The organism is Nocardia sp. NPDC049707 (assembly GCF_040674855.1).
Lineage (GTDB): Bacteria > Actinomycetota > Actinomycetes > Mycobacteriales > Mycobacteriaceae > Nocardia.
This window is the reverse complement of sequence record NZ_JBFANN010000012.1, coordinates 1-57,018: the sequence shown is the minus strand read 5'-3', so window position 1 is coordinate 57,018 and position 57,018 is coordinate 1. Positions and strand designations below refer to the sequence as shown.

Annotated in this window: 55 protein-coding genes, 1 tRNA gene and 1 pseudogene (1 of these 57 only partly in view); 24 read left to right on the top strand and 33 right to left on the bottom strand. The window is 65.7% G+C overall.

The features are described 5' to 3' along the window. A protein-coding gene (locus AB0J29_RS13930; RefSeq protein WP_364784484.1) for a TetR/AcrR family transcriptional regulator crosses the window boundary here: on the bottom strand, positions 1 to 612 show its 5' portion. The gene continues 36 nt to the left of window position 1, outside the view; 612 of the gene's 648 nt are visible here — the first part of the coding sequence; the start codon lies at positions 610 to 612; the stop codon falls past the left edge of the window. Between the two features lie 181 nt (positions 613 to 793). Continuing rightward, a complete protein-coding gene (locus AB0J29_RS13925) occupies positions 794 to 1,408 on the bottom strand; it encodes a TetR/AcrR family transcriptional regulator (protein ID WP_364493991.1) in 615 nt (204 codons plus the stop codon). A 417-nt stretch (positions 1,409 to 1,825) separates the two neighbouring features. Between AB0J29_RS13925 and AB0J29_RS13920 the strand changes: the two genes are divergently transcribed. The 7 genes from AB0J29_RS13920 (at position 1,826) to AB0J29_RS13890 (ending at position 7,061) form a co-directional block, all read left to right on the top strand. Beyond that, positions 1,826 to 1,896, top strand: a tRNA-Gln gene (locus AB0J29_RS13920). Positions 1,897 to 1,988: 92 nt separating this feature from the next. Beyond that, on the top strand, positions 1,989 to 3,479 hold the full coding sequence (gene glmU, locus AB0J29_RS13915) for a bifunctional UDP-N-acetylglucosamine diphosphorylase/glucosamine-1-phosphate N-acetyltransferase GlmU (protein WP_364784481.1): 1,491 nt from the start codon (positions 1,989 to 1,991) through the stop codon (positions 3,477 to 3,479). Continuing rightward, positions 3,476 to 4,456, top strand: a complete 981-nt coding sequence (locus tag AB0J29_RS13910; protein WP_364493360.1) for a ribose-phosphate diphosphokinase — start codon at positions 3,476 to 3,478, stop codon at positions 4,454 to 4,456. Before glmU ends, AB0J29_RS13910 begins: the two co-directional genes overlap by 4 nt. Positions 4,457 to 4,682: 226 nt before the next feature. Beyond that, a complete protein-coding gene (locus tag AB0J29_RS13905) occupies positions 4,683 to 5,255 on the top strand; it encodes a hypothetical protein (protein WP_364784478.1) in 573 nt (190 codons plus the stop codon). 58 nt (positions 5,256 to 5,313) lie between these two features. After that, positions 5,314 to 5,574, top strand: a complete 261-nt coding sequence (locus AB0J29_RS13900; RefSeq protein ID WP_364784475.1) for a hypothetical protein — start codon at positions 5,314 to 5,316, stop codon at positions 5,572 to 5,574. A 38-nt stretch (positions 5,575 to 5,612) separates the two neighbouring features. After that, positions 5,613 to 6,299: a hypothetical protein gene (locus AB0J29_RS13895; protein ID WP_364784472.1), complete on the top strand. Its 687-nt coding sequence runs from the start codon at positions 5,613 to 5,615 to the stop codon at positions 6,297 to 6,299. Positions 6,300 to 6,410: 111 nt separating this feature from the next. Beyond that, positions 6,411 to 7,061, top strand: coding sequence for a DUF2461 domain-containing protein (locus AB0J29_RS13890; RefSeq protein WP_364784469.1), 651 nt, complete (start codon positions 6,411 to 6,413; stop codon positions 7,059 to 7,061). A 25-nt stretch (positions 7,062 to 7,086) separates the two neighbouring features. Here the strand turns inward: AB0J29_RS13890 and egtD are convergent, their stop codons facing one another. The 4 genes from egtD to egtA form a co-directional block, all read right to left on the bottom strand. Beyond that, positions 7,087 to 8,058, bottom strand: coding sequence for an L-histidine N(alpha)-methyltransferase (gene egtD, locus AB0J29_RS13885; RefSeq protein ID WP_364784466.1), 972 nt, complete (start codon positions 8,056 to 8,058; stop codon positions 7,087 to 7,089). Next, complete coding sequence (gene egtC / locus AB0J29_RS13880) at positions 8,055 to 8,888, bottom strand: ergothioneine biosynthesis protein EgtC (RefSeq protein ID WP_364784463.1); 834 nt, start codon at positions 8,886 to 8,888, stop codon at positions 8,055 to 8,057. Before egtC ends, egtD begins: the two co-directional genes overlap by 4 nt. Before the next feature lie 109 nt (positions 8,889 to 8,997). Beyond that, complete coding sequence (egtB, locus tag AB0J29_RS13875) at positions 8,998 to 10,338, bottom strand: ergothioneine biosynthesis protein EgtB (protein WP_364784460.1); 1,341 nt, start codon at positions 10,336 to 10,338, stop codon at positions 8,998 to 9,000. Positions 10,339 to 10,393: 55 nt separating this feature from the next. Then, positions 10,394 to 11,725, bottom strand: a complete 1,332-nt coding sequence (gene egtA, locus AB0J29_RS13870) for an ergothioneine biosynthesis glutamate--cysteine ligase EgtA (RefSeq protein WP_364784787.1) — start codon at positions 11,723 to 11,725, stop codon at positions 10,394 to 10,396. 268 nt (positions 11,726 to 11,993) lie between these two features. Between egtA and AB0J29_RS13865 the strand changes: the two genes are divergently transcribed. After that, entirely contained in the window at positions 11,994 to 13,172 is a 1,179-nt protein-coding gene (locus AB0J29_RS13865; RefSeq protein WP_364784457.1) for an aminotransferase class V-fold PLP-dependent enzyme, read from the top strand. Continuing rightward, a complete protein-coding gene (locus tag AB0J29_RS13860; protein WP_364784454.1) occupies positions 13,172 to 14,089 on the top strand; it encodes a ribonuclease Z in 918 nt (305 codons plus the stop codon). Before AB0J29_RS13865 ends, AB0J29_RS13860 begins: the two co-directional genes overlap by 1 nt. 111 nt (positions 14,090 to 14,200) lie before the next feature. On the opposite strand, the gene AB0J29_RS13855 is transcribed toward AB0J29_RS13860, so the two are convergent. Beyond that, a complete protein-coding gene (locus AB0J29_RS13855; RefSeq protein ID WP_364784451.1) occupies positions 14,201 to 14,401 on the bottom strand; it encodes a WHG domain-containing protein in 201 nt (66 codons plus the stop codon). A gap of 302 nt (positions 14,402 to 14,703) precedes the next feature. Here AB0J29_RS13855 and AB0J29_RS13850 point away from each other — a divergent pair, with 302 nt between their 5' ends. After that, entirely contained in the window at positions 14,704 to 16,341 is a 1,638-nt protein-coding gene (locus AB0J29_RS13850) for a fatty acyl-AMP ligase (protein ID WP_364784448.1), read from the top strand. Between the two features lie 13 nt (positions 16,342 to 16,354). On the opposite strand, the gene pth is transcribed toward AB0J29_RS13850, so the two are convergent. After that, positions 16,355 to 16,936 carry an aminoacyl-tRNA hydrolase gene (gene pth, locus AB0J29_RS13845; protein ID WP_062986458.1) on the bottom strand — a complete coding sequence of 194 codons (582 nt, stop codon included), beginning with the start codon at positions 16,934 to 16,936 and terminating at the stop codon, positions 16,355 to 16,357. Positions 16,937 to 16,960: 24 nt separating this feature from the next. Further along, positions 16,961 to 17,554 (bottom strand): 50S ribosomal protein L25/general stress protein Ctc, encoded by a 594-nt coding sequence (locus AB0J29_RS13840; RefSeq protein WP_364784444.1) that lies wholly within the window; start codon positions 17,552 to 17,554, stop codon positions 16,961 to 16,963. A 411-nt stretch (positions 17,555 to 17,965) separates the two neighbouring features. Between AB0J29_RS13840 and AB0J29_RS13835 the strand changes: the two genes are divergently transcribed. Further along, the gene (locus AB0J29_RS13835; RefSeq protein ID WP_364784784.1) at positions 17,966 to 19,564 is read left to right on the top strand and encodes a peptide chain release factor 3; all 1,599 of its coding nucleotides are present in this window, start codon (positions 17,966 to 17,968) and stop codon (positions 19,562 to 19,564) included. A 73-nt stretch (positions 19,565 to 19,637) separates the two neighbouring features. Here the strand turns inward: AB0J29_RS13835 and AB0J29_RS13830 are convergent, their stop codons facing one another. Then, on the bottom strand, positions 19,638 to 20,195 hold the full coding sequence (locus tag AB0J29_RS13830) for a nuclear transport factor 2 family protein (RefSeq protein ID WP_364493390.1): 558 nt from the start codon (positions 20,193 to 20,195) through the stop codon (positions 19,638 to 19,640). A gap of 99 nt (positions 20,196 to 20,294) precedes the next feature. After that, positions 20,295 to 21,122: an Abi-alpha family protein gene (locus AB0J29_RS13825; protein ID WP_364784781.1), complete on the bottom strand. Its 828-nt coding sequence runs from the start codon at positions 21,120 to 21,122 to the stop codon at positions 20,295 to 20,297. A gap of 431 nt (positions 21,123 to 21,553) precedes the next feature. On the opposite strand from AB0J29_RS13825, the gene AB0J29_RS13820 reads away from it, so the two are divergent. After that, positions 21,554 to 22,828, top strand: a complete 1,275-nt coding sequence (locus AB0J29_RS13820; RefSeq protein ID WP_364784441.1) for a hypothetical protein — start codon at positions 21,554 to 21,556, stop codon at positions 22,826 to 22,828. Next, complete coding sequence (locus tag AB0J29_RS13815) at positions 22,819 to 23,754, top strand: Abi-alpha family protein (RefSeq protein ID WP_364784438.1); 936 nt, start codon at positions 22,819 to 22,821, stop codon at positions 23,752 to 23,754. Before AB0J29_RS13820 ends, AB0J29_RS13815 begins: the two co-directional genes overlap by 10 nt. A 16-nt stretch (positions 23,755 to 23,770) precedes the next feature. Here the strand turns inward: AB0J29_RS13815 and AB0J29_RS13810 are convergent, their stop codons facing one another. Beyond that, complete coding sequence (locus AB0J29_RS13810; RefSeq protein ID WP_364784435.1) at positions 23,771 to 25,633, bottom strand: ABC-F family ATP-binding cassette domain-containing protein; 1,863 nt, start codon at positions 25,631 to 25,633, stop codon at positions 23,771 to 23,773. Between the two features lie 330 nt (positions 25,634 to 25,963). Here AB0J29_RS13810 and AB0J29_RS13805 point away from each other — a divergent pair, with 330 nt between their 5' ends. Further along, positions 25,964 to 26,842 carry an LLM class flavin-dependent oxidoreductase gene (locus AB0J29_RS13805; RefSeq protein WP_364784432.1) on the top strand — a complete coding sequence of 293 codons (879 nt, stop codon included), beginning with the start codon at positions 25,964 to 25,966 and terminating at the stop codon, positions 26,840 to 26,842. Between the two features lie 12 nt (positions 26,843 to 26,854). On the opposite strand, the gene AB0J29_RS13800 is transcribed toward AB0J29_RS13805, so the two are convergent. Beyond that, positions 26,855 to 27,790, bottom strand: a complete 936-nt coding sequence (locus AB0J29_RS13800) for a 4-(cytidine 5'-diphospho)-2-C-methyl-D-erythritol kinase (protein ID WP_364784429.1) — start codon at positions 27,788 to 27,790, stop codon at positions 26,855 to 26,857. Between the two features lie 76 nt (positions 27,791 to 27,866). Beyond that, positions 27,867 to 28,637 (bottom strand): SDR family oxidoreductase, encoded by a 771-nt coding sequence (locus AB0J29_RS13795; RefSeq protein WP_364784426.1) that lies wholly within the window; start codon positions 28,635 to 28,637, stop codon positions 27,867 to 27,869. A 76-nt stretch (positions 28,638 to 28,713) separates the two neighbouring features. Here AB0J29_RS13795 and AB0J29_RS13790 point away from each other — a divergent pair, with 76 nt between their 5' ends. Then, positions 28,714 to 29,319 (top strand): TetR/AcrR family transcriptional regulator, encoded by a 606-nt coding sequence (locus AB0J29_RS13790; protein ID WP_364784423.1) that lies wholly within the window; start codon positions 28,714 to 28,716, stop codon positions 29,317 to 29,319. Between the two features lie 179 nt (positions 29,320 to 29,498). Next, positions 29,499 to 29,705 carry a copper ion binding protein gene (locus AB0J29_RS13785; RefSeq protein WP_364784420.1) on the top strand — a complete coding sequence of 69 codons (207 nt, stop codon included), beginning with the start codon at positions 29,499 to 29,501 and terminating at the stop codon, positions 29,703 to 29,705. Between the two features lie 644 nt (positions 29,706 to 30,349). On the opposite strand, the gene rsmA is transcribed toward AB0J29_RS13785, so the two are convergent. From rsmA to AB0J29_RS13765, 4 genes are all read right to left on the bottom strand, one after another. Beyond that, positions 30,350 to 31,231, bottom strand: coding sequence for a 16S rRNA (adenine(1518)-N(6)/adenine(1519)-N(6))-dimethyltransferase RsmA (gene rsmA / locus AB0J29_RS13780; protein WP_364784417.1), 882 nt, complete (start codon positions 31,229 to 31,231; stop codon positions 30,350 to 30,352). Positions 31,232 to 31,289: 58 nt separating this feature from the next. Further along, positions 31,290 to 32,417, bottom strand: a complete 1,128-nt coding sequence (locus AB0J29_RS13775) for a transglycosylase family protein (RefSeq protein WP_364784414.1) — start codon at positions 32,415 to 32,417, stop codon at positions 31,290 to 31,292. A 262-nt stretch (positions 32,418 to 32,679) separates the two neighbouring features. Then, positions 32,680 to 33,507, bottom strand: a complete 828-nt coding sequence (locus tag AB0J29_RS13770) for a TatD family hydrolase (RefSeq protein WP_364784411.1) — start codon at positions 33,505 to 33,507, stop codon at positions 32,680 to 32,682. Further along, positions 33,504 to 33,737, bottom strand: a complete 234-nt coding sequence (locus AB0J29_RS13765) for a hypothetical protein (RefSeq protein WP_364784408.1) — start codon at positions 33,735 to 33,737, stop codon at positions 33,504 to 33,506. Before AB0J29_RS13765 ends, AB0J29_RS13770 begins: the two co-directional genes overlap by 4 nt. Positions 33,738 to 33,841: 104 nt before the next feature. On the opposite strand from AB0J29_RS13765, the gene metG reads away from it, so the two are divergent. Further along, the gene (metG, locus tag AB0J29_RS13760) at positions 33,842 to 35,401 is read left to right on the top strand and encodes a methionine--tRNA ligase (protein ID WP_364784405.1); all 1,560 of its coding nucleotides are present in this window, start codon (positions 33,842 to 33,844) and stop codon (positions 35,399 to 35,401) included. Between the two features lie 56 nt (positions 35,402 to 35,457). On the opposite strand, the gene AB0J29_RS13755 is transcribed toward metG, so the two are convergent. Further along, the gene (locus AB0J29_RS13755; protein ID WP_364784402.1) at positions 35,458 to 36,210 is read right to left on the bottom strand and encodes an isocitrate lyase/phosphoenolpyruvate mutase family protein; all 753 of its coding nucleotides are present in this window, start codon (positions 36,208 to 36,210) and stop codon (positions 35,458 to 35,460) included. An 87-nt stretch (positions 36,211 to 36,297) separates the two neighbouring features. Continuing rightward, complete coding sequence (gene rsmI, locus AB0J29_RS13750) at positions 36,298 to 37,155, bottom strand: 16S rRNA (cytidine(1402)-2'-O)-methyltransferase (RefSeq protein WP_364784400.1); 858 nt, start codon at positions 37,153 to 37,155, stop codon at positions 36,298 to 36,300. Between the two features lie 303 nt (positions 37,156 to 37,458). Between rsmI and AB0J29_RS13745 the strand changes: the two genes are divergently transcribed. After that, complete coding sequence (locus AB0J29_RS13745; protein ID WP_364784398.1) at positions 37,459 to 39,060, top strand: phospholipid carrier-dependent glycosyltransferase; 1,602 nt, start codon at positions 37,459 to 37,461, stop codon at positions 39,058 to 39,060. An 18-nt stretch (positions 39,061 to 39,078) separates the two neighbouring features. Here AB0J29_RS13745 and AB0J29_RS13740 read toward each other — a convergent pair whose 3' ends face one another. Both AB0J29_RS13740 and arcA read right to left on the bottom strand, forming a co-directional pair. Further along, positions 39,079 to 39,438, bottom strand: coding sequence for a GntR family transcriptional regulator (locus AB0J29_RS13740; protein WP_364784395.1), 360 nt, complete (start codon positions 39,436 to 39,438; stop codon positions 39,079 to 39,081). Positions 39,439 to 39,445: 7 nt separating this feature from the next. Next, complete coding sequence (arcA, locus tag AB0J29_RS13735; RefSeq protein ID WP_364784392.1) at positions 39,446 to 40,744, bottom strand: arginine deiminase; 1,299 nt, start codon at positions 40,742 to 40,744, stop codon at positions 39,446 to 39,448. Between the two features lie 110 nt (positions 40,745 to 40,854). Between arcA and soxR the strand changes: the two genes are divergently transcribed. Next, positions 40,855 to 41,340 (top strand): redox-sensitive transcriptional activator SoxR, encoded by a 486-nt coding sequence (gene soxR / locus AB0J29_RS13730; protein WP_364493424.1) that lies wholly within the window; start codon positions 40,855 to 40,857, stop codon positions 41,338 to 41,340. Here soxR and AB0J29_RS13725 read toward each other — a convergent pair. The 7 genes from AB0J29_RS13725 to AB0J29_RS13695 all read right to left on the bottom strand — a co-directional run bounded on the left by AB0J29_RS13725 (position 41,309) and on the right by AB0J29_RS13695 (position 49,583). Then, positions 41,309 to 42,187 (bottom strand): SDR family oxidoreductase, encoded by an 879-nt coding sequence (locus AB0J29_RS13725; protein WP_364784389.1) that lies wholly within the window; start codon positions 42,185 to 42,187, stop codon positions 41,309 to 41,311. The two genes, soxR and AB0J29_RS13725, sit on opposite strands and share 32 nt — an antisense overlap. A 102-nt stretch (positions 42,188 to 42,289) precedes the next feature. Further along, positions 42,290 to 43,417, bottom strand: a complete 1,128-nt coding sequence (locus AB0J29_RS13720; RefSeq protein ID WP_364784386.1) for a glycosyltransferase — start codon at positions 43,415 to 43,417, stop codon at positions 42,290 to 42,292. Positions 43,418 to 43,661: 244 nt separating this feature from the next. Then, a complete protein-coding gene (locus AB0J29_RS13715) occupies positions 43,662 to 45,503 on the bottom strand; it encodes a bifunctional diguanylate cyclase/phosphodiesterase (RefSeq protein ID WP_364784778.1) in 1,842 nt (613 codons plus the stop codon). Positions 45,504 to 45,546: 43 nt separating this feature from the next. Then, positions 45,547 to 47,694, bottom strand: coding sequence for an Rv1355c family protein (locus AB0J29_RS13710; protein ID WP_364784383.1), 2,148 nt, complete (start codon positions 47,692 to 47,694; stop codon positions 45,547 to 45,549). After that, on the bottom strand, positions 47,691 to 48,455 hold the full coding sequence (locus tag AB0J29_RS13705) for a hypothetical protein (protein WP_364784380.1): 765 nt from the start codon (positions 48,453 to 48,455) through the stop codon (positions 47,691 to 47,693). Before AB0J29_RS13705 ends, AB0J29_RS13710 begins: the two co-directional genes overlap by 4 nt. Positions 48,456 to 48,708: 253 nt before the next feature. Continuing rightward, a complete protein-coding gene (locus AB0J29_RS13700; RefSeq protein WP_364493434.1) occupies positions 48,709 to 49,143 on the bottom strand; it encodes an effector binding domain-containing protein in 435 nt (144 codons plus the stop codon). Then, a complete protein-coding gene (locus tag AB0J29_RS13695) occupies positions 49,140 to 49,583 on the bottom strand; it encodes a GyrI-like domain-containing protein (protein WP_364784377.1) in 444 nt (147 codons plus the stop codon). The genes AB0J29_RS13700 and AB0J29_RS13695 overlap by 4 nt, the downstream gene beginning before the upstream one ends. Before the next feature lie 234 nt (positions 49,584 to 49,817). Here AB0J29_RS13695 and AB0J29_RS13690 point away from each other — a divergent pair, with 234 nt between their 5' ends. Together AB0J29_RS13690 and AB0J29_RS13685 are read left to right on the top strand one after the other, a co-directional pair. Continuing rightward, complete coding sequence (locus AB0J29_RS13690) at positions 49,818 to 50,159, top strand: hypothetical protein (protein WP_364784374.1); 342 nt, start codon at positions 49,818 to 49,820, stop codon at positions 50,157 to 50,159. 2 nt (positions 50,160 to 50,161) lie between these two features. Beyond that, the gene (locus AB0J29_RS13685; RefSeq protein ID WP_364784371.1) at positions 50,162 to 50,884 is read left to right on the top strand and encodes a uracil-DNA glycosylase; all 723 of its coding nucleotides are present in this window, start codon (positions 50,162 to 50,164) and stop codon (positions 50,882 to 50,884) included. 18 nt (positions 50,885 to 50,902) lie between these two features. Here the strand turns inward: AB0J29_RS13685 and AB0J29_RS13680 are convergent, their stop codons facing one another. Continuing rightward, positions 50,903 to 51,610 carry a hypothetical protein gene (locus AB0J29_RS13680; protein ID WP_364784368.1) on the bottom strand — a complete coding sequence of 236 codons (708 nt, stop codon included), beginning with the start codon at positions 51,608 to 51,610 and terminating at the stop codon, positions 50,903 to 50,905. Between the two features lie 454 nt (positions 51,611 to 52,064). On the opposite strand from AB0J29_RS13680, the gene AB0J29_RS13675 reads away from it, so the two are divergent. Continuing rightward, positions 52,065 to 53,315, top strand: coding sequence for a KasA/KasB family beta-ketoacyl-ACP synthase (locus AB0J29_RS13675; RefSeq protein WP_364784775.1), 1,251 nt, complete (start codon positions 52,065 to 52,067; stop codon positions 53,313 to 53,315). On the opposite strand, the gene AB0J29_RS13670 is transcribed toward AB0J29_RS13675, so the two are convergent. After that, a complete protein-coding gene (locus AB0J29_RS13670; protein ID WP_364784365.1) occupies positions 53,312 to 54,163 on the bottom strand; it encodes a GNAT family N-acetyltransferase in 852 nt (283 codons plus the stop codon). The two genes, AB0J29_RS13675 and AB0J29_RS13670, sit on opposite strands and share 4 nt — an antisense overlap. Before the next feature lie 157 nt (positions 54,164 to 54,320). On the opposite strand from AB0J29_RS13670, the gene AB0J29_RS13665 reads away from it, so the two are divergent. Both AB0J29_RS13665 and AB0J29_RS13660 read left to right on the top strand, forming a co-directional pair. Beyond that, positions 54,321 to 55,217: an alpha/beta hydrolase gene (locus tag AB0J29_RS13665; RefSeq protein WP_364784362.1), complete on the top strand. Its 897-nt coding sequence runs from the start codon at positions 54,321 to 54,323 to the stop codon at positions 55,215 to 55,217. 333 nt (positions 55,218 to 55,550) lie between these two features. Next, on the top strand, positions 55,551 to 56,174 hold the full coding sequence (locus AB0J29_RS13660) for an antibiotic biosynthesis monooxygenase (protein ID WP_364784359.1): 624 nt from the start codon (positions 55,551 to 55,553) through the stop codon (positions 56,172 to 56,174). Positions 56,175 to 56,224: 50 nt separating this feature from the next. On the opposite strand, the gene AB0J29_RS13655 is transcribed toward AB0J29_RS13660, so the two are convergent. Both AB0J29_RS13655 and AB0J29_RS13650 read right to left on the bottom strand, forming a co-directional pair. Beyond that, positions 56,225 to 56,758, bottom strand: coding sequence for a hypothetical protein (locus tag AB0J29_RS13655; RefSeq protein WP_364784356.1), 534 nt, complete (start codon positions 56,756 to 56,758; stop codon positions 56,225 to 56,227). Positions 56,759 to 56,778: 20 nt separating this feature from the next. Further along, a pseudogene (locus AB0J29_RS13650) lies at positions 56,779 to 57,018 on the bottom strand (hypothetical protein); the annotation flags it as partial.

The window sequence follows — 57,018 nt, the reverse complement described above, 5'->3', positions numbered from 1 at the left end:
TTCGCGGAAGTAGGAGAGCTTCTCCGGGGGAACGATGGACGGCAAGAGGAAGTACCAGGCGCGTTCCATCCGGGCTGCCATCTGATCGATCGAGTCGGTGCCGACGGCCGTGATGTGCACCCCCGCGGTCATTTCCTGCAACAGCAGGCCGATCACCTCCGCGTCCAGATCGGCCTCCAGGTCGCCCTGGGCAATGGCCCGCTCGGACAGTAGGCGATAGGTATCGCCCCAGGTCTTGGCGATATTGTCGCCCTGGGCGCCGCGGTAGTCGCCGATCTGATGGGTCAGCTTGAGCATCGCGCCGACCATCGGATCGTTCATGGATAGGTCCGCGACGACATAGGTGATCCCGATACATGCCTCGAGCGCGGGCACTCTCGGGTCGAAGAAACCCTGGCACGAACTGACCAGGCGCTCATTGCCCTGGTCGACCACGGCGCGCGCCAGCTCTTCCTTCGAACCGAAGTGAAAGTACAAGGCGCCCTTGGTCACGTTCGACTGCGCGATGATCTCGCTCAGGCTCGCATTCGCATATCCCAAGCGCAGAAAGACATCGGCAGCGCCCGCCAGGACGGAATCGCGGGTGATCTCCGCGCGCGCTTGCCTAGCCATCAGATCCGCCTGTCATCCTTAAAACCAGCCATCCTGAAGTAGACCGACATCCCGAAGTAGACCGACTTCCCGCCCGAACAGCACCCTGAGGATGGGTGAACCGTACCACCAGGCGAGCGCCCGCCAGCGAATTCGAGCATTCGGACGTGCATATCGCGCAATTTACTGGCTACCAATGCGCTCAGTCCTCCGTGCCAGCGCGCCATTCCGAGCTCAGCTGCGGGTCGGCTTCCAAATGGCTGAGTCCGTTCCAGCACAGGTTCACCAGATGCGCCGCCACAACCTCTTTCGACGGTTCGCGCTCGTCCAGCCACCAGGTCGCGGCCGTCGAGACCATGCCGACCAATGCCTGCGCGTACAAACCGGTCAGACTGGTATCGAAACCGCGCCGCTCGAAATCCCCGCCGAGAATATGCGCGACCTGATTGGTGGCCTCGTTGAGCAGGCTGGAATAACGGCCCTCGGCAGTAGCTGCGGGCTGGTCACGCACCAGGATTCGGAATCCGTCGGTGCGTTCCTCGATATAGGTCAGCAGTGCGAGCGCGACCTGTTCGAGCCGGATCCTGGACCGGTTCCGGGTGAGCGAGGAGGTGATCATGTCCAGCAGCATCGACATTTCGCGGTCCACGACCACGGCGTAGAGTCCCTCCTTGCCACCGAAGTGTTCGTACACCACGGGTTTGGAGACCTGGGCACGCTGTGCGATCTCCTCGATCGAGGTCGCGTCGTAACCCCGCTCGGCGAACAATGCGCGACCGATCTCGATCAACTGCTGCCGCCGCTGAGTTCCCGTCATCCGCGGCCGGGACACCTTGGGCGGCTCACCCGAAGACACCGTCCCGCCTCCTCGCGCATGCCAATAGTCGTCAGCTCAACTGTTCCAGACAGCTCGAGCTCCCCTACTGGCACCCCCGTCTCGCCAGCGCGACAACCGATCTCGTACGAATATAGGTAACTCGTCGCGTGCGCCTGGATACCAGCCCCTACCTGGCCGCCGGCCCGCGACGGAAACGGTCGCAATACCCGACGACCGGCAGAAGTTCCGGGGATGTGGGGGAGCATTCGCCCAGATAAGGCGGCCGATGCGGACAGATTGCGGCGACGGGCGCGCGCCAATTCTGCGAAGCAGTTCGACGAACGGGAGGTCTTCATGCGAGGATTCATGCCGTGCCACTGGCGCAGTGGCGGGTTTCCAGATCCGCCGGTGTGACAATCCGCCGTAGTGTAATGGCAGCACCTCTGATTTTGGTTCAGATAGTTCAGGTTCGAGTCCTGGCGGCGGAGCACATCGGCACGATGGCTTATTGTTGGCCGCGCACATCGCTGAACAAGCACGACGACAGCCAAGCACGATGACAGGCAGCCGAGGGAGATCCATGCCACAGCAGACCGCCGTCGTCGTTCTCGCAGCCGGTGCCGGAACGCGAATGCGGTCGAAGACTCCTAAAGTGCTGCATTCGCTGGCCGGTCGAAGCATGCTCGCGCACGCGCTGCATGCGGCCAACGAGATCGACCCCGCGTTCCTCATCACCGTGGTAGGACACGATCGGGAACAAGTCGGCGCCGCGGTCGCCGCGGTCGCCGCCGACCTCGGCCGCGACATCACCACCGCCATCCAGGAACAACAGCTCGGAACCGGCCACGCGGTGCAGTGCGCGCTTGCGGCGGTTCCCGAAGATTTCACCGGTGACCTACTGGTCACCTCCGCGGATGTGCCGCTACTCGACGGGCACACGCTGTCCGCGCTGCTCGACGAGCACCGCAGCTATGCCGAACGCTCCGCCGTCACGGTGCTGACCTTCGAACCGGACGACCCGAACGGCTACGGCCGCATCGTCCGCAATGCCGACGGCCAGGTCACCGAAATCGTCGAACATGCCGACACGTCCCCGGTGCAGTCGGCGATCACCGAGGTCAACTCGGGTGTCTACGCCTTCGACGCGACCGTGCTGCGCACCATGATCGGACGACTGTCCACCGCCAATGCCCAGCACGAGCTGTACCTGACCGATGTGCTGCGGCTGGCGCGCGAGGCCGGACATCCCGTGCACGGCGCACGCCTGCTCGACTCGGCCAAGGTCACCGGCGTGAACGACCGGGTGCAGATGTCGGCGGCCGCGCGCACCCTCAACCGCTACATCCTCGAACGGCATATGCGTGCCGGGGTCACGATCATCGATCCCGCGACCACCTGGGTGGACGCGAGTGTGAAGATCGCCAGAGACGCCGAAATCCGGCCGGGTGTGCAGTTGCTCGGCGGCACCGTCATCGGTGAGGACGCGGTGATCGGACCGGATTCCACGCTCACCGACGTCATCGTCGGCGAGGGCGCGCACGTAGTTCGCGCCCACGGTGATCAGGCCGTGATCGGTCCCGGTGCGAATATCGGGCCGTTCAGCTATCTGCGCCCCGGCACTGTTGTCGGTGATTCCGGGAAGCTCGGCGCATTCGTCGAAACCAAGAACGCATCGATCGGCGCGCACTCCAAAGTGCCGCACCTCACCTATGTCGGCGATGCCACCATCGGTGAGCACAGCAACATCGGCGCCTCCAGCGTTTTCGTCAATTACGACGGGGTGAAAAAGCATCACACCGTCGTGGGCTCACATGTGCGGACCGGCAGCGACACCATGTTCGTCGCACCGGTGACAGTGGGTGACGGCGCTTATACGGCGGCGGGTACTGTGCTGCGTAGAAACGTTCCGCCGGGGGCACTCGCGGTTTCAGGTGGGCCACAGAAAAACATTGAGGGCTGGGTGCAGCGCAACCGTCCGGGGACGGACGCGGCACGGGCGGCGGCGGAAGCCATCGCGGCCAAAGAGATGTCGGGTCAGGCAATCGAGCAAAAGGATGGCAAACAGCAGTGACCGCGTCATGGATCGACAACCAGAAGAACCTCATGCTCTTCTCGGGACGCGCTCATCCTGAGCTGGCCGAGCAGGTGGCCAAGGAACTCGACGTCCACGTCACCCCGCAGACCGCGCGCGACTTCGCCAACGGCGAGATCTTCGTCCGGTTCGAGGAATCCGTGCGCGGCTCGGATGCCTTTGTGCTGCAGAGCTTTCCGGCTCCGCTGAACGAGTGGCTGATGGAACAGCTCATCATGATCGACGCGCTCAAGCGCGGGTCGGCCAAGCGGATCACCGCGGTGCTGCCGTTCTACCCGTATGCCCGGCAGGACAAGAAGCACCGCGGCCGTGAGCCCATTTCCGCCCGCCTGGTCGCCGACCTGCTCAAGACCGCGGGTGCGGACCGCATCATCACCGTCGACCTGCACACCGATCAGATCCAGGGCTTCTTCGACGGCCCGGTCGATCACATGCACGCGCAGCTGCAGCTGGCCGAGTACGTGCGCAACAACTACAGCCTCGAGCACATCACGGTGGTCTCCCCCGATTCCGGCCGGGTGCGCGTCGCGGAGAAGTGGGCCGATTCGCTCGGCGGCTCACCGCTGGCCTTCATCCACAAGACTCGCGACCCGCTGGTGCCGAATCAGATCAAGGCCAACCGCGTGGTCGGTGAGGTCGAGGGCCGCACCTGCATCCTGATCGACGACATGATCGACACCGGTGGCACCATCGCGGGCGCGGTCAAGGTCCTCAAGGCGGCCGGTGCCGGTGATGTGGTCATCGCGGCGACGCACGGCGTGCTCAGCGATCCGGCGGCCGAGCGCCTTGCTACCTGTGGTGCCAAGGAGGTCGTGGTCACCAATACGCTGCCGATCAGCGAGGAGAAGAAGTTCCCGCAGCTGACCGTGCTGTCGATCGCGCCGCTGCTGGCCCGCACGATCCGCGAGGTCTTCGAGAACGGTTCGGTCACCGGACTTTTCAACGGCAACGCGTGACCGCCTCCCCGGATATTCCGGCCATACGAGTTGAGAGCCGCGCGGCCTGCGTTCAGGTCCTGCGTCGGGTGGGTAGCTGAGTTCTTGGTGTGCCCGGTGAGTTACCCATGTGCTCACGAAATCAGGCATTGCGTGGGAAGTTTGTAAAATGGCGGCTCGGACACTGTTCGGGCCGCCATTGCCTTGTCCGGGCGTATTCCCAGTGGCCATGAGAAGGGGGACGGCCATGACTGCACCGCAAGATTCAGAACCGAACGTCGACCTGGGGAAGTCGCAGGCCCCACCGCCGCAGGGCAACGTGGACGCGACGAAGGTCTGGCCGGCGGAGCCGAGTGTCGATCCGACGCTGATTCAGCAACCGGGACAACCGTTTTCGCCGGAAAGCCCGCCACCGCACACCCCGCCCGCCGGCTTTCAGCAGCCCACTGCCTACCCGCCGCCCCCGTATCCGCCGAGCTACCCGCAAGCCGGTCCGTACCCCGGACAACCCGGCTATCCGCAACCGCCCGGTGGGTACCCGGGCTATCCGTACCCGCCCTACACGCCGCCTCGGCAATCCGATGTCCCTATCTTCTCGATCATCAGCTTCTCGTGCCTGGCGGCGACCGTGCTGTCGGTCGTGATCTTCTGCGGATTGCCCATCGTGATCACCGGACCAGCGGGCATCGTCCTCGGCATCATCGGCCACAACAAGGGTGAATCGCTCGGCAAATGGGCGGCCATCGCCAATGGCGCGGTACTGGCGATCGCGGTCATCCTGGTCATCGCCTTCATCGGCTTCGTCGGGGCCTTCAGCTGACCCGGTTCGCACGCCTCGGATCCCGTGTGCCTGCGATATCGAGGGGGATACTGGGGGTATGGACCGTGACCCGCTTGACCTGGACTTGGGGGACGACAGGCAGGAAGACGAGATCCGCGCATACCGGCGCAATGTCGAGGATCCGCCCGATGACCTGTGCATAGGCTATCGGGAAAATGAGGACGACGGCCGACTCGGCATCGGCGAAGAACTCGAACAGGAGTGGACCCCGCGTCGTCAGGCCGCCGCACTCGCCGATGAGGACGAGCGGCCCGCTGAGGTCGCCGCGATGGAGATCGTCGCCGATACGGACCTATAGCCCGCCTCCCCGCCGACCGGAGACACGAGGAGAGTTCGATGACCACTCCGCAGCAGCCCGAGCACGGCGATGCGTCGCCCGACAAACCGGTCGGCGAAACCGAGCCGATCGAACCCTCGGGTACGGCTTGGGCCGCACCGGCTTCCAGCGGACCGTGGGAATCACACCCCGTCGAACCCGACGCCCCGGATTCTTCGGCGCAGCCGCGGAGGGCGGGGCCACGCGCGCAGACACCGGCCCAGGCAGACGCCGCCGGGAACACACCCGATCTCGGCGTGCAACCGCCGCCATCGAGCGCGGCTCCGGGTGACCCCGGGCCGGCTTTCGGCGCCCCACCGGAGTCGGCCCGGCCGGAACTGTGGGATGACACGTCGGCACGGTACGACCAGGACCAGCCGGGCACCGTCTATCCGCCGATCGACGACACCGCACCGGAACCCACGTACGGCGGCTACCCCACCTACACCCCGCGGCCGTACACCCCACCGGGACCGCGATCGGGCGCCCAAACACTGTCGATCATCGGCTTCGTCTGCGCGGGCATCTCTTTACTCTTCTGCCCCTACCTATTCGGCCCGGTCGGCATCATTCTGGGCATCATCGGCCACCGAAAAGGCGAATCCCTGGGCAAATGGGCCGCCATCGTCTCGGCGATCTCCCTGATCGTCGGACTCATCCTCGTCTACGCCGTCTTCAGCGGCAGCCTGGTCCCGGACTCCGACTGACCCACCCGGCGGCGATCAGGGCCGGTTCACCGGCCGATCGCCCAGCCGTCGCCGTGTTGGGGTCACGCGCCGTAGGGTTATGCCCATGAGTGATCGGAGCGAGGCGCGGCCATGAGTCGATTCGGTGGGTTCCCACTCGCGGGGTTGGACTTCTACGAGGATCTGGAAGCCGATAACTCGAAGGCCTTCTGGATGGCGCACAAGAATGTCTACGAGGAGTCGGTCAAGGCGCCGATGGTCGCGCTGGCCACGGAGTTGGAAGCGGATTTCGGGACCGCCAAGATTTTCCGCCCGTACCGGGACGTGCGCTTCTCCAAGGACAAGGTGCCGTACAAGACCGCGCAGGGCGCGGTGGTCAGCGTGGCCCCGGGTACGGGCTGGTATGTGCAGATCAGCGCGGCCGGACTCTTCGTCGGCGGCGGGTTCTACGGGGGCTCCCCCGCCCAGATCGCCCAGTTGCGCGCCACCGTCGATGACGCGGTCCGCGGCGCAGAGCTGGAGGCGATTCTGGCCGAGCTCACCGCGGACGGATTCACCATCGGCGGCGAGCAGTTGAAGACCAAGCCGAAGGGATACGACGCCGACCATCCGCGCATCGATCTGCTCCGGCACAAATCGCTGACGTGCAGTAAGGAATACGGGGCGCCGGCCTGGTTGGACAAGCCCCGCGCCGCAAAGGAGGTCCGCACCGCCTGGGAGGCGATGCGGCCCTTCATCGAATGGCTGGGCGCGGTGGTCAGTGGTGCACCCGCTCGAACCTAGGGGTGGCCAGCTGGGGTGGGTAGGTTCAGCCGCGGGCGGCGAGCACGAGGGCGAAGCGGTCGTCCGGATCGGTCCAGATCTGTTCGGTCGTGAATCCGGCGGCGGCCAATTCGGCATCCAGGCCGTCGATGCGGAATTTGGCGGAGATTTCGGTGCGCATCTGCTCGCCGCGGGCGAACTGGACGGTGAGGTCCAGTTCGCGGACCGTCACGGTCATATCCTCGGTGGCCGCCAGGCGCATTTCGATCCACTCGTGTTCGGTATCCCAGATGGCGACGTGGTCGAACTTGTCGGGTTCGAAATCGGCGTCGAGGCGACTGTTCAACACATGCAATACATTTCGGTTGAATTCGGCGGTGACACCGGCCGCGTCGTCGTAGGCGGGTACCAGTACGGCGGGATCGATGACCAGGCCCGCACCGAGCAGTAGCCGCTCGCCCGGCTCGAGCACCTCGTAGATGCTGGATAGGAATTCGGCCCGTTCGGCAGGGACGAGGTTGCCGATGGTGCCGCCGAGGAAGGCGATCATGCGTCGGCCGCCGCCCGGCAGATTGTGCAGGGTGTCGGTGAAATCGCTGACCACACCGTGCACCGCGAGGCCGGGAAATTCGGCCGCGATCTCGGCGGCGGCGGCCCGCAGCGCCGAGGACGAGACATCCTGCGGTACATAGGTTTTCAGCGGTCCCTCGGTGCTCAGTGCCGATAGCAGCAGCCGCGTCTTGGCGGCCGAGCCCGAGCCGAGTTCGACCAGGACCTCGGCCTGTGCGGTGCGGGCCATCCCGCCGACGACCCGCTCCAGCAGCGCGCGTTCGGTACGGGTCGGGTAGTACTCGGGGAGTTCGGTGATCTGCTCGAACAGTTCACTGCCGCGAGCGTCGTAGAACCACTTGGGTGGCAACCACTTCTGGTCCGCGGTGAGGCCGAGCCTGGCATCCGCGCGCAACGCCGAGGTGAGGTCGTCATCGGATAAGTGGATCTCCAGCGTCGGTGCAGTCATAGGAGCGAGCCTTTCGTGCTTGGAACGTCGAGTAGCGGTGTGACGGACAGCGCGCCGGGGCGGGCGCTGACCAGCTGTCGATCCGGAATCGGCCGCCAGCGCGGATCGTCGTCGAAGGGTTCCGAGGACAGGATGGCGAAATCATCGGTGACCAGGGCGGACAGCGAGTGGTAGACGGTGGTTGCCCACAACTGCTGGCCATCACCGAGCAGGAAATTCAGTCGGGCGCCCGGGGATTGAGCCAGTACGGCCGCGACCAGCAGACTCAAAGCCGCCGGTGCCGCCGCCCAGGAACCATCGGGCGTATCGGTCGAGAGCAGACTGCGCAGGATCACCCACAGCGTCGCCGCATCAGTCGCGGATTCGGCCTCCAGCAACCGCATCGGATCGAACAACTGACCCGCGCCGAGTTCGGTTGCGGTGCAGCCGAATTCTTCGGCGACCGCGCTGAGCGCGCGCCGCCAATCGGGCACCACACCGTTATGGCTGAATGCCCACCGACCATGCGTGAACGGCGCACAAGCAGTCCGCTCGACCGGCATGCCCACGGTGGCCGAGCGAACCGCCGCCAATACCGCCCACGACTCCAGTTGCGGCAGAACCTCTTCCACGGCGGGATCGGTCCAGATCGGTGCCGGATTGCGATACCGGCTGACGGTCACGCCATCGTCGTCACGCCACCAGGCCACCCCGAAACCGTCCGCATTGATCGTCCCGCCCCCGCGCATATCCTTGGGTGCCCACGCCTGGGTCCGCAGGGAATGCGAACCGAGCGTCAGCATGTCGCCGACCCGCACCGGCGGACCGACGTAACCGAGTTGACGACACATCAGCGCTCGCCTCCCGCCAGCACACGCCGGACTGGAGCGCCGGTCGGCCGTTGTGACGACGCGGCCGACTGCCCGCCGATCGGAATCGGCGCGGCCATCATCGAGCCCCTCACTCGCCCTCCCCTTTTCGCAGTTCGCGGGCCAGGCGGAAGCCGGAGAAGATCTGACGGCGGATGGGGTGGTCCCAGTTGCGGAAGGTGCCGCGGCAGGCGACCGGATCGGTGCCGAAGGAACCGCCGCGCAGGACACGGTAGTCGCCGCCGAAGAAGACATCGGAGTATTCGGCGTACGGGAAAGCACGGAAGCCCGGATACGCCTCGAAACCCGATGCGGTCCATTCCCATACGTCGCCGATGAGCTGGTACACACCGGCCGGGGAGGCACCGGCCGGGTACGCACCGACCTCGGCGGGTTCGAGATGCCGCTGGCCGAGATTCGCGGTGGCGGAATCGGGTTCGGCATCGCCCCATGGGTAGCGGCGGGAAGTGCCGGTCTGCGGATCGAAGCGCGCCGCCTTCTCCCATTCGGCCTCAGTGGGCAGGCGCTTACCAGCCCAGTTGGCGTAGGCCTCCGCCTCGAACCAGCAGACGTGCACCACCGGCTGCTGCGAGCGCACCGGCGTCATCACGCCGAATACCCGACGCCACCAGCGCCCGGCCGGATCGCACTCCCAGAACTGCGGCGCCACCAGGCCCGCCTCCTGCCGGTGCGCCCAACCGCGTTCGGACCACAGCTCGGGCCGCTCGTAGCCGCCGTCGGCGATGAAGGCCAGGTATTGCGCATTGGTGATCGGTGCGACGTCGATGGCGAAGGCGGATACGTGCACCGGATGCGCCGGGCGTTCGTTGTCCAGTGCCCATGGGTCGGTCGAGGTGCCCATGGTGAATTCGCCTGCGGGAATGACGACTTCGCCACCGACCCGAGTCGCCGCCGAGGGCGCGGCGGGCGCGGACAGCACAGCGGGACCGGTGCGCAATTGATGGGTGGCGAGCATGGTTTCGTCGTGCTGCTGCTCGTGCTGGGCGATCATGCCGAACGCGAAGCCGCCGTCGACCAGCGGATTACCGTGTAAGGCACTGGTTTCCAACACATCCCACACCTGATCGCGCACGGCGCCGACATAGCCACGAGCCTGGGTGGGGTTGAGCAACGGCAGTTCCGGGCGATTGGCGCGAGCGTGTTTGAAAGCGTCGTACAGCTCATCGATATCGGCACGCACCGCTTCGCGTCGGCCGACATCGCGCACCAGCCAGAGCTCTTCCTGATTGCCGATATGGGCGAGATCCCAGACGAGCGGGCTCATCAGTCGCGAATGCTGGGCGACCAGCTCTGCTTCATCGAGGGTGGTGAGGCCGGTGGTGCGATCCCTTGCGCGGGTGAGCACTTCGGCGATCCGGTCACGCAATTGTTCGGTGCCGGAATTATCCGTTGCGGGGTACTGAATGGTCACGATGGGTATCTCCCGAACTCGGTCTGGTCGGCGACGCGCGGCTGCGGGGCCACGGTCACGGTTGATCCTCGGGCTGATCCGCACGGGGCGAAGCGAGTACATCGGTCGGGGTGCGACCACAGCGACAGCGCTCGGCGGCGGATTCGATCTCCCGGGCCGCCGCTGGACTCGCCGCATGGGCCGCGGCCAGGGTCAGTAACTCGACCGCGACGTCACGGATCTCCGGATCGGCCAACCCGCGCCGCGCCGCGTCGAGCCAGCGGCCCGCGAGTGGGGTGGCGAGCGCCGTCGCCTCGGCGACGACCACCGGAGACGAGAGCAGGGCGTCGAAGACGTGGATCGGGACGGTCCAGTCGTTATCGGGCTGAGCGTCCAGATAGCGGACCTCGAGATGTCCGGACGCCCGTACCGGTGGGAACAACGTGGTCAGGTGATAGTCGAGATCGCCGATAACGGGACGCCGGCCGATCTCGTCGTCCAGCGCACCGGACAACCAGTCCGCGAAGGTCGCCTCCGGCGGCGCAGACCAGCCGATATCGCTGCCATTGCCGGATATGCCATGGGGGCGACGAATGCACAGCAGCGGGACATCCAGAGCCCAACGCGCATACCCGGCGAAGGGGTCCGGCCAGGACTCCACCGCGGGACGGGTGCGCGCGTGGTCCAGACGCAACCAGGTGCGCATGCGCTGCGATGCCCACGCACCCACCGGGGCGCCGTGTAATTCGGGTGAGCAGGCGAAGGCCGCCAGTAGCGCGGGGCCGATCGCGTAGAGCGCATCCCACCGGGCGGTGACCTCGGCACGGTCCGCACCGGCATCGACGCTGACCTGCGTCGCGGCGGTATTGCACATCATCAATTTGCCGAAGGGGCCGATACCGCCGAAGGACTGTTCCATGGCGCGATAGCGCGGTAATCGCAGGACCCGCTTGGCGCGGCGGTCCGCATCGGCGGCGGCGGAGATGGTGCGGATGGATCGGGATTCGAGCAGATCCCGCAGCATCCGAGCATCGGTGCGCAAACCCTCGCACAACTGCGCGGCAGCGGCGAACGGGGCGCTGGAGAGTTCGATCTGACCACCGGGTTCGATGGTGACCCGGCTGCCCCCTGGCAGCGGAAGTGCCGGTGAATCGGGGGCGATGGACCGCGGTGCATAGGGTCCGAGCGCATCTGCGAATGCAGCCAGTTGCGGGCGGGGGGCGGCCGATGGGCCGGACGACGAACACTCACCCTGCACGGTGAGCCATTCCAGTTCGGCGCCGATGAGCGTCGGTGGTCCCAGCTTGAAGCAGATTTTTTCGAGATAGGCCTCGGCCGCGGCGCGTGAGGACAGTTCGCCGCCTGCGGGCGCGATAGCCCGCTCGGGGTGTTCGAGCGTGACCGCCATACCAACCTCCACCATGTGAACCGGGTAACCGTAGTTGTGCTGCGTATGCACCGCCGGTTGTTGTTCAGGTAGTTCTGTATCGCCGTGGATGCCGGTCGTATTCCAGTGTGCCGACCCAAACCAGCGTAGCGAGGAGCACCGACGAGAAAGGTGACAAGAATCTGAATTCGCGGGTCCTACCCAGCGGGGGACTCGCGCACCATGGCCCGGACCTGCGCCGACCCTTGCGACGGCCCAACACGCCGATTTCGGCGATACTGTCGAGGCCATGCTCGACGAGAATCGCGTACGTGCCGACACACCGGTCTACGGTTCCGGATCCGACCTGGTCTTCCTCGACAGTGCGGGCTCCTCGTTACCGCCCCGAGTCGTTGTCGATACCGTTGTGGCGCATCTGCGACGCGAGGCCGAAATCGGCGGCTACCGCGCGGCTAACGAGCGACTCGACGACCTCGCCGCGGTGAAAACCGATATCGGCCGGCTCATCAACGCCGATCCGACCAGCATCGCGCTCAGCGACAGCGCGACCCGCGCATGGGCCGACTTCTTCTATTCGGTCCCGCTCGTGCCCGGCGACCGCATCCTCATCTCCGGCACCGACTATGCGAGCAATGCCATCGCCGCGCTGCAGCGGGCCAAGGCGACCGGTGCCGTGGTCGAACAGATTCCCAGCGACAGCAGCGGCCAACTCGACCTCGACGCACTCGCCGATATGGTCGATGAACGAGTCAAGTTGGTATCGGTGCTGCATGCCCCTACAAATGGCGGTCTGGTCAACCCCGCCGCCGAAGCCACGACAATCGCGCATTCGGTCGGCGCACTGGTGTTGCTCGATGCCTGCCAGTCGGCCGGCCAGCTGCCGATCGATGTGGCCGAACTCGATGTCGACGCGCTCTCGGTCACCGGCCGCAAATGGCTGCGCGGGCCGCGCGGTACCGGATTCCTTTATGTGCGACCGGAATTGGCCGCATCGATGGAGCCGCAGCGGCTGGACCTGCACAGCGCACAGTGGACCGCCCCGCGGGAGTATTCCCTCGTCCCCGACGCGAGTCGATTCGAATTCTGGGAATGCGATGTCGCGGCCCGACTCGGTCTCGGTGCGGCCGTGCGATATCTGCTCGAACTCGGACCCGAGGACGTCTACGACGCGATCGCGGCTCACGCGGAACACCTGCGCAAGTCACTACCGGAAATCGACGGAGTCATGGTGCGCGACATCGGGATTCGGCACAGCGGCATCGTTTCGTTCACCGTCGAAGGGAAATCCGCCGTCGAGGTACGCGATCGCCTCGCGGCACAGAATATTACGGTGACGGCGAGCCATGCCAGCTCTACGCTGCTCGATATGACCGCCCGTGGCTTGGATTCGGTGGTGCGCGCCTCGCCGCACTGCTTCGTTCGTTTCGAGGAGCTGGACCGGTTCGTCGACGCGGTCGCGGCGCTCTGATGTCACCTCGCGAACTGGTCGTCCTCGGTACCGCCAGTCAGGTTCCGACCAAGCAGCGCAACCACAATGGGTATCTGCTGCGCTGGGGCGAGGAGGGCATCCTCTTCGACCCGGGCGAGGGCACCCAGCGGCAGATGACCTACGCGGGTGTATCGGTCACCGATATCACCCGGATCGCGGTGACGCATTTCCACGGTGATCACTGTCTCGGACTACCCGGCATCATCCAGCGGATCAATCTGGACAAGGTCGCCCATCCGGTCGACGTGTACTACCCCGCGTCGGGTGAGGTGTTCTTCGATCGGCTGAGCAATGCCACCTCCTTCTATCGCACCGTCGAACTCCGGCCGCATCCGATCGCCGATCCGGGTCCACTGGATGCGCCCGATGCACCGTTCGTCCTCGAAGCGGTCGCGCTATCGCATCCGGTCGATACCTTCGGCTACCGGCTCACCGAACCGAGCGGTGTACGCATCCTGCCGGAGCGGCTCGCCGCATTCGGCCTGCACGGCCCGGCGGTCGGACAACTGCAGCGCACGGGCAGTATCGAATTCGACGGGCGCACAATCACACTGGCCGAGGTCAGCGAGCCGCGGCCGGGCCAGAGCGTCGCATTCGTCATGGACACTCGCCTCTGCCCCGGCGTATCGACCCTCGCCTCGGGAGTGGACATGCTGGTGATCGAGGCGACCTTCCTGGATGCCGACGCCCGCCTCGCCGAGGAATACGGCCATCTCACGGCCGGGCAAGCGGCCCGGGTCGCCGCCGAGGCGGGCGTACACACGCTGGTACTGACCCACTTCTCCCAGCGCTACCGCGATCTCGACGGCCACCGCGCCGAGGCGTCCGCGTACTTCACCGGCGAGATCGCGGTCGCCACCGATCTCGCGAGAATCCCACTCCCGCAACGCCGTTAGCGCGAAGGGGCGCTGGCGAGCAGATCGCACGCGAGCCGGATCCACACCCTTGCCAGGATCACACCCGCTACGGGATTCACGACCGATACGGCGGCGACAACGGTCCGGCTGTCAGACCAGGTGCAGTGCGAGGACTCGGGCGACGAGAGCGCGCTTGTCGGTTTCCGGGCTGACAAGGCGCAGACTGCGGTTGGCCTGGAGAGCGGCGATGCCGTGCAGGTTGGTCCACAGCGCGATAGCGGCGGCCGTCGGGTCGGTGGCGGTCGGTGCCGTCGCGGCGACCAGCGCGGCGAAGCGCTCGAATAGCGGCAAGGTGATCGCAGATTCTCGCCGGAACCCTCGAGCAGATCGTGGCGGAACATCAGGGTGAACATTTCAGGGCGCTCACTCGCAAACTCGACGTATTCGGCCGCCATGACCAGCAGCTGCTCACGCGACGTGGTCGCCTGTGATTCGAACCGTTCGTAGGTCCGTGCCCCCGATCAGCCGACCAGATCCGACAAGTCCAGCGCCTACTACCTGGAACCGTTAACGCGAAGCACAATTGGCGGGATAGTTGGAACAGGCCGGTGCATAACGTCCGGCCATCGCACCATGCTGATCAGGAGTTGGACTTGAGCAGGTTCACCGATGAGATGTACGCGACGGCGCAAATCTCGGTTCGCGGGCTGGTGACCGGGGAACCGAATGCGCCGCTGCGGCAGACCTGGCGCGAGATCCACGGGATCGCGCGCCGGATGGCGGGCGGACTGGCGGCGGCCGGTATCGGACACGGCGACGCGGTCGGCGTGCTGGCCGGGATGCCGGTCGATATCGCACCGGCGTGTCAGGGCATCTGGATGCGCGGCGCATCGATCACCATGTTGCATCAGCCGACCCCGCGCACGGATCTGCTGGTCTGGGCGCGCGATACCGAGACCGTGCTGTCGATGATCGATGCGCACGCGGTGGTACTCGGCGCGCCCTTCGAGGCCGCCGAACCGCTGCTGCGCGAGCGCGGCATCACCGTGGTGTGCATCGATCAACTGCGCGACGGCCCGGATACCGATCCGGTGCCGACCGTCGAGACCGATATCGCGTTGCAGCAGTTGACATCCGGTTCGACCGGATCGCCGAAGGCAGTGCGGATCACGCACGGGAACTTCTACGTCAACGCCTACGCCATGTTCGACCGGGTGAAGTTCCAGCTCGACGACGATGTGATGATCAGCTGGCTGCCGCTTTTCCACGATATGGGGATGGTCGGATTCCTCAGCGTCCCTATGCAATTCGGCGCCGAAGTGGTCTGCGTGACACCGATCGACTTCCTGACGCGGCCACTGCTGTGGGCCGAGCTGATCGACAAGTACCGAGGCACCGTCACGGCGGCACCGAATTTCGCGTACTCGCTGCTGGCCCGCCGGCTCGAGCAGGCCGAGGACGGCGCCTACGATCTCAGCAGCGTGCGGTACATGTGGAATGGCGCCGAACCCGTCGATCCGGACACTATGGAAGCGCTGGCCGCGGCCGGCAAACGCTTCCGGCTCAATCCGATGGCGCTCACCCCGGTCTACGGCATGGCCGAAACCACACTGGCCGTATCGATTCCGGATCCCGGACACGGCCAGATCCTCGATGTCATCGATGCCGATCTGCTGGAGGCGCTGGGCAAGGCCGTGCCGGCGCACGACCACCACGGCAATGTCCGCCGCCTGCCGACGCTCGGCTATCTGGTCGACAATCTGGAGGGCCGGGTCGTCGACACGGAGCGCCAGCCGCTGCCGTCCCGTTCCGTCGGCGTGATCGAACTGCGCGGTCCCGCGGTCACGTCCGGCTATGTCACGGTCAACGGGTTCCGCCCGGCACAGGATCCGGACGGCTGGCTCGACACCGGCGATATCGGCTACTTCACCGATGAGGGCCTGATCGTGGTGTGCGGCCGGATCAAGGACGTCATCATCATGGGCGGCCGCAACATCTACCCGACCGATATCGAGCGTGCCGCCCTGCGCGTGGCGGGTGTGCGCCCCGGCAATGCCGTCGCGGTCCGCCTGGATGCGGGTGAGAAGCGGGAAAGCTTCGCGGTCGTCGTGGAAAGCAATGACCACCAGAATGCCGACGAGGTCAAGCGCATCGAACACGACATCGTGCACGCGGTGTTCTCCGAGGTCGGCGCCCGCCCCCGCACCGTCGCCGTCCTCGGCCCCGGCGCCCTCCCCAAAACCTCCTCGGGCAAGCTGCGCCGCTCCGCCACCGCGATTCACCTGCGGTGAATCGAACGGCGTCCTAGTGCAACTGGTTCTGAGCTGGTTCGAGCCCGACGCGCAGTAGCAGTTCGACCGCGTCCGCGGCCTGTTCGACGATCACCGGCACTTCCTTGCGCTCCACCGACGAAAACGGCTTGAGCACATAGTCCGCCGGGTCCTGGCGACCCGGCGGGCGGCCGATGCCGATGCGAGTGCGCAGATAGTCCTTGGTGGTCAGGGCGCTGGAGACCGAACGCAATCCGTTGTGCCCGCCCTCGCCGCCGCCGCGCTTGAGCCGGACCTGACCGAACGGCAGATCCAGTTCGTCGTGCACGACGATCACCTCGGTCGGCGGCACCGAGAAGAATTTCGCCAGCGCCGCGACCGGTCGCCCGGACAGATTCATGAACGAGCGCGGCTTGGCGATCAAGACCTGGCGCCCGTCCAGCCGGGCCTGCAACAGATCCGCGCCGGACTTCTTGTGCACAGCAAAACGGCCGCCGACACGCTGCGCGAGCACGTCGGCGACCAGAAAGCCGATATTGTGCCGGGTGCGCTCGTACTCGGGACCTGGGTTGCCAAGTCCGACCACGAGCGCGGGCCCGGTCGAGGATTCGGTCATTCGGATAACCGATCCGGGGAGTTCTTACTCGGCGCTCGCGGCTTCGCCGGCCTCTTCGGCGGGAGCCTCGGCGGCCGGGGCGGCGATGATGTTGACGATCAGGGCTTCCGGGTCACCGGCCAGGGTGACACCCTTCGGCAGCTCGATCGCGCCTGCGGCGATCTGGGTGCCGGCCTCGACGCCCTCGATCGAGACCTCGATGGCCTCCGGAATGTTGAGCGCGTCGGCCTCGATGGACAGCGTGGTGGATTCCTGGGTGACCAGAGTGCCCGGACCGGCCTCACCGGTCAGCGTGACGTTCACGTCGGCGGTGACCTTCTCGCCGCGCTTGACGATCAGCAGGTCGGCGTGCTCGATGTAGCGGCGAATCGGGTGCACCACAACGGATTTGGTCAGCGCGAGCTGGTTTTTGCCGTCGATGACGAGGTCCAGCACGGCGTTGGTGCCGTGCTCGCGCAGGATGGCGGCGAAGGCCTGGGCGTTGAGCGAGAGGTGCTGCGGGTCGGCGGCGTGGCCGTACAGCACGGCGGGAACGTTGCCCGCGCGACGGGTGCGGCGGGCGGCGCCCTTGCCGAACTCCGTGCGTACGGCGGCTTCGAGGACGTTGGCGTCGGACATGACTAGATCTACTCCCTACGGCTCTTACGGGCTGTCAACAGTGCGCCAGGGATCGTTATCCGCCCTGGCAAAGGTTGGTCTATTCGTCGGGCGAAGACCGAACGAGGACGGCCGAGAGCCGAGCCGCGTCGATCACGGTGAACGCATTACGTCTGCGGTCACCCTCGCCGAGACAACCCGAACACCATAGCGCAAGTGTTTATGTCAAGCTGAATTGGGTGGCGGGGTCGCCTTATCACCGAGGTCGCTGCACTCCGCCTTTCTGTGTGCGCCGTCCGCATGGGCGCCGGTCTGCCGTCGGCATGGCACAGACAGGTCGCGTACGCTGGAGCGGTTGCCGATCGGCTGTCTGAAAGGTTGTTGAAGTTGACCGCCTCCACTGAGGGTGTCGTCACGCCCGCCCCGCGTGGTTTGCCCGCCGAGGTCGCCCGGCGGCGCACATTCGCGGTGATCTCCCATCCAGACGCAGGCAAGTCGACGCTCACCGAGGCACTGGCATTGCACGCCAGAATGATCTCCGAGGCGGGCGCGATCCATGGCAAGGCCGGACGCAAATCCACCGTGTCGGACTGGATGGAGATGGAGAAGGCGCGCGGTATCTCGGTGAGCTCGACCGCGTTGCAGTTCAACTACCGCGCCGCGGGCTCGGAGATCGATAACGTCATCAATCTGGTCGACACCCCTGGCCACTCGGATTTCTCCGAGGACACCTACCGCGTGCTCACCGCCGTGGACGCCGCGGTCATGCTCATCGACGCCGCCAAGGGTCTGGAGCCGCAGACACTGAAGCTGTTCCAGGTGTGTCGCCATCGCGGCATCCCGGTCATCACCGTGATCAATAAATGGGACCGGCCGGGCCGCGCGCCGTTGGAACTGCTCGACGAGATCAGCGAACGGATCGGCCTCATCCCGACCCCGCTGTTCCTGCCGGTCGGCATCGCCGGTGACTTCCGCGGGCTGCTACGTCGGGGTCCGGAGGGTGCGGCCGACGAGTACATCCACTTCACCCGGACCGCGGGTGGTGCGACCATCGCGCCGGAGGAATCGATCGATCCGGAATCGGCCGAGGCCCGCGAGGGACAGGCGTGGACAACAGCCGCCGAGGAGAGCGAACTGCTCTCGGCCACTGGACAGGACCACGATCAGGAGATGTTCCTGGCCGGGCAGACCTCCCCGGTCATCTACGCCTCCGCGATGCTGAATTTCGGTGTGCGCCAACTGCTGGAGACCTTGGTCGCACTGGCGCCCGCACCCGGCTCGCGCGCCGATATCGCCGGCACGTCGCGCAGTACCACCGATCCGTTCAGCGCGGTCGTCTTCAAGGTGCAGGCCGGAATGGATGCTGCACACCGGGATCGGCTCGCGTTCATGCGGATCGTCTCCGGTGAATTCGAGCGCGGCATGGTTGTCACGCACGCGCAGACCGGGCGGCCGTTCGCGACCAAATACGCGCTCACGGTTTTCGGACGCGAACGCTCGACCGTCGACACCGCATACCCCGGTGATGTGGTCGGCCTCGTGAATGCCACCGCACTGGCGCCCGGACACACGCTGTTCGTGGACAAGAAGGTGGAGTTCCCACCGATCCCGTCCTTCGCACCGGAACACTTCGCGGTGCTGCGGGCGCAGAGTGCGGGTAAGTACAAGCAATTCCGCAAGGCCATCGACCAGCTCGATTCCGAAGGCGTGGTCCAGGTGCTGCGCAATGACGCGCGCGGTGACGCGGCACCCGTGCTCGCGGCGGTCGGTCCGATGCAGTTCGAGGTCGTCACCGCGCGGATGCTCGCGGAGTTCAGCGTCGAGACGCATCTGGAGCACCTGCCCTACACGCTGGCCCGGCGCACCGATGCGGAGTCGATGGCCGAACTCGATCGGCAGCGCGGGGTCGAGGTGTTCACCCGCTCCGATGGAGCGCTGTTGGCGTTGTTCAGCGATAAGTGGCGGTTGCAGTACATCGAGAAGGAGCATCCGAAGCTCACGCTCGAGCCACTGGTCGCCACGGCGGACTAGGGATATCAGCCGCGGCGACCGTTCGCGACCCGATTCCGAGGGACGCGGAGTCGGGGTGCTCGGGCCGCCGTGCTCACCCGGCCTCGGGTTCCGCCGCCTCCGGCGCGGGCTCACGCCGCAGCGGGGTGGTGGGGCCGGGTTCGCGTTCGACCGCCGCCATGCCGTCCTCCCGTGTGATCAGCCCCCAGCGACTCGACGTCAGCCGCAGGCTCGGCAGATCGCTGAGCGATAGCACGACCTCATAGGTTCGTTCATATCCGGTATGCGCGATGCGCCACTGACCATCCGTGCAGCGGACGTAGCGATCGGTGTAGAACGCCGCGCCGCGCAACAGCATGTTGTGCGCCGGTATCAGCACGGTATCGGCGAGATACCAAGTGCCGGTGGCGGTGTCGCCTTCGACATCTATCTCCGGATGATCGCATCGGTGCTCGGTGATGACGTGCGGACCGAGGGTGTTGCGCATGAACGCCAGGAACGCGTCCCGCGACTCGAACTGCAGGTATTCGCTGTAGGTGGCGGTCGCCTCCGGGATCATGGTGTCCGCAAATTCATCCCACGACTTGGTGTCGAGGGTGCGCAGATACCTGAACTTCAGGCGACTGATCGCTGACACAGCATCCTGGTCCATATCTCAACAATCCCATTCGAAGTCGCGGTGCTACAGAGATTGGGAGATTTGTATCAGATTGCTATCACTTCGCGCCGAAATCACGGTCAACCGTACGAGTCAGTTCCCGATGGTGAAGCAGGTGTTGCAGAAATCGCTGCCGAATTCGGTCAGCCGCAAACTCTTGCGCACGATCTTGGGCGCACGTCCGGCCTTCTTCAGCGCGGCCTCGACCACCGGCTGCACCTCGAGCACCATATAGCGGCTCAGCACCACCGGATCATCGGAAACCTGGGTCAGGCCGAGGCGGTTGAGGTTGATCAGATAGGTGCGCGCGCGGTCCGGATAACGGACACCGGCCTGTTCCGGAACCGAAGTCAGATCACCGGTCACCAGTTCCGATCCGATGCCGAGCGGACGGTTGGTACGCACATCCACCGTCGGCTGCGGACCGTTCAACGCCATGAACCGCAGAATGCGCGCCTCATCCGGAGCCAACTCGTCGAGGATCCGGTCATAGGCGGGGTGCACGTCCTCGGTGAAGTAGACATCGGCGGAGCGCGCGAGCAGCGCATCGCCGCGGCGACGCAATTCCGCACTGCTGGCCGAGCGCATCGGCGCGCCGATCCCGATCGGCGCCTGCTGCGACGCACCGTTGGAACTCGGTACGTAGCTGACGATTTCGCGCACCGACCCCTCGGTGACACCGAGCGCGCTACGTGCGATGGAGCGCAACGCATTACCGGTGCGCTCGGCGATATCCGCCGACGACTCACCATCGAGCGCGGCCTGGGTGATCTCCTTGGTCACCTCATAGGTCGTCTCGACGGCCCACTGACTACCGCGCACCACGGTGCCCGCCGCGAGCCCCGCCGCTCGGAACACACCGCGAATCAGCCGCGCCTCATTGCTGATCTGCCGCTGTTCGACATCCGAGCTGCGCTCCACCGTGCGGGAACCGGCCCGGGCTATGTCCTGTCCGGCCCTGTCGTCTGTCACTTCTACTCCGATGTATTGCCAAGTGAACGAATACGCCCACAGATTATTGCCAGCCAGCCTTCCAGGTATGCCTTACCGCGAGCCGAGTCGGCCAGCAAAACCCGCCGACCCCTACTGTCGGACGCGTGATGGCCGCCATTGTCTCCGGCGTTGGTTGACACTACGACATTGTGGACACACAGTGTGACTGATGTCTCAGACAATCGGCTGTGGGCCGAGACACTCGCAGTGGACCGGCTGCTCCACTTCACAGTAGGGTCCGTCTGCCGACTGGGTGCTAGTTTGGGTTGCCGGTGAGGCGGCGGTCACCGGTGTATCGGCAGGAGGGTGTCGTGTTGGAGAGTGTTTTCGGGGTGCACCCGACAGTCCTCCTGGAGTTAGTGACTATCCCCCTCTTCACCGGCATCATCGGTTACATCACCAACTGGACCGGCATCCTGATGTTGTTCAAGCCGGTCGCCTTCTACGGAATTCATCTACCCGGATTGCGCGCACTGTTTCCCTTCCTGCCCAAGCGAATTCAGGTACTGCCGCTGCTGAGCTACGACGGCCGAATCGGCTGGCAGGGCATCGTGCCGTCCCGCGCGGACAAAATGGCGAGCATCGCGGTCGACAAGGGCCTCGCGAAACTCGGCAGCGTCGCCGACTTCTATCGGGAACTGGAACCGGACAAGCTCGCCGAACACCTCGCCAGTATTGCCGACGCACAGATCAGGGACATCGTCGAAGAAATCCTGCGCCGCGAACATCCGCAACTCTGGTACAACCTGCCGACCGGTGTGCGCGAGATGATTCATGCGCGAGTCCGCCAGCAGCTGCCCGATATTCTGCGCGAGCTGACCAACGAATTGGGCGCCAATATCGATCAACTGCTGGACGTCAAGCAGATGGTGATCCGCTATTTCCAGGCGCGTCCGCATCTGCTCAACACCCTTTTCCAGGTGCTGGGCGCCAAAGAACTGCGCTTCATGCAGAACTTCGGTTTCTACTTCGGCGCGCCGATGGGTGTGGTGCTGGTCGCGGTGCTGCATCTGACCGGGTGGTCGACACTGGTTGTGCTGCCGATCGGCGGCGTCATCATCGGCTGGGTGGTCAACTGGATCGGCCTGAACATGATCTTCGCGCCCGCGTACCCGAAGTGGTGGTGCCCATGGCGGCAGGGTCTGCTCATCAAGCGCCAGCTCGAAATCACCGACGGCTACGCGGAATTGGTCTCCAGTCAGGTGATCACCGTCGCCAATATCGGTGACGAGCTGCTGAACGGCCCGCGCTCGGACCGGACCATGCAGATGCTCGAGGACACGCTGCGCCCGGCCGCGGACCGGGCGCTCGGACCGGCGCGGCCGGCGGTGAAGTTCGTGCTCGGCAGCCGGGAGTACGATTCGCTGCAGTCGACGCTGACCACCGAGGCCATATCCATCGCTCCGATCGCCTTCGCCGATCCGGATTTCAACGTCCAGCAGGGTAGGCAGATCAACGACTACATCGCCAAACAGATGTCGGCGCTATCGCCCCCCGACTTCGTGGATATGCTGCGATCGGCCATCAAACAGGACGAATGGCTCCTTTTTCTGCATGGCGGCGTGTTGGGGCTCTTCGCCGGATACGCTCACATCCTGATCTTCGGAACGGGAGTGGCGACAACATGGCTGTGACTGAAGCTGGCGGCGACGATCCGCGAGCCGCCGGGCGGGGCTCCGAGCGAGCGGCCCAGTCCGAAGTGGCCGAAACCGCAACAACTCCCGAGTCGGTATCGGACCAATCGACGCAGATCGCACGGCTGCCGGTCGGCGCGGTCGAATCGGCCGCGCCGAAGCGGGAGCCCAACTCGGTGCGCAAGACCGTGCGGGCGACCACCGGGGTCGCCCGGGTCGCGGTGAGCGCGGCGGCCGGGGTGACCGCGTGGGGCATCGACACCGTCCTCGGCGTCGGGGCCACGGTGGTGCGCGGCAGTATCGCCGGAAATCCACCGCGCGCGGTGCTGGCCGAGGCCGAGGCAGAGGTACGCGACGCGGTGCGGCGCGCGTTGGGTCTGCCCGCCACGCCCGAACAGCCCACGCCCGATGCCGTTCCCACGCTGCGCGAGCAGGGCGCCGCGCTGCTGCGGCTGTCGGCGAGTACCCAGGGCGAGCCCCAGGAAACCCACCCGGCCTTCGCGCGCATGCTCGAGGAGTTGACCCCCGATGAGGCGCGCATCCTGCGCTTCCTGCACCTCGACGGCCCGCAGCCCTCGATCGATATCCGCGCCGGACGGCCACGCGGCATCGGTGTCGAGCGAATCATCTCCGGGCTCAACCTGATCGGCGAACATGCGGGCCTGCGGTTCCCCAACCGCATCCAGCAATATCTGCCCAATCTGCGCCGCCTCGGCCTGATCGAATTCGTCAAGGAACCGGTGGGCAACCCGAACCGCTACCAACTCCTCGAAGCCCAATCCCCGGTCCGAGAAGTGTTGAAGCGCTCCGGTTTCGGCACCAAGGTCTACTACCGCAGCATCGCGCTCACCGGCTTCGGCGCGGACTTCGTCCAAACCTGCCTGCCGGTTGTGGTCCAGGATGGGCGCGTCTCCGGCACCAGCTAGACCAGCGCCGCTCGGATCAGGCGCCGTCGGCCAGTTCCAGCCAGCGCTCCTCCACGGATTCCTTCTCGGCCAGGACCTGTTTCAGCTCGGCGCCCAGGGTGATGAGTTTGTCCGGATCGGTGGCGGCGTCGGCCAGGGCGGTGTGCAGGCGCTGCTCGCGCTCGGTGAGTTTGTCGATGGTGCGCTCCAGTTTGGCCAGCTCCTTGCGGGCTGCGCGGTAGGCGGCGGAGTCGGTGGCTGGGGTTTCGGCGGGCTTGGGCTCGGCGGATCGGGTTGTGCCGGAGCTCGATGCGGCGCGCTTCTGCAGATATTCATCTATGCCGCCGGGCAGGTTGGTGAGCTTTCCGTCGCCGAACAGGGCCCAGGTGGAGTCGCAGATGCGCTCGATCAGATAACGGTCGTGACTGATCACAACCATGGTGCCCGCCCAGTTGTCGAGCAGGTCTTCCAGTTGTTGCAGGGTGTCGATGTCAAGGTCGTTGGTCGGCTCGTCGAGGAGCAGAACATTCGGTTCGGACATCAGGATGCGGGTCAGTTGCAGTCTGCGACGCTCGCCACCGGACAGGTCGCCGACCGGGGTGCGCTGGCGGGCCGGGGTGAAGCCGAGACGCTCGGCCAGCTGACCGGCAGAGATTTCCTTGTCCCCCAGCATGATTCGCTGCGCGATCTGCTGTACCGCTTCCAGGACGCGCAGCTCGGTGGGCAGGTCGTCGAGTTCCTGACGCAGCCAACCGATCTGGACCGTCTGCCCCTGAACGCGTTTGCCCGCAGCGGGTTCGATGGCGCCGGCCAGCGTGCGTAGTAGCGTCGTCTTGCCGGAGCCGTTCACGCCGACCAGGCCGACTCGCTCCCCCGGTGCCAGGCGCCAGGTCAAGTCGCGCACCAGCTCTCGGCCGTCCGGAGTGGTGAGGGTGGCATCCTCTAGTTCGATGACGACGCGGCCCAGGCGCTTTCGCGCGAATGCGGCCAGCGAGACGCTGTCGCGCGGTGGCGGCACATCGGCGATCAGCGCCTCGGCCGCCTCCACCCGATAGCGCGGCTTGGAGGTGCGGGCCTTCGCACCGCGCCGCAACCAGGCCAACTCCTTGCGCGCCAGATTCGCGCGTCTGGCCTCGGCGGCATCGGCCTGCCGCGCCCGCTCGGCGCGTGCGAAAATCCAGTCGCCGTAACCACCTTCATAGCTCTCGACCTTGCCGCCGACGACCTCCCAGGTGTCGGTGGCCACGGTGTCGAGGAACCATCGATCGTGGGTCACCACCACCAGGGCGCTGCGGCGTTCGACCAGATGCCGGGCCAGCCACTGCACGCCCTCGACATCGAGATGGTTGGTCGGCTCGTCGAGCACGAGTAGATCCAGATCGCGGACCAGCGCGGCGGCCAGTGCGACGCGGCGGCGCTCGCCACCGGAGAGATTGTCGACCGAGGCGTCCAGACCGAGGCCCTCGATGCCGATGCCCGCCATTACCGAACGGATGCGCGGATTCGAGGCCCATTCGTGTTCGGCGACGCCGTAGCCATCTCGGCGCTCCCGGGGCTCTCCGTGGTCACGCAAACTCTCGCCGCCGTGCCCGTCGCTCGCGCCAGCGGGCCGCGCATCATCGGCCAATCCGGCCAGCACGACGGATCCGACGGTCGCACCAGCGGGCAGCACGCCACGCTGGGTCACCACCGCCATCCGCAGCCCGCCGACTCGGCTCACCCGGCCACTGTCGGGCGGTTCGAGACCGGTCAGCACCTCCAACAGGGTGGTCTTGCCGCCACCGTTCAGGCCGACGACACCGATCCGCTCGCCAGCGTGAATGCCGAGCGAAACGGTGTCCAGGAGCGGTTTGATACCGAAACTCTTGGAGACCTGTTCGAGGTTGATCAGGTTGGACATGGATCCTTCCGAGGATGACAGCCGGCGGGATGGGTGGGCTCGGCCCGCCTCTGGCGCGTATTTTGCCGGCCGTGCGAGCCTACTCACCTTCCCTTGTGGGCCGACGGTCGCGGTCCGGGACCTTGGGACGTACCCGACGAGTTACCCATGTCCTTACGAAATCAGTGATCACTTGCCGGAGTCCTCGGCCGTTTGCACAACGAACGTCGTTCGCTTACAGTGACATTCACGAACGACGTTCGTTACGAACAACGTTAGCGATGGCGCTCCCGAGGTACAGCCGCAGAATGGGAGCCCCACCTCGGGATCGAGGTGATCAGGGGCGGCACGGTGTCAATTTCCGCTGATCTGGAGGTTCTCATGCACGTCGGACTTGGTCTGCCCATTTCCGATCCCGCCGCCCTGCTCGACTGGGCCCGCCGCGCCGACGCGGGTCCGTTCTCCACCCTCGGTCTGCTCGACCGACTCGTCTACGACAATCCAGAACCACTGGTCGCGCTCGGCATGATCGCCGGTGCCACCAGCCGGATCAAGGTACAGACCGAGGTGCTCATCGCGCCGCTGCGCGAGCCGACGCTGCTCGCCAAACAGGCCGCCACCCTCGATCGCATGTCCGGTGGCCGGCTGGTGCTCGGCCTCGGCGTCGGCGGTCGCGCGGATGATCACATCGCCTCCGGCACCGAGCTGCGCTCCCGCGGCCGCCGCCTGGACGAACAGCTAGAGATCATGCGCCGCCTGTGGTCCGGCCGGCCGTACAACACCGACTGCGGACCGATCGGTCCGGCACCGCTGCGTCCCGAGGGACCCGAGCTGCTCTTCGGCGGCTTCCAGCCCGCCGCCATCGATCGCGTCGGCCGTTGGGGCGGTGGCTTTCTCGCCGCCGCAGCACCGTCGTGGGCTGGTGGCCTGTTCGACACCGCCCGCCGCTCATGGAGCGAGCACGGCCGCGCCGGCGTGCCCCGCATTGTCGCTCAAGTCAATGTTGCGCTCGGCGCACCCGGCGTCGTCGAAGACGCCCGCGCGTCGATGGGGGCCTATTACGAATTCAGCGGTCGTGCCGATTTCATGCTGGCCGGAATGCTCACCACGCCCGCCGAGATCCGCACAGCCATCGGCCAATTCGAGGATCTCGGCGCCGATGAGGTCATGCTCTATTGCTACGGCCGCGACGCCGACCAAGTGGACCGGCTCGCCGACGTCATCGCATAACCCGGCGAAACGTCAGCGCTTGCCGGGTACCTCACTGCTGATGACTCGCGCACCGGGTACCGGCCCGCTCGCGGTGCGTACGCTGCGGCACACACCCGCACCCGCGAGCTCGGCCGCGACCGCCACCGCGGCCTCCTCGCTGTCACAGAGAAATGCGCAGGTCGGGCCGGAGCCGGAGACCAGCCCGGCCAGCGCACCCGCACCGACGCCCGCGCGCAATGTCCGGCGCAACTCCGGCTTCAACGACAGGGCCGCCGCCTGCAGATCGTTACCCAGCAGAGGCGCAAGCTGTTTCGGATCACCGGAGGCCAGCGCCTGCATCAATTCCTGCGGCCCGCCCAGCCGGGGCGGGTTGCCGATTTCGCGTAGTCGGTCCAGTTCGGCGAAGACCGCGGGGGTGGACAATCCACCCTTGGCGAGCGCGAGCACCCAGTGAAAGGTATTGCGGGACAACACCGGAAGCAGCCGCTCACCCCGACCGGTGCCGAGCGCCGTTCCGCCATGCAGCGCGAACGGCACATCGCTGCCGAGCTCGGTTGCGACCGCGAATAATTCGTCACGGGTCAGCCCGACATCCCAGAGTTCGTTCAGCCCGACCAGCGTCGCGGCGGCATCCGCACTGCCGCCCGCCATCCCACCCGCCACCGGAATGCCCTTGTTGATGGCGATTTCCACCAGCGGGGCGCGGCCGGCCAGATGTGCGATGCGTACGGCGGCCTTCCACACCAGATTGGTTCGATCGGTCGGCACATCGTCGGCGCCCTCGCCGCTGACCCGCACGGTCAACGAGGCGGCGGGCGCCAGCTCCAGATCATCGCTGAGCGAGAGGGCCTGGAACACCGTGGTCAGCTCGTGATAGCCGTCCGCGCGCACATCACCGACGCCTAGGTGGAGGTTCACCTTGGACGGCGCGCGCACGACGACGGGACTTGGCACAACTGACAACACGGTGCTCAAGCCTATCCCGTGGGTACGACAGGTGCTCAGCTCGAGATGAGACGTTCACCGCCCATGTGCCGGACGGTTACAGCAGCGCCCCGCCGGTGGCATCGATCCACTGCCCAGTGACCCACCGCGCATCGTCGGAGGCGAGGAATGCGGTGATATCCGCGATATCACCGGGCTGTCCGACACGATTCAACGGCGACCAACCGGCCACCAATGCCTCGGTCTCGGTATTGCGCAACCAGTTGGCGTTCATATCGGTATCGATCACGCCCGGTGCGACAGCATTCACGGTGATGCCGCGTGCGCCGAGTTCCTTTGCCAGCGTTTGGGTGAACGTATCGATCGCGCCCTTGGTCATCGTGTAGGCGATCAGCTCCGGCATTTTCGCCCCGTGCGTGAGGCCGGTGGAGACATTGACGATGCGCCCGCCGTCGCGCAAGCGATCCAGCCCCAGCTTGGTGACGAAGAACGGCGCCTTCGCGTTGACGGCGAAGAGGCGGTCGAAGGCGGCCTCATCGGTACCGCCGATCGGTTCGCGGATGCCATCGATGCCCGCGTTATTGACGATGACGTCCACGCCGTCGGCCTGCGCGTCGAATGCGGACCACAGCGCCGCGGCATCGCCGGGTACGCCGAGTTCGGCCTGGATCGCGAAGGCCGAACCGCCCGCCGCCTCGATGGCCGCGACGGTTTCCTTCGCCGCCTGCTCATTGCCGTTGTAATGCACGGCGACCCGCGCCCCCTCCCTGCCGAGCCGCTCCGCGATGGCCCGGCCGATGCCACGACTGGCACCGGTCACCAGCGCCGTCTTGCCGTCGAGCCGGCCGGTTTGCAGCAGTGCACCCATGACAGATTCCTTTCTCTAGCGGTCGCTACAGAAAGGACGTTAGCACATTCTCTAGCGACCGCTATAAAATGTGGTCATGAGTGCACCGCCCAGGGGACGCCCCCGCTCGTTCGATCGGGATGCCGCGCTGGAAAAGGCGCTGCGGCTGTTCTGGGCACGGGGCTACGAAGCGACTTCGATCGGCGATCTGACCGCAGCGATGGGAATCGGCGCACCGAGCCTGTATGCCGCATTCGGCGATAAGGCGACGTTGTTCAATGAGGTGGTGCAGGCCTTCGGCGCACGCTACGGCAGCTTCATCCCGCGCGCGCTCGCAGAGGAACCGACCGCCGAGGCGACGGTGCGCCGGATTCTGCGCGAGGCAGCGACGGAGTACACCCGGCCCGATTGCCCGCACGGTTGCCTGGTGATCAGCGCCGGACTCAACACCACCAGCACAGAGATCGCCGACATGCTGCGCGCACTTCGGAATCGGAATGTGGAGAGCTTCGCCACGCGCATCCAAGCGGATATCGATGCGGACTTGTTGCCGCCGGAAACCGATGCGGCCACGCTCGCGAGGTATGTCGGCACCGTTATGCAGGGCATGTCGCAGGCGGCCCGGGATGGCGCGAGTCCCGCTCAACTGGAGCGGGTGGCCGAGATGGCCATGCACGGCTGGCCTTCCGCCACTCGAGGCTGAATCAGCAGGCAATTCGACCGGGCGTTCGGGAACTATCCGAACCTGCGTCGCGACTAGTCGATGAACCCCTGAAACGACAGAGCGACTCCCACTTGCGCTCAATACCCACCGGGGGTATGTTCGTTGACGTTGGGGATACCCCCACACCGTATGATCGAATGTGAGCGAAGGAGTCGGAGATGGCCACGAGCACCTACACCGTCACGGGGATGACCTGCGGACATTGCGTCAACTCGGTCAAGACGGAGATCGGCAAGATCGATGGCGTGACCAGCGTGGACGTCGACCTCGCCAGCGGTTCGGTCCGGGTGGACAGCACCGCACCGCTCACCGACGCCGATGTCGCCGCCGCCGTGGACGAGGCGGGATACGAGGTCGCCGTCTGATACAGGTCCGGCCGAGATCCGTCGCGGCCGACGGCGGTCTCGTCGCACTGTTCGGTGTCGCGCCCGGTATCGGCGCTCTGATGGGCGATCCGACCGGCACGGCACCGAACCACGGCGGGTAGGCGCATCCGGTTGTCTTGCGCGCCAACAACCTTGCCTACCTGCACATCCATCCGCAGGACGAAATCGGCAGCATGCCAGCAGGTCCGGAGGTCGGCTTCCATGCCCGACCTCGAGCGCGGGCGCATTTCGATGGTATCTAGACTTCTGCACGGCGATGTCGTGCATGCCGCCGAGTTCACCGCACGCGTCGAATTATTCACAGCGCCATTCACATCCGATGCTGGACACCATTCGGGTGGCGCGGTCACCCATGATCGCATGCGCCGACCAGCGCGTGTCCGAGTTGATATCCGGTGCTATGACCTGCGCTTTCTATGCGACACGCAGCGTGCGTCGGCACGCCTGAGTCGATTGCCGCAGTGCGGGATACCGGCATCGCGACCAACAAGGCAAAAGTTGGCTATCCACAATCGCTTTCACCGGGGCGACGCCTCAGCAAGCCAACCGTGTGGATAACGCGGTGTGCGATCCCATCTCGATCACAACAGAAACCGACCGGTCCGACGTACGCACCTTGCCACTCACACCTGGGCGGCGAGGCGGACGAAGGCTGCGGTGTCGAGGGTTTCGCCGCGGGCGGTCGGGTCGATACCGGCCCCGACCAAGCGGCGTTCGGCTTCGGCCGGTGTACCGGCCCAGCTGCCGAGGGCGGCGCGGAGGGTTTTGCGGCGCTGAGCGAAGGCGGCGTCGACGACCTCGAAGACGCGCCGGCGGTGCGCCTCGTCCATCGACCACGGCGGTTCGGCATAGCGTTCGATGCGAACCAGGCCGGAATCTACGCGTGGCACCGGCCAGAACACCTGGGTGCCCACCGCGCCCGCGCGGCGCACGGTGCCGAAGAAGCCCGCCTTGACGCTCGGCACACCGTAGATGCGACTGCCGGGTTCGGCGGCGAGACGGTCCGCCACCTCGGCCTGCACCATCACCAATGAGGTTGTGATGCTGGGCAATTCGGCGAGCAGGTGCAGCAGTACCGGCACGGCGACGTTATAGGGCAGATTCGCCACCAGCGCCGACGGTACCGCGGGCAGGCTGTCCGCGCGGACGCGCAGCGCATCGGCTGCCACGACGGTCAAATTCCCGGCCAGTTCCGGCGCGCGATCGGCGACGGTCACCGGAAGGTGCTTCGCCAGTACGGGATCGATCTCGATGGCGATGACCGAATCCACCACATCGAGCAGCGCCAATGTCAACGAACCGAGCCCAGGCCCCACCTCGAGCACCGTATCCCCGCGCCCCACCCCGGCCGCCGCGACAATCCGACGCACCGTATTGGCATCATGCACGAAATTCTGTCCGAGCTGCTTGGTCGGCCGCACGCCGAGTCGCTCGGCCAGCGCCCGCACCTCGGCGGGTCCGAGCAGCGCAGCACTCCCACGCGCGGAAATATCGGGTTCGGACACGTCCGACAAGGTATCAACCCAACCTGTCCGTGCCCGAGTGGCACAGTTGAATCGGCGATCAGCCGATGCCCAAGCGGCCGATACAGCCGGGCCAGGCGCCCCAACCCTGGAGGGTGCGAGTGACTTCGGCGATCGCGATCTGCTCTTCGCGGGTGGCCAGGTCGGGGCGCTGTGCGTATTTGAGACCGCCCTGGCTTTCCCAGGTGCCCTGGTCGAATTGGATGCCGCCGTAGTAGCCGTTGCCGGTGTTGATCGCCCAGTTACCGGTGGATTCGCAGCGGGCGAGCGCATCCCAGATATCGCCGTCACGCACCGCCGGTACCTCGGTGCCGGGCTTGGCGCCCTTGCGGATGGTCTTCGGCTGCGCCGTCACCTTCACATTCGAGGCGATCGGCCGCCGACCGACCTCCTGGCCATTGACCATGGTGACCGCGAACGTCACGTCCTGCACACCGGGCTCACCCGGGCTCTCCACCACGGTCCGGCTCATATTCAGGGTCGGATCCTCGATCACATTCTCCGACGGATCCAGCGGCACCGTCTCGACCTTGTTCTCGATGCGTTTGCGGGTCACCACGATCCGCTGCCCATCGGTGAGCGGCGTCGTTGCCGCGGGCTCGACGGTGTCCTCCTCGATCAGCGGAATGCCGGCGACGGCAAGAAATTCACCGACGGTCGGCGCGGCCAGTCGAACATCGACCGGATTGCCGATGCCGTCGAGCAGCGATACCGAACGCGGGGTGGCGATCTGCAGCGCGGCGCCCTCCAGCGGCAACTTCTCGTTGCGGGCCGGGGAGACGAATACCTCGCGGGGCAGGTGCAGTTGGTCGACCACATCACCCGCGGTCAGACCGGTCGACCACACCTTCTCGGCCTTGCCATCCAGCGATACCGCGACCTCGCGCGCCCGGATGTAGGTGATGGTCGCGCCATCGGTAATCGTCGCGGCCAGCGCGGGCCGGACCTGGTCGCGGTCGTTCACAAAGAAACCCGCGGCCTTCAACACTCCGCTGACATCGCCCGACATGGTGGTCTGCGTCATCCGTTCGCCATCCACGACGACTGTGACCGTCTTGCGGTTCACGATCGCCATCGCGGCACCGACGATCAGCGTCACCAGCAGCGCCGCGACCGCTGCATACAGCAGCGGCGAGCGGGACTGGTTGATCCTCGTGAACGGAGACATGGTCACAGTACGATAACGAAGGAGTCAGGGGTCGACAACCCTAGACTTACAAGCGGCAGATTCGATATCACAAATCAATATCGACACCGCAGGTAAATCACAAAACGCACCAACCGAAGTGACCTAGAACACATCAGCCATCCAGCCCCCTTGCACATCGGCGGAGGCTTCGAATGTCGGCGTCAGAACAAGATCGCGGAAACGACTTCTCGAGCAATGCCGCCAGAACTCCCGATGGAGCTCGAACAGAAATGCAATCGGTTCAGATGCCGTAAATGCGGCGGGCGTTCGCGGTGGTTATTTTCGCGAGCGCCAACGGATCCTGTTCGCGCAATTCCGCGAGGGCGCGCACGGTGTACGGCAGGCAATACGGTTCATTGGGCGCACCGCGGAACGGATGCGGAGTCAGATACGGCGCATCGGTCTCCACCAGAATCTGGCCGTCGGGCACCACCTTGGCGGCCTCCCGCAATTCATGGGCGTTCTTGAAACTCACCGTGCCGGAGAAGCTGAGGATGTACCCCTCGGCCACACACGACATCGCCATATTGGCGTCCGAGGAAAAGCAATGGAAGATCACGGTTTCCGGCGCGCCCTCGTCCAGCAGTACCGTCAGCAGATCGTGGTCGGCCTCGCGGTTGTGGATCATGAGCGGTTTGCGCAAGCGTTTGGCCAGGTCGATATGCCAGCGGAAGCCCTCGATCTGATCCTCGATATCGGCGCAGCCCTCGAGCTTGCCCGGCCAGTAGTAATCGAGTCCGGTCTCGCCGATCGCGACAACACGCGGATCGGCGGCCAACCGCTCCAGCTCGACCTTGGTCGCGTCATCCAGCACATTCGCCCGCGTCGGATGCAGCGCTACGGCGGCGAACACCCGGTGGTCCCCATTCGCGGCCCGTACGGCCCACTGCGCTGCGGCCAGATCATCGGCGACGGTGACCACGTGGCCGACCCCGACCGAGGCCGCGCGGTCCACGATCACCGCTGTCGACTCCGCGTCGGTGGCGCCGCAGGCATCCAGATGCGTATGCGCGTCCACCAGCGGCGCGAGCGGTTCCGGCAGCTCGGGCGCGGGCCGTTTGGCGCTCACGACTCCGCCTCGCTAGCGCTCGGCTCCGCCGCGCCCGCCAGGCGCTGCAACATCGTTCCCTCGCTACGCTCGCTCACCAGCGACTCCACCTCACTAACGCCCGCCTCCGTCGCGCCCGCCAGGCGCTGCAACATCGTTCCCTCGCTACGCTCGCTCACCAGCGACTCCACCTCACTAACGCCCGCCTCCGCCGCGCCCGCCAGGCGCTGCAACATCACTCGCTCGGTCATCGGCGAACTCCGGCAGACCAGAACGCGAGCACGGGACGGCGGCCATCGCCGCGGGGGATATTCACGTGAGCGTCGGAATCCACGCGCATTAGAGTAGATGCACCATGAGCGAAGCTGACCGCCCCGCCTTCTACATCACAACGGCCATCGCATACCCGAACGGTGCGCCGCACATCGGGCATGCGTACGAGTACATCTCGGCCGACGCCCTCGCCCGCTTCAAGCGGCTCGACGGTTATGACGTCTTCTTCATGACCGGTACCGATGAGCACGGGCAGAAGATGCAGCAGACCGCGGTTGCCGAGGGTGTGCCGGTGGCCGAGCTCGCGGCGCGCAATTCGAATGTGTTCGAGGCGATGGACAAGACGCTCGACATCTCCTATGACCGCTTCATCCGCACCACCGATGACGACCACCAGGTGGCCAGCGTCGCGATCTGGGAGCGGATGCTCGCCAATGGCGATATCTACCTGGACAACTACTCGGGCTGGTACTCGGTGCGTGACGAAGCGTTCTATACCGAGGAAGAAACGACGCTGCTCGAGGACGGCACCCGGATCTCCACCGAAACGAAGACGCCGGTGACCTGGACCGAGGAGTCGAACTACTTCTTCCGGCTGTCCAACTACCAGGACAAGCTGCTCGCGCTCTATGACGAGCATCCCGAATTCATCGCGCCCGCAACAGCCCGCAATGAGATGGTGAGTTATGTGAAGGCGGGTCTGAAGGACCTGTCCATCTCGCGCACCACCTTCGACTGGGGCGTGCCGGTGCCCGGACATCCCGATCACGTGATGTACGTGTGGGTGGACGCGCTGACCAACTACCTCACCGGCGTCGGCTTCCCGGATACCGAATCCGGTGCGTTCCAGCGGTTCTGGCCCGCCGACGTACACATCATCGGTAAGGACATCACCCGGTTCCACACCGTGTACTGGCCCGCGTTCCTGATGTCGGCCGGGATCGAATTGCCGAAACGCGTTTTCGTGCACGGGTTCCTGTACAACAAGGGCGAGAAGATGTCGAAGTCGGTCGGCAATGTGGTCGACCCGCTCGCGCTGGTCGACGAATACGGCGTCGACCCGGTGCGCTTCTTCCTGCTGCGCGAGATCTCCTACGGTCAGGACGGCAGCTACAGCCACGAGGCGATCGTCGGGCGGATCAATACCGATCTGGCCAATGAATTCGGAAATCTGGTGCAGCGCAGCTTGAAGCTGGTCGCCCGCGACTGCGGGGGCGTGGTGCCGACACCGGGCGAGCTCACCGAGGCCGATCGCGCACTGCTCGACCGCGCCAACGGTCTGCTGGAGCGCTGCCGCGCCGAATTCGATGCGCAGCAAATGCATTTGGCGCTGGAGGCGATCTGGCTGACGCTCGGCGAGGCCAACCGCTACTTCTCCGCGGAGGCGCCATGGGCGTTGGCCAAGACCGGCACCGAGGAGTCCCTGGCCCGCGAGGCGACGGTGCTGTACGTGACCACCGAACTGCTGCGCATCGTCGCGATTCTGGTGCAGCCGGTGCTGCCGGAATCGGCGGGCAAGATCCTGGATCTGCTCGCCCAGCAGAACCGTTCGTTCGCCGATATCGCGACCCCGCTGGTCCCCGGAACCGCACTGCCGGAGCCGGAAGCGGTATACCCACGCTACGTGGAGCCGAAGAAGTAACCTGAAGCGCTACCGCCGCCGAGCGGTAGCGCTTCAGTGTGTTCGGCTCCAGCCCACTACTTCCAGCGATTCAGCAGCCTGTTGGCTTCCTCGGTCAGGGCCCACTGCAAAAATGGGCCGAAGGTGATGCGGGCGACGCCCTGATCGGCCAGTACCGCCTTCTCGGATACGCCGGGCTGCACGACTGCGCTGATCGGCAGCGGTAATTCGCTGGTGAGACGGCGCATATCGGCGTCGGCATGCAGCCCGGCCGGGAACAGCGAGTCGGCACCCGCCGCGGCGGCCAACTTCAGGCGCTCGATGGCGCGGTCGACGCGATCACTGTCGTCACCGTCCTTGCGCATGAACAGGTCGGTGCGGGCATTGATGACCACATGCACACCGGCGGCATCAGCGAACTGACGCAGGCCGTGCACCAGATCGGCGTGCTCCTGGGCACCGCGCAACCGGCCGCCCTCGCTGTGCACGGTGTCCTCGATATTGAGGCCGATCGCGCCCGCCTCCAGCAGCCCCTCGATCAACTGCGCGGGCTCGAGTCCATAACCGGATTCGATATCGACGGAGATCGGAACATCGACCACATCGGTGATCTGCCGGACGCGAGTCAACAGTTCCGCGAATGTCATCCCTTCCTTATCGCTGCGCCCGACCGAATCGGCAACCGGATGACTACCCAGGGTCAGCGCCGAAAACCCGGCCGCGACAGCGATATTCGCCGACCACGCATCCCACACCGTCGGAAAGACACCGGGATCGCCCGGGACATGTAGTTCGAGAAACGCCTTCGCCTTGCTTTCCAAAGAGGTCATGACACCGATCATCGTCTCGCTCGTGATCGATAGCACTATGACACTCCCCATCCGGGCGCCCGGGACTGTCGGCGACGGCGAGTCGTGCTACGTACTGTCACCGCCATCGCGGCGCGCGGTCAGCACCGCGTCGTACAGTTCGCGGCGGGAAACGCCGGTCTCGGCGGCCACCTGAGCACACGCGTCCTTGAGGCGAACACCTTCGGCGGTCAGCGATTCGACCTCGTCGACCAGATCGGCGGGATCGGCCGCGACGGGTCGGGCGCCCTCGACGACGACGGTGATTTCACCACGCGCCCCATCGACCGCCCAGGCGGCGAGTTCACCGAGATTGCCGCGCACGACCTCCTCGTAGGTCTTGGTCAGTTCCCGGCAGACCGCCGCCCGCCGGTCGGGTCCGAGTACCTCGACCGCATCAGCGAGGCAGTCGGCGAGCCGGTGCGGCGCCTCGAAGAATACGCAGGCGCGCGGCTCGGTAATCAGGGTGCGCAACCACTCTCGACGCTGGCCGGATTTGCGCGGCGCGAAGCCATCGAAGCAGAAGCGTTCCACCGGGAGCGCGGACAGTGCCAGGGCCGTGGTCACCGCGGACGGTCCCGGCAGGCAGGTGACCGGCAGCTGACGCTCGACACAGGCCACCACCATGCGATAGCCCGGATCGCTCACCGACGGCATACCGGCGTCGGTCACCAGCAGCACCGTGCTGCCGCGCTCGATCTCATCGAGCAGTGCCGGGATCTTCGCGGACTCCACGTGATCGTCGAACCGCAGGACCCGCCCGGTGATCTCCACGTCCAGGGCCTTGGCGAGGGCGCGGGTACGCCGGGTGTCCTCGGCCGCGACCATATCGGCGGATCCGAGCGCCTCGCGTAGCCGCTGTGAGGCATCGCCGATCTCACCCATCGGCGTCGCCGCGAGCACCAATCGCCCCACCTTGTCCGCCACGCTCCTCCGCCTCCCCGGGCCTTTGCCGGTCGTCAGTAGCTCGAGACTTGGTCACCGGACCGGCGGTCAGGTGCCCGACGAGTTCTGGGCATCCCCGGTGAGTTACCCAGGTCGGCACGAAATCAGTCGCTACTTTGCTGGACGAAGATTCTCTCACCACAGGAAAACGAATCCCGCGCTGGGTGATCACGCCGACTCCGATACGCGGCAGCCGCCGCCCGAACCGCTGCTCAGGGTGTGATTCATCCGGCGGCTCGCTCACCGGTGCGGGTCTCGGTGGTGCGCACAGCATACGATCGGGGCGTGACCCAGGTGACCGACCAGCGCGCGACCGTAGCCAGGGCCGTGCCCTCTTGGTCGAGCCCCGCGCCCCTGCGTCCATCGCCCGACTTCGGGCCGCTCGACACAATGCAGGGGTGGGTGGTCACCGCGGTACTCACCGCGATCGCGGCGTTGACGCGGTTCATCATGCTGGACTATCCGACCGACGCGTACACCCCGGTCTTCGACGAGAAGCATTACGCGCCACAAGCCTGGCAGATTCTCACCAGCGGCGGCATCGAGGACAATCCCGCCTACGGGCTGGTGGTGCATCCCCCGATCGGCAAACAGCTGATCGCGGTGGGCGAGTGGATGTTCGGCTACAACGGCTGGGGCTGGCGATTCAGCGCGGCGCTGGCGGGCACGATCCTGGTGCTGCTGGTCATCCGGATCGTCCGCCGGATGGCGCGTTCCACCATGCTCGGCGCGATCGCGGGCATTCTGCTGATCGCCGACGGACTCACCTTCGTCTCCTCACGCATCGGCATGCTCGACATCTTCATGGCGGTGCTGGTCACCGCCGCATTCGGCTGTCTGATCGTGGATCGCGACGAGGTCAGGGCTCGAATCGCCAAGGTCGGCTACGAGGGTCGAATCGATGCGAGCGAATGGGGTCCGCGGCTCGGAGTGCGCTGGTGGCGCTTCGGCGCCGGGGTGCTGCTCGGACTGTCTTGCGGTACAAAGTGGTCCGGGATGTACTTCATCCTCGCGTTCGGGATCATGAGCGTCTGTTTCGACGTCTCGGCGCGGCGCGCCTACAGTGTGCGACGGCCCTGGGTCGGCGCGGCGGTGCGCGATGTCGGGCCCGCGCTGTATGCGCTGGTGTTGATTCCGCTTGGGGTGTATCTGGCCAGCTATTGGGCCTGGTTCGCCAGCGAGGACGGCATCTTCCGCTATGCGGTCGGCAATCAGGTCGGCCGGGATGGGCCGTGGTCGTTCCTGCCGAATGCGCTGCGCTCGCTGTGGTACTACAGCGGCGAAACACTGCGCTTCCACGAGGGTCTGACCAATTCGGCCGGTAACCATCACCCCTGGGAATCCAAGCCGTGGACCTGGCCGATGGGGCTGCGGCCGATGCTCTACTACTACGCCGACACCGGTGTCACCGGCTGCGGGCAGACCCAGTGCGTGAAGGCCGTGATGCTGATCGGCACTCCGGCGATCTGGTGGATCGCATTCCCGGTACTGGGCTGGATGCTGTGGCGCACTGTCGTCCGTCGCGACTGGCGTTACGCTGCGGTGCTCACCGGATACGGCGCCGGACTCATTCCCTGGTTCTTCACCCTCGATCGGCAGATGTACTACTTCTACGCCGTGCCGTTGGCCCCGTTCCTGGTGATGGGGATCGCGCTGGCGTGCGGCGATGTGCTCGGCCCGGCCCGATCGTTCCGGATACCGCGAAGTCCGGCGGGCACCTATCTGCCCGCGGTGCCCAGCGAACGGCGCAGCCTCGGACTGCTCGCGGTCTGTATCTACCTCGGGCTGGTGATCGCCAATTTCATCTGGCTCTGGCCGATTCTGACCGCACTACCGATTACCCCCGGCAACTGGCACGACCATCTGTGGCTGCCCAGCTGGCGCTGACGCCGGGATCCGCGCGGACTAACTCTCCAGAGCCAACCTGACGTACCGCAGGGCCGCCTCGTCATCGAGACCGAGCCGTCGAATGGCGCCGACATAATCCGTCGCGGCGCGCCCCGCCAGATCCTTGGTCGGGTCACCGGAGGACGCGATGAAAGATCCTTGCCTGCCCCGGGTTTCGACCACTCCATCGGCCTCGAGTTCCCGATAGGCCCGAGCGACGGTATTCGGCGCGAGCCCGAGTTGCGCGGCCAGTGCACGCACCGTCGGGATCTTCGTACCCGCCGCCAACTCCCCCGAGCGCACTTGCGCGATGACACCGAGCCGCAGCTGCTCGTAGGGCGGAATCGGCGAATCGTGGGTCACGGTAATGGCGAACATCGCACGCTCACAAATCATCTCGGGACAACGGGCAGGACATGCACCGCGGTCCGCCGCGGCCGGAACCCAATTCGGAGCCCGGGATGCGCAGCACCTCGATACCGGCATTCTCGAGCCGCGTATTGGTCATATCGTTGCGCTCATAGGCGACGACCACGCCGGGCGCGAGCGCCAGGGTGTTATTGCCGTCGTCCCACTGCTCGCGTTCGGCGGTGACCACATCGAGCCCGGTATCGATGACCCGCAGCTTGCCGATGCCCATCGCGTCGGCGGCCGCGGGCAGGAACGGATCGGGGCCGCGCACACTCACCCGGCCCTGGTCGTCGCGGCCGCCGTAGTCATCTTCGCGATGAATCGTGAACGCGCACAGCGAATCCCGGACCGCCGGATACATCACGACGGCATCGGTGTCGACCATGGTGCAGAGGGTGTCCAGGTGCATGGTTGCGCGCATCTGGGCGATCGGGACGACCAGCACGGTGTGGGCGAGATCGTCGTCGAACAGACTGCGCGCCAACGCTTCCGCGCCCGCGGGTGAAGTGCGCTCACCGACGCCCACCGCCACCACGCCCGGCGCGAGCAACAGCACATCACCGCCCTCGATCGGCGCGGTATGCGATTCGTAGGCCCGCCGCACGCCGAGGAAGCGCGGATGAAATGCGTAGATGAGATCGGTCAACGAGGTCTCGCGCATCCGTGCGGGCAGTGCGAGCGAGGTGATCGCCACCCTCGGGCCGACCCAGAAGGAGGAATCCCTGGTGAACAGCAGATTCGGCAGCGGGTCGATGACGAAATCCGCACCGTGGTGCATGCGCCGCACCAGCGAGGTGTTGTCGCCGTCGAAGGGCAGTTCGTCGAAGGTCATCCCGGCCATGAGGATATCGGCCAGATCCTTGGCCCGGACGCCGCGCAGAAAGGCCGCGAGCTCGTCGGCCAGCGTATGTCCGAGTTTGCGCGCGTCGACGGCGCCGGAGATGCCCTGGATGCGGGCCGCACCGCTGACCGACAGGGTTTCGGCGAGCAGATCGGCGAGCAGCAACACCTCGACGCCGCGTTCGCGCAGCACGCCGGAGAAGGTGTCGTGCTCCTGCTGGGCCCGCTCGACCCACGGAATGCTGTCGAAAAGCAGTTGATCGTTATTGCGTGGGGTCAACCGTCGCAATTCGTCACCGGGCCGGTGCAGCAGCACTGTGCGCAGGGTCCCGACCTCAGAGGTGACCGCCAATCGACCGCCCGGATCGCCGACACCAGCCAACCCGTCGTCCGCACCGCCATCGTGCCCGGCCCGCACCGCGTCTGCTCCCATGATCCGACCGTAGTTCGCCGAGGGCGTAAGAGCACGCAATTGGGTGTCTTGCGATTCCGACCCCAGCACACCCTAACCTGAAGTATTGTTCAGGTGAATGGAGGAGGGTGATGTCGACAACCGATTGGCGAGCGAAGGAGCTGACCCCCGGGCAGCTTTCCGAGCGTAGCGGAGTTGCGGTCTCCGCGTTGCACTTCTACGAACGCGAAGGTCTCATTTCGAGTCGTCGCACCAGTGGAAATCAACGCAGATACGCGCGCGAAACGCTGCGCCGCGTCGCCTTCATCCGCATCTCGCAGCGGGTCGGCATTCCATTGAGCGAAATCCGCGCCGCACTGGACAAACTTCCCGAGGGCCGCACCCCCACCCGGCGCGACTGGGAGACTCTGTCCACCGCATGGCGGGCCGACCTCGACGATCGCATCACCCAGCTCACTCGCCTGCGCGACAACCTGACGGGCTGCATCGGCTGTGGCTGCCTGTCGCTCGGCAGTTGCCGACTGGTCAATGAGCACGACCGCCTCGGCGAACAGGGGCCGGGCGCCCGTGTGCTCGATGTGACGCTCAACTGCCCATCGAAGCCTGGAGCCTGCTGAACCGATCGCTGATGCGGCGAATCACGAATTCGTAGGGGTAGGCGAATTTGCGGGCCCACCAATAGCCGAAGCGGATATCGAATGAGGTGTAGACGAGGAACCGATTGCGCTCGATACCGCGAAGGATCGCCGCCGCAACATCTTCCGGCGCTGCGGCATGTTTGGTGAACGCCTCGGTCAGTCGCTTTATCCGCGGATCGTCCTTGTCCACGCCGACCAGGTCGACGCTCTGCACCAGCGGTGTGTTCACCGCGCCGGGCACCACCAGATGCACCGAAATGTCGTGGCGTCGTAGGTCGAATCGCAAAACCTCGGAGACACCGCGGATGCCGAATTTGCCCGCGCTGTAGGCGGCATGCCATGGCAGCGCGAGGATTCCGGCCGCCGAGGAGACATTGACCAGTGCCCCACCGCGTTTTGCCCGGACCATCGGCGGCACGAAGTTCTCGATCACATGGATGGGACCCATCAGGTTGACGTCCACCATCTTGCGCCAGTGGCGGTGTTCGAGATTCTCGACGGTGCCCCAGGTGGAGGTGCCCGCAATATTCATGACGATATCGAGGCTGCCGAGTTCGGCGTGCACATCGGTGGCGAATGCGGTGACCGCGTCGTAGTCGGTGATATCCAGGGCGCGCGCGGCGAGCACGGTGCCGCCGGCCTCCTCGATGGTGCGGACCGTATCCGCCAAGCCCTCGGCATCGATATCGGTCAGCACCAGTTCGGCCCCGGCGGATGCAGACGCCAAGGCGGTCGCCCGGCCTATTCCGCTCGCCGCCCCGGTGACGAGCACCTTCGCACCGCGCACTGTCTTCCCGCACCCAAAACCAAGCACACCGGATCCCATCTCGAATCGCCCGAATCGTTGCACGCAGGGTACGCGGCAACTGTGCCGTTGCGAGATTCATATGGTCGAAGCGGGGGGAGAAGTTCCGATCGAGACGGCGGATTACCGCCCCAGCACTGCCAGCATTCCCGCGACCGCACGCGGCCAGGTGAACTGCTCCGCCCGACTTCGCGCCGCCTGCCGACGACCGGCGGTCGGCATCGCGAGCACATCGGTGACGGCCTGGGCGAAGGCGGACGGGCGATCGGCGGCGACCGCGCCGCATTCGGCGGTGACGATATCGGCGAGCGCCGAGGACTGGCTGGCAACCACCGGCGTACCCGCGGCCAAAGCCTCGAGCGCGGCAAGGCCGAAGGTCTCATGCGGACCGGGCGCCAGCGAAACATCGGCGGTGGCAAGCAGTTTCGCTACCATTGCCCGGTCGGCGATGAATCCGGTGAAGTGCACCGCAGGCCGCCCTCCGGTCAGTGGCGGCAAGGATCGGGCCCGACGCTCCAGGGCCTCCCGCCGTGGCCCCTCCCCCGCCACGACCAGCCGGGCCTCGATGCCCGCCCTGCGCAGCGCGCCGATGGCCTCGATGCTGCGATCCACCCGCTTCTCCACCGACAATCTGCCGCAGTGCACCAGCAGTGGATGCCCCGGCACGCCGAGGTCGGCGCGCAGGCGGTAGTCGCGGCGACGCGGGCTGAACAGCTCCAGATCCACGCCGAGCGGCACCAGTTCGATATTGGGCGCGTCGATGCGCAAGAACTCCGCACGGGCGAATTCCGTTGTGCAGACCACTATGTCGTAGTCGTCCGCGGTGCGCCGATTGGCGATATCGGCGCATCTGCGGGCCAGCGGACTCGGCATGATCTGGCCGAGCAGTCGGTCCAGGCGCTCGTGCGAGATCATCACGCTCGCCACGTCGCGGGCGCGCGCCCAGCGTCCGAACCCCCGCAGCGTCAGCCGATCCGACACCTCGAGCACGTCCGGGCGCAACCCGGCCAGCACATCGGCAACCCGGCGCGGATCCGCCGCCCGATAGCCGCCGGTCCACGGTATCGCCAGAGCGGGCAGAGTGATCCGCACCGCACCGGTCGGCAGGATCTCCTCGGTCCGGCGCCGCCCCGGCACGATCAGCACCACCTCGTGCCCGGCGGCCACATACCCCTCGCCCAGGTGGTGCAATGCGGTGCGCAGCCCACCCGACCGCGGACCGTAGAAGTTCGCCAGTTGCACGATGCGCACATCGCCGATCGTGCAGTGAATCGGGTTCCCGGCGGAACCGGTGCGCCCAACACCGCATGAACACCCGCGAAAGACCCTGCTAACGGCTGCCTGGCTCGCACCACACCCGGATGCGTCGGTGACCCGATTCCGCGTCCGCCCGCCGCCAGCTCGACCCGCGCCGAACCCCGGGTGCGAGCACCATCGGCGACCAGGGTCGGCTCCCCGGTCATCGCCGAGCGTTTCGATCAGCAACCAGGACCGGTCACGCCAGCGTGGTACCCCGGCCCGCCCGCGGCAGATCGAGATCCAACGGGATGCGCCCGACGGCCAGATGCGCCTCCACCTCATCGGCGGGCATCGGCCGCGCGATCAGAAACCCTTGCGCCCGATAGCAACCCAGTCCAACCAAGGTCCGCGCGGCAACCGACGTTTCGACGCCCTCCCCCACCACACCGAGCCCGAAGGACCCGGCCAACCCGATAATGGATTTCACGATCGCCAGATCGTCGGTGCTCGCCCCGAGGCGCTGCACGAAGCCGCGGTCGATCTTCACCGCGTCCACCGGAAGCGCCTTCAGATGCGACAGCGAGCTGTATCCGGTGCCGAAATCGTCGATGGCGATCTGCACGCCCATCCGCTTGAGTCCGCGCAGCGTGACCTGGGTGCGCGCCAGATCCTGGACAACCACGTGTTCGGTGATCTCCAGGCAGACCGAACTGCCATCGATGCCGAACAGCCGCAGAATATCCTCGATCCGCTCCACGAAATCCAGGCTGACCAGCTGAACCGGCGAAACATTTATCCGTATCACCACATTCGCCGCCAGCCCCCGCCTGCGCCATTCGGCGAATTGCGCACAGGCCGATCGAATTACCCAGCGCCCCAGCTCACCCGCGAGGTTGGTGGCTTCGGCGACCGTGACGAACGCACCGGGCGGCAGCAACCCCCTGGTCGGATGCAACCAGCGCACCAGTGCCTCCAGCGCCACGACCCGGCCGGTGCGCAGATCGACCTCGGGCTGATAGTGCAGCAGCAGCGAGCCGTCGGAGACCGCGCCGCGCAGATTCAGCTCCACATCGTCCTGGAGTTCGAACTGCGCGCGCATGGCATCGGTGAAGAGCGCGACGCCATTGCCGCCACCCGATTTCGCCGACAACAGCGCGTGATCGGCTCGACGCAGCACATCCGCGACCGTGGTCTCCCCCGGAATACCCACCGCGACACCGACGCTGGCACCGCGACTGACCGATTCCCCACCGACGGTGACCCGTCGTCCGATGAGCTGCTGGATCCGCGTTGCCTCCAACTCGGCGGCCACCGCATCCATCGGTTTGGCGGGCACGATGACGAATTCGTCGCCGCCGAGTCGGGCGATCATGTCATTGGGATCGAGGTTCTCGCGCAATCGCGAGGACAGCGTGCGAATGAAGTTGTCCCCCGCGGTATGTCCGAGAAAGTCGTTGAGCGCTTTGAGCCGGTCGAGATCGAGGAAGAAGGCGGCCACCGGGCCGGGACTGCCCTGTCTGAGTCGCTCCTCCATATGTTCGAGCAGCGCCCGCCGGTTCGCCAAACCGGTCAAATCGTCGTGCAAGGCGATATAGCGCAATCGCTCCTCGGCCACCACACGTGCCTGCAACTGGGCGAACAGTGCGGCTATCGCCTTGAGCACGTTCAGTTCCCGAGTGCTCCAGTCGCGATCGCCCTGTTTGATGAATCCCAATACGCCGGTCGATTCGCCGCGCGATAACAGCGGCACCGCCGCCATGGCGACCTGCGGAATGCCCGACGAACGCCGGATCGTCTCCTGATAGTCGGCGGATTGCTGGGACGGCCGCACGATAATCGGCTCGGTGGCGTGTTCCAATTCCCGGAACACCGAGTCGGCGTGCTCGAAATGCACGATCTTCAGCGGGTCCGGATCCGGTATCTCAGCACGGTGCGGCCACTCCGCGATGAGCACGGTTGCCCGCTGCTCTCTATCGGTATGGCGTAGGTAGCTGAAATCGACATCGAAATGCTCGACCAATCGGGCCAGCACGCGTTCACTCGCCGCCACCATCGTCGTGGCGTCGACGCCCATCAACTCGGTGGCGACCTGAGTCACCAATGAGTCGAGCGTTCGCCGAGGCACCCTATCTCCGATCGCGCTAGCTGCGGTTACCCGCGCCCGGCACTGGAAGCCGCCTGCTGCGGACCGTGGCTGCCGCCGCATAGCTCAGGCGAAGCACCAATGCCATGATCTCATGTTCAGGCACTCCCAGCAGGTCCAGGAAACGGCCCTGAAGTGACGCTAGTGTATCCGCGAAATCCGGGGAAATCCCGGTCAGCTCGTCGGGGTGCCGCGCATACAGAAATAACGGTGAGACCGGTTGCACCGCAAGACCGAGCCGTTGCGCCGCGATCCAGACCCGCTGCACAGCCGCGCCGCCGCGCGCGTAGTCGGCAAGTGATACCGACTCTGCGCCGGATCGACGCGGAAAAGTTACTGCGACCAACGCCGAACTCGACCGCACGCGGTCGCGGCTGTACTCGCCGAGCGCGGTACCGCCGGACCATTCGCGCAGTCGATCCATGACATCCGAGCGCTCGCCGATCCGGAGTTTGGCCTGTTCGTCTGCCGCCAATTCCATACTCCGGATATCGATCCCGGTGCGCGGATCCTCGCCGGGCCAGCGCAGTTCGCCGAACATCTCCTGGTGCAGGCGCGGGGTGAGATAGCGGATGCGATCGGATTCGCCGATCACCGCAGCCGCGGCGCGGAGCTCGTCGGATCGGGTAATGGCATGAACCGCCGCATCGGTCGCGGCCGCATCCAGTGCGGGCAAGACGTGATCCGCCAGCGGTGTGCCCGCGCCGAGGTGTCGGTTCGTCTCGCGGGTCAGCGTGTCCGGATAGTCGCTCGCCAGTGCGGCATCGGTGCGGTTGCCGAGATGTAGCACCGCGGCGAATGCGGTCGAGTTGTCCTCGATGAATTCATGCGCGCCGAGTATGCCGTGCGCGGCGGCCGCGGCGCGGGCGTTGTAGAGCGCGGCGCCGATCGATACCGCGCTGGCTCGATGGCCGATATCCAGTGCCGACGAACGGGTTCGGACGAGATCGATGCGTAGCTCATTGCCATCGACCCGCAGGCACCACGGTTGGGTATTGCCGCCCGACGGCGCCCGCTGCGCGGCTTCGAGCACCTTATCGAGCGCGGACCCGGCCGGATCCGACCTACCCGATTCGGGCACCGGAAATTCGTCGGACACCTTCTCGCACCCGGGCTCCGGTTCGGCCAGTTCATCGAGACCACGCTCCAGATCGAAGCGGGTCCGGCCCGAGGACAGTTTCTGTCCGAGCCCGATCCGGCGCACCGCCGCCGCCACGATGGCCGCACCCAGTTGGACGTCACCGCCGAGTTGCGGCCAGGTCGTGACGGTTTCGTCGATCTCGACCAGACTCGCCGCCATCCGGGCCGAGAGCTCCTTGGGATCCAGAATCCGCATGACATGCGGTGCCTTGTCCTTGGTGGACAACCCACGCAGATCCGCGCCGACGGTCGCGCCGAGCAGACCGTGGAACGGCGGACGGTCCGGCTCCAGGTCATAGCGTTCGACATCGAGCAGGCCTCGATCGCTGGTATCCATCACCAACGGAATGCGCTGTCGGCGTGCGCCTTCCCGCACGGCGAACTTGATATCGAGGGAATCGCATTCCTCGACGACCAGCGACAATCCGTGCAGGAATGCATCGACGGTGTTCTCGTCGACGCCCGCGGTGGCGACCTCGACCGGCAGATACGGATCGAGTTCGGCGATCCGGCGCGCGGTCACGACGGACTTGTTCACACCGATATCGAAGATCCCACCGGGTACCCGATTCAGATTCGACAGCTCGATATCGTCGAAATCGGCCAGGCGCAGCAGGCCGCAGGTGCTCTCCAGAGCCAGCGTGTAAGCGACCGCGTGCCCGACGCTCTGTCCGACCACCCCGACCGCGAGACCGGCGCACCGTTCCTGTTCGGCGCGAGTGAGCTTGTTCTGGTTGCGATCCAAACGAATTGCCCGAAACGTCTTTTCACCGGGCAACCCAACGAGCGTGCGCCGCCACGGGTAATAGACCCATCGGTCCGTCTCCGGCCCACCGAGATCCGACGGCGGCCGACGCACTTTGGTGAGTTCGGCGCGCAGCACATCACGCAGGTCGAGAATGCGGACCTGCGGCGATTTCCGTAATTGCCGGAGGATCCGCGCGTCGTCTGTGGCATTTTCGTCGAGAATCAGCGGGCGGTGGTCCGCGGTGAGGTCGCCGTTCATGCCTGCGCCAGTCCTCCGAGCCCAGGTCCGCTCGAGGGAGCTCGACCATGCGGCGAAAGCCAGGCATCGAGCGCCGCATGTTCCAGCACTGTCAATGAGCTCTGCAACTTTGTAGCTAATGACCGATACGTCCGGACGTCCCACCACATCGGAATGGTCCGATAGCGGTCATCCGGATAGGGAACCGACGGTATCCGGTCGGCGACGTACCCACCACTCGACCGGTACAGACCGATATTTCCGGTGGCAGTGGTGACGAAACCGAACCTGGCATCGAGCAGTCGGGCGGCGTGCACGACGCAGCGGGAGACCGCCGCGGCCAGGGCGGCGCGATGCTCGGCCGCTCGTTCGACCCATACCGCCTTCACCTCGACCACACCTTCCGGTATCCGATCAGCAACCATCGCGCGCAGCTCGGCGGCACCGGGTCGACCGACCCAGGCGCGCAGTGCGTGCACGTCGCCGGCCAGGCGGTATGGACCCTGCGCCCGCAATCCCGCAACGAGCGCGCCGGAGGGATCTACGGCGGCGAAGAACAACGAAGTCGAGCGACCGTCGACAACGCTGTCGTATTCCAATGCGTGATCAACGCCGTAGTGCCGGTAAACCTGCAGCGCACCACGCAGATAACGACGCCACAGATCGGGATGAGCCTGCGGAGTAGCGACATGAAAGACATATCCGGAATGCATGTCACGAAACCGCAACACCTCGGCATCGCGTGTGCCCCCCGGGCCGACTGCGATTGTTTCGACAGTCATGTTTCCTACTCCGTTTGCTACCGCACATCCGTACGGCCATCGAGCCGGCCTGACCGACTCGCCAGACGACTCGCCGATCGGATGAGATTGCCTAGGGCAGTATCCGTCATCCGACCAGAATTGACCAGATATCTGGTTAATCTTCCGAGAACTGATCGGGCACTCCGCAATTACCGCAGGTCAGAAGGCTCGAACCAGCCCTCCAACAGAACGTGGAGACCGGTCGGTATTGACACAGCTAACAAAGGGCAATCTAAACCAGGATGGAGATGAACAGTTCGACCGACTCCGGCCCACGCCAGATCTCGATCTCCTCCCGGTAGGCCCGGGTGATCTCGGCGGAGGCCGTCGCATCGTCGACCTGGGCCCACACATCCTCGACCGGATCGTGGTAATCCCCGTTCGGCTCGAACCGAGCGTAGACACCCTTGGGCACCTTGACCAGTACGTCACCGACCGGAACCGCACTCGGATCCGGATACTCGAAACACACTATGGCGTTGTAGTTTCCGGCCGGATCCGGTACGTACACCGTGTACATCGGCTGGTCCGCGCCCACGCGGTCACGCAGCCGATCCTTGAGGAATTCGATCAGGTCGCTATTGCTGACCTTGAAGCTCGGACGTACCCGCGGCACCACCAGACCGCCGTAGATGGCCTCGCGGCGCACCACGATCGCGTATGTCATCGCGCATCGACCGCCAGGTAGAGATCGATCTTGTAGGCGTGCGGATAACACTCGAAATCACCGGTGTAGGTGCGTTTGATCTGGTTGTGTTCCTCGGCATAGGCGATCTGCGTCCACAGGTCGGTCATCACCTGGGGAAAGTTACCGACCGAGGAGAATCTGGCATAGGTGCCGCGCGGTAGTCGCGCCACCAGGTGACCGCGGGTGACCTCGTCGAAGGACGCGCACTCATACCCGACGATCTGGGTGTTGTAGGTGCCGAGTTCACCGGAGTAGTCGGTGTAGGCGCTGGCCAGCTGACCACCGAGTTCCTGATGCAATACCGCCGCCCACGCGGCCTCGAGGTCGTGGTCACGCAGCTTTCCGAGCGCACGTTTCGGGCTGCGCACCGGCAGCCCGGCAACCCACGTTTCGTCTCGCTCGACGATTTCAAACTGCATGAAAAGACTCTTTCGAGGTGAACCCGGGGGTTGCCCGCATCCGGTCGGCCAGAAAGGCCATGCTATCAACTCACCCACGTGGTCCGGCTCACATGTCCGGGTCGTTACGCGCGGCGCACCGTCGCCTCGAACTGGTCGTTCGACCTGTACGCAAACGGGTAGTTATCGATGCATAGTGGACATAACCGTCTATCGCCGATCAGGTGGCATCCCGACACAGCGAACGGAGTTCAGATGACCCCAGGCGCGATCTATGACGAATTGGACAGGCGCGCGGCGCAAGTCGCCGATCAGGTCATCCAGTGGCGGCAGCACCGGCACGGGCAACCCGAGCTGTCCAACCGGGAGTCGAATACGGCCGCATTCGTCGCCGATCAGCTGCGCGCACTGAACCTGGACGAGGTGCGCACCGGCATCGCCGGACACGGCATCGTCGCCGTCCCGCGCGGCCGCCGTGGCAGCGACCGGACGATCGCATTGCGCGCCGATATCGACGCGCTACCGGTGCTCGACCGGTGTCGCCTACGACCACCTGACCGGCCTGCTGACACCGAAATGATCTACGGCACCATGTGATCGTGTGCGAGACCATCACCGAACTCGATGCCGCGGTCGCGGATTGTTTCGCCTGCCCGCGGCTGGTCGCCTGGCGAGAGCGGGCGGCCAGGGAGAAGCGCGCCGCGTACCGTGACGAAACCTATTGGGGCCGCGCGGTTCCTGGCTACGGTCCGGATGACGCACGGCTGCTTGTCGTCGGGCTCGCCCCAGCCGCCCACGGCGGCAATAGGACCGGGCGCATGTTCACCGGCGACCGCAGTGGGGATTTCCTCTATGCCGCCATGTACAAGGTCGGACTGACCAATCAACCCACGGCGGTGCACCGCGACGACGGACTACGGCTGATCGGCGCGCGCGTGACCGCACCGGTGCACTGCGCGCCGCCCAACAATAAGCCGACGCCTGATGAACGGGATCGCTGCAGTCACTGGCTGCGAACCGAATTGAGTCTGCTCACACCGACATTGCGCGCGGTGGTGGTACTCGGCGCGTTCGGCTGGCAGGCGCTGCTTCCGGTGCTCGCCGCAGCGGGCTGGACGGTGCCGCGTCCGCGTCCCGAATTCGGGCACGGCGCCCACGTTGTGCTGACACCGACGGCCGATGATCGAGCGCCGCTGCACCTGTTCGGCTGCTATCACGTCAGTCAGCAGAACACCTTCACCGGTCGGCTCACTCCGGAAATGCTCGAAGCGGTGCTGGCTGCCGCGGCGACCGCTGCGGGTCTTCCTGGCAGTCGGAGCTGATCAATTCGGTTACGCGTATCAGGACGGCGCGGTGATCTTGGCAATGACGATGATGCCCTCGCGCGGCGCGACGGTGACGAACTGTCGGTAGGTGCGTACTGTCGCATCTGTTCGGAACTCCGTGATGACGACGTCGAAGCGACCGTCGAGCATCGGGGTGATCATGACGCAGTGCTGGGTGCCGAGCGGAATCGATGTGATGCCCGCATCGATCAGCGCGACCGAGGACACCGCCGCATCCGGTGTAGTCAATGCGCGGGCGTCCGAGCCCGATCGGGTCACGTAGTAGGCGTATTGGAAGGCCAGGATCACATCCGGGCCGGATTTGGTCGACCCGGTTCCGTTGCCGCGCACCAACTGTTCGGTGCGCGTCGGCTCGCAGTTCGGTCCGCCGCCGAGCACCGGATCGCTGATCGTGGCCGTCGACTGCCGGGTATTGCTCGCCTCGGCCGTGTACACGAGCACCAACGCCACCGCCGCCAGCGTCACGAAGAACGCGGCACTGCCGACCAGCCAGGGCCGACGCGGCGGGCGTCGCTTCCGGCGGCGTGGGCGCGTCGGGGGGAGGACACGTGGCGCAGGTCCGGGCGGGAGCATGCCCGGCCATAGCGGGTCGGCCGCGCGGCTCCTGCGCATCCGGACATGCCGGGGGATGGCAGCCGGCGGGGTGAATGAATTGAGCGCGGCAGTATTGCCGCCGGACTCGGCTGTGTTCGACGACACCATGATCTCGCCACACCCCTTCACCGGTGCCGCTGGGGCGACCCCTTCAATACCGTTGTGCAATAACAAGATTGCATATCTGCCTCGGCAATGGCGACCGAATGGGCCGGAGAGAACCGGTCGGTGGGCCAGCACGCTACGCCCGAACCGCCCGCGGACGGGTGCGGTTCCAGCGACTTTGGAGGTTTTCCACAACCGTCGGGCCGAAGGTTCGTAACGACGGGCATACCGTGATCAATCCGCGCCGGTATGCTCTTCCGGAGAAGATGTCCAGCGGAAATACCTGTTCAGCAATGCATTCCGGTGCATTCGGCGGCACAGTAGAACGCCTGCGACGATGCCGCGTGACAACGATGTCCGGCCGCCGTAGTCCATCGAACGCCTGTCCAGTTCAGATAAGGCATTCGCCAGGACACCGAGAACCGCGTTATCGGATAGAAAACCAGGAGTGACTCTCGTGCGAAACCCCTTTGCCGCCAATGGGCGATTCCCGAATGTCGTCGTGACGAGTCTCGCGGCGACCACCTCCATCGCGGGTGATGTCGACGCGACCTGGAAGGGACTCCTCAACGGCGAGAGCGGAATCGACGTGCTGGAGGACCCCTTCGTCGAGGAGTACGACCTCCCGGTCCGCATCGGTGGTCACCTGAAGGTTCGGCCCGAGACCCTGCTGACGCGGGTCGAACAGCGCCGGATGGCCTATGTCGAACAGCTCGCGATGGTTCTCGGGCGCGAGGTGTGGCGCAATGCAGGCAGTCCGGAGGTGGATCCCGAGCGGCTCGGTGTGGCGATCGGCACCGGAATCGGTGGCGCCGATGCGATCACCGATGCGAATATCAAGCTGAAAAGCGGTGGTTACCGCAAGATTTCGCCACTGGCCGTGCAGATGATCATGCCGAATGGCCCGTCGGCGGTCGCGGGTCTCGAATTGCAGGCAAAGGCCGGGGTGATCACGCCGGTCTCGGCCTGCTCGTCCGGGTCCGAGGCAATTGTCAACGCGTGGCGCATGATCGCGATGGGTGATGCCGATATGGTTGTCACCGGCGGCGTCGAGGGATACATCGATGTCCTCCCGATCGCGGCCTTCACGATGATGCGCGCGATGAGTACCCGCAACGACGATCCGAGGGGCGCCTCGCGTCCATTCGACTCCGATCGCGACGGTTTCGTCTTCGGTGAGGCCGGTGCGCTGATGGTCCTCGAGACCGAGGAGCATGCCAAGGCGCGCGGTGCGACGATCCACGCGCGCCTGCTCGGTGCCGGAATCACTTCCGACGGTTACCATTTGGTCGCTCCCGCCCCCGACGGCGCCGGCGCGGCACGCGCGATGACCAGGGCCATACAGATCGCGGGTCTGACCCCGAAGGACATCACCCACATCAACGCCCACGCGACCGCGACCCCGGTCGGCGACAGCGCAGAGGCGAACGCGATCAACAAGGCCGTCGGTAACCACGCCTCGGTCTATGCGCCGAAATCCGCACTGGGACATTCGATCGGCGCGGTAGGCGCGCTGGAATCGATTCTGACCGTGCTCAGCATCCGAGACGGCGTCGTGCCGCCGACGCTGAACCTGGACAACCAGGATCCGGAGATCGATCTGGATGTGGTGCACGGCGAGGTGCGCAACCAGGAGATCGAGTACGCGATCAATAACTCGTTCGGTTTCGGTGGGCACAATGTCGCGCTCGCCTTCGGCCGGTACTAGCGGACGAGAATGGCGCGCGGGTAGAGCAGCTGGAAACCGAGCTTCTGGACATTCTGCTGCGACTTCGAACCCGGCAGTGTGGTAACCACCGCGAGGTCACACCCCGCGGCCGCCGCGGCGGCGAGGCGCATCGATAGCAGTGCGCCCTGCACGCCGCGGCGGCGGAATTCGGGAAGGGTTGCCGCACCGCATAATTGAGCGACACCGTCACTGAGGCGCAGGCCCGCGCCGCCAGCAGGCTTACCGTTGATCAGGGCGAGCGAGGCGACGAAACCGCTCGTCGCGGTGAGGTCCCGCTCGGCGCATTCGATAGCCTCGCGCGCGAATTCCTCGTGCGAGGCGACGCCCTGGGTGTCCGGGGCGGCGAAACCGTCGACGACGACGTTCACCCAGGTCTCGAACTCGTCGTGCCCGACATCGTGGATCTCGATGCCCTCGGTCAGCTGCGCCTGCCGACCCGGCTCGAGCCGCAGGCCGAGCACATTCTCGAATCCGAACAGCACATAGCCGCGCCGCGTCAGGCGTTCGACCACGGCCGGATCGGCCAATGTGGAGACCTCGAACTGAATCGGCGCTTCGCGCTCGGCGAAGGCTTGTTCGACCGCGGCCAGCTCGGCGTCATCGAAGGCAGCACCATTCATACCGACGCCGACCACCTTGTCGAGCGGCGAACCCGGGCCCGCCCACACTGCGAGACCACTGCCGATGGGGCGCAACAGCACTCGTTGCTGTGGGTCCCGGCGCGCGGCCGCGCGAGCACCCTGCTCGATCAGGGTGCGTTCGGCGTGCTCGACCCGCGCGGCAAGGTCCTGTCCGGCGAACAGAGCAGGGGCGAATTCAGTCGGCATATGACATTACTACCTTGTCGATGGCATCGGATTCACCTGGTTTAACCGTCGGCGACAACTCTTCCAGATTCCAGTTCCGCCCTCCGACTACAGGCGGCGCGCGCATCCGACCCCGGAAGGAGGTTCGGTCGACGCTTGGCGAACTATCGTGGGGCCTATGCCTGTTACCGCCGGTACCGCTGCCGCCGAACCGCCAGCCATCCCCGGTGTGCGCCGGTCGTTCGTGACAGCCCGCGATATCCGGTTCCATGTCACCGAATCCGGGCCGGCAGACGGTCGCCCGGTCGTGTTGCTACACGGGTGGCCGCAGCACCATTACGTCTACCGGGATCTCCTCGCCGACCCGCCGGAAGGACTCCGAATCATCGCTCCCGACCTGCCCGGATACGGCTGGTCGGGTCCGCCGCCGCACCGATGGTCGAAGGAAGACGTCGCCGCCGATGTGCTCGCTCTGCTCGATGAGTTGGGCCTGGAACGGGTGCTGCTGGTCGGCCACGACTGGGGCGGTTATATCGGCTACCGCATGGTGCTGCGCGAACCCGACCGCTTCGACGGCTACTTGGTGCTGAATATGGCCCATCCGTGGGTACCGCCGACGACGGTCATGCGACAGATCTGGCGCTTCCTCACCTATCAGCCGTTGGTCGCCACCGTGGGCGTACCACTGCAACAGCGCACCCGATTCCTCGAATTGGTCATCAGAGGGGCGATCACCGATCGCAGCACAGTCGCCCCCGAGGTGATTCGCACCTTCGCCGACCGCTTCCGCGATCCGGTCTGCGCCCGCGCCGCCACCGACACCTACCGCACCTTCTGGCTGCGCGAAATTGCCTATGCCGCACGACATCCCGAACGCCGCCGCGCCACCATCCCGATCTGCGTCCTGTTCGGCATGAACGACCCCGCGGTGCACCCCTCCCTGGCCGCCGCCGAAACCGCCCGCGCCGACGACTACAGCTTCGAACCGGTAACCGGCTGTGGCCATTTCGTCGCCGACGAACGCCCCGAACTCGTCCGCGCCCGTCTGGTCGAACTGGCCGCAGACACGCAGTAGCCTGGGCAGCGAAGCGACTGCGCCGCTGTTCCATTCGTCGCTCTCGGATTGTCTATGCACAACAATGTGGTCGAACTGCTTGTCCCACAGGACAATTCCTCTTGCGGGACAGCGGTTCACTGTTACCGCCGCCGATCGCCCGGCATTCCTTCAGCACCCGAAGTACCCCTCTCCGGCTAGCACAAACTCCGCAGCCGCAGCGGCAGCGTCCAGCACTGAACATGCGTTGCGCGGAGTGTGCTGAGTTCCTATTGCCATGAGCGCCTCGGCAGAGCAGTGTGAAGATACCGGTGGCGCCACCGGGGCGCTGCCCTGAACACCGAGGGAGAAATCGTGTTCGCACGTTCGACCACTATTCAGGCGCAACCCTCCGCGATCGACGCCGGGATTGCGCACGTACGCGACAAGGTAATGCCGGCTCTGGAGGACATACCCGGCTGCGTCGGGCTGTCGTTGCTGGTCGATCGCCGGTCCGGCCGATGCATCATCACGTCCTCATGGGAAACCGAGGATGCGATGCGCGCCAGCATGGACCGGGTTCGCACCATCAGAGATCAGGCGGCCGAAAAATTCGGCGGTGGCCGCGCCCAGGTCGATCAGTGGGATATCGCCGTCCTACATCGAGACCACCGCGCACGGGAGGGTGCCTGCGCCCGCGTGATCTGGACCAAGACCGACCCGACGCGCCAGAACGCGGCAATCGAGACCTACAAATCCCAAGCCCTACCCAACATGGAAACCCTCGAGGGTTTCTGCAGCGCGAGCCTGCTCGTCGACCGCGCATCCGGCCGTGGCGTTTCCAGCGTCACCTTCGACACGGCCGCCGCCATGGAACACAACCGCGATGCGGCGACCGCCATGCGCGAGCGGATGACCCGCCGAGCCGGTATGGAGGTGGTCGACATCTGCGAGTTCGAGTTGGCTCTCGCCCACCTCCGCGTCCCTGAATTGGTGTAACTCGCACGGACCGGCTCCCGACCGGCTGCTCGATCGGGAGCCGTTTCCCGTCAGCCGGCCGAGAGGCTGCTGAGCAGCCCACCGATGCCGGCGCCGCTCGCGCCATCCACACCGCAACTGGCGCCTTCTGGCGCCTGGTCGACCACATCCACCGCTGTCGGACCGATGGTGATGGCGGAGCCGTTCGAAATACCCCGCATCCAGAGCTTGTGCGTCCCGCTGGTCGTCGGCGTCCAGGTCGCGGTGGCGTCCTGACCGGCCTGGAGCGGCTGCTCGTTCCCGATCTGCGTGGCATTGCTCAGCGACACGCCGTCCAGGAAGTAGTACGACGTAGTACCCGATTGAATCTTCTCCCGCGGCACCGTGAGCGTGTACGCATTGTCGACGCAGTGCGTGGTCCCCGACACCGTCAGAAACGGCTCGTCGGCCGCCGCGAGCGAAGCCATCGAAACCGAAGACACGGCCAGCACCGCAATCGCGGCCGCACAAGAACTCACTCGGGCTACCTGCAAACGCTTCAAGCTCCACTCCTCGTCATTGAAAACCGTCAATTGTTTTGGCGTACAGCAATATCGGGTCCACAAGCTACACCATTACCCACCGATCAAGGTCCGAAGAGCGCCCGGAGGTCGCGTTTGTACATTTTGCCGAATTCGTCGCGCGGCAATGCCGTGACCACACGCAAGAGGGTGGGGATCTGGTAGCGGGCGATCCGGTCGGCGAGACCCACATGAATCGCACTCTCGCTCAGTGAGCGTCTGAGAACTCCGGCTGCGCGTGTGTGACGCTCGAGATTTGAGTGAACTCCTGGTAGTTCAGTGATTGCTGAGGTCGCTGTTCCACC

Excerpts from the sequence above, each read along its gene's own strand:
- AB0J29_RS13900 (WP_364784475.1), top strand. The coding sequence starts at position 5,314 with ATGGACCGTGACCCGCTTGACCTGGACTTGGGGGACGACAGGCAGGAA.
- metG (WP_364784405.1), top strand. The coding sequence starts at position 33,842 with ATGAGCGAAGCTGACCGCCCCGCCTTCTACATCACAACGGCCATCGCA.
- AB0J29_RS13710 (WP_364784383.1), bottom strand. The coding sequence starts at position 47,694 with ATGAACGGCGACCTCACCGCGGACCACCGCCCGCTGATTCTCGACGAA.
- egtC (WP_364784463.1), bottom strand. The coding sequence starts at position 8,888 with ATGTGTCGTCAACTCGGTTACGTCGGTCCGCCGGTGCGGGTCGGCGAC.
- AB0J29_RS13860 (WP_364784454.1), top strand. The coding sequence starts at position 13,172 with ATGTCACCTCGCGAACTGGTCGTCCTCGGTACCGCCAGTCAGGTTCCG.
- arcA (WP_364784392.1), bottom strand. The coding sequence starts at position 40,744 with ATGGGAGCAGACGCGGTGCGGGCCGGGCACGATGGCGGTGCGGACGAC.
- AB0J29_RS13670 (WP_364784365.1), bottom strand. The coding sequence starts at position 54,163 with ATGCCGACTGAATTCGCCCCTGCTCTGTTCGCCGGACAGGACCTTGCC.
- AB0J29_RS13810 (WP_364784435.1), bottom strand. The coding sequence starts at position 25,633 with ATGTCCAACCTGATCAACCTCGAACAGGTCTCCAAGAGTTTCGGTATC.
- AB0J29_RS13895 (WP_364784472.1), top strand. The coding sequence starts at position 5,613 with ATGACCACTCCGCAGCAGCCCGAGCACGGCGATGCGTCGCCCGACAAA.
- AB0J29_RS13765 (WP_364784408.1), bottom strand. The coding sequence starts at position 33,737 with ATGACCGAGCGAGTGATGTTGCAGCGCCTGGCGGGCGCGGCGGAGGCG.
- AB0J29_RS13695 (WP_364784377.1), bottom strand. The coding sequence starts at position 49,583 with ATGCAGTTTGAAATCGTCGAGCGAGACGAAACGTGGGTTGCCGGGCTG.
- AB0J29_RS13700 (WP_364493434.1), bottom strand. The coding sequence starts at position 49,143 with ATGACATACGCGATCGTGGTGCGCCGCGAGGCCATCTACGGCGGTCTG.
- soxR (WP_364493424.1), top strand. The coding sequence starts at position 40,855 with ATGTCGACAACCGATTGGCGAGCGAAGGAGCTGACCCCCGGGCAGCTT.
- AB0J29_RS13680 (WP_364784368.1), bottom strand. The coding sequence starts at position 51,610 with ATGGTGTCGTCGAACACAGCCGAGTCCGGCGGCAATACTGCCGCGCTC.
- glmU (WP_364784481.1), top strand. The coding sequence starts at position 1,989 with ATGCCACAGCAGACCGCCGTCGTCGTTCTCGCAGCCGGTGCCGGAACG.
- AB0J29_RS13830 (WP_364493390.1), bottom strand. The coding sequence starts at position 20,195 with ATGGACCAGGATGCTGTGTCAGCGATCAGTCGCCTGAAGTTCAGGTAT.
- AB0J29_RS13865 (WP_364784457.1), top strand. The coding sequence starts at position 11,994 with ATGCTCGACGAGAATCGCGTACGTGCCGACACACCGGTCTACGGTTCC.
- AB0J29_RS13665 (WP_364784362.1), top strand. The coding sequence starts at position 54,321 with ATGCCTGTTACCGCCGGTACCGCTGCCGCCGAACCGCCAGCCATCCCC.
- egtD (WP_364784466.1), bottom strand. The coding sequence starts at position 8,058 with ATGACTGCACCGACGCTGGAGATCCACTTATCCGATGACGACCTCACC.
- AB0J29_RS13740 (WP_364784395.1), bottom strand. The coding sequence starts at position 39,438 with ATGTTCGCCATTACCGTGACCCACGATTCGCCGATTCCGCCCTACGAG.
- AB0J29_RS13775 (WP_364784414.1), bottom strand. The coding sequence starts at position 32,417 with ATGTCTCCGTTCACGAGGATCAACCAGTCCCGCTCGCCGCTGCTGTAT.
- AB0J29_RS13705 (WP_364784380.1), bottom strand. The coding sequence starts at position 48,455 with ATGACTGTCGAAACAATCGCAGTCGGCCCGGGGGGCACACGCGATGCC.
- AB0J29_RS13725 (WP_364784389.1), bottom strand. The coding sequence starts at position 42,187 with ATGGGATCCGGTGTGCTTGGTTTTGGGTGCGGGAAGACAGTGCGCGGT.
- AB0J29_RS13785 (WP_364784420.1), top strand. The coding sequence starts at position 29,499 with ATGGCCACGAGCACCTACACCGTCACGGGGATGACCTGCGGACATTGC.
- AB0J29_RS13795 (WP_364784426.1), bottom strand. The coding sequence starts at position 28,637 with ATGGGTGCACTGCTGCAAACCGGCCGGCTCGACGGCAAGACGGCGCTG.
- AB0J29_RS13690 (WP_364784374.1), top strand. The coding sequence starts at position 49,818 with ATGACCCCAGGCGCGATCTATGACGAATTGGACAGGCGCGCGGCGCAA.
- egtA (WP_364784787.1), bottom strand. The coding sequence starts at position 11,725 with ATGGCGGTCACGCTCGAACACCCCGAGCGGGCTATCGCGCCCGCAGGC.
- AB0J29_RS13840 (WP_364784444.1), bottom strand. The coding sequence starts at position 17,554 with ATGTCCGACGCCAACGTCCTCGAAGCCGCCGTACGCACGGAGTTCGGC.
- pth (WP_062986458.1), bottom strand. The coding sequence starts at position 16,936 with ATGACCGAATCCTCGACCGGGCCCGCGCTCGTGGTCGGACTTGGCAAC.
- AB0J29_RS13925 (WP_364493991.1), bottom strand. The coding sequence starts at position 1,408 with ATGACGGGAACTCAGCGGCGGCAGCAGTTGATCGAGATCGGTCGCGCA.
- AB0J29_RS13890 (WP_364784469.1), top strand. The coding sequence starts at position 6,411 with ATGAGTCGATTCGGTGGGTTCCCACTCGCGGGGTTGGACTTCTACGAG.
- AB0J29_RS13905 (WP_364784478.1), top strand. The coding sequence starts at position 4,683 with ATGACTGCACCGCAAGATTCAGAACCGAACGTCGACCTGGGGAAGTCG.
- AB0J29_RS13790 (WP_364784423.1), top strand. The coding sequence starts at position 28,714 with ATGAGTGCACCGCCCAGGGGACGCCCCCGCTCGTTCGATCGGGATGCC.
- AB0J29_RS13815 (WP_364784438.1), top strand. The coding sequence starts at position 22,819 with ATGGCTGTGACTGAAGCTGGCGGCGACGATCCGCGAGCCGCCGGGCGG.
- AB0J29_RS13755 (WP_364784402.1), bottom strand. The coding sequence starts at position 36,210 with ATGACCTCTTTGGAAAGCAAGGCGAAGGCGTTTCTCGAACTACATGTC.